General features: G+C 37.8%; 44 protein-coding genes and 2 pseudogenes (2 of these 46 running past the window's edge). 12 read left to right on the top strand and 34 right to left on the bottom strand.

The genetic code is table 11. The features are described from left to right. From ACQV1I_RS04945 to ACQV1I_RS04920, 6 genes are all read right to left on the bottom strand, one after another. On the bottom strand, positions 1–207 hold the 5' portion of the coding sequence (locus ACQV1I_RS04945; protein WP_094700682.1) for an ABC transporter permease. 1,005 nt of this gene lie to the left of the window's left edge; only the first 207 of its 1,212 coding nucleotides appear in the window; the start codon lies at positions 205–207; the stop codon falls past the left edge of the window. Next, positions 204–926: an ABC transporter ATP-binding protein gene (locus tag ACQV1I_RS04940; protein ID WP_094700720.1), complete on the bottom strand. Its 723-nt coding sequence runs from the start codon at positions 924–926 to the stop codon at positions 204–206. Before ACQV1I_RS04940 ends, ACQV1I_RS04945 begins: the two co-directional genes overlap by 4 nt. Position 927: 1 nt before the next feature. Then, positions 928–2,526, bottom strand: coding sequence for an efflux RND transporter periplasmic adaptor subunit (locus tag ACQV1I_RS04935; protein ID WP_116332934.1), 1,599 nt, complete (start codon positions 2,524–2,526; stop codon positions 928–930). A gap of 239 nt (positions 2,527–2,765) precedes the next feature. Continuing rightward, positions 2,766–4,190, bottom strand: a complete 1,425-nt coding sequence (locus ACQV1I_RS04930) for a HAMP domain-containing sensor histidine kinase (protein ID WP_094700721.1) — start codon at positions 4,188–4,190, stop codon at positions 2,766–2,768. Next, complete coding sequence (locus ACQV1I_RS04925; protein ID WP_116332932.1) at positions 4,180–4,866, bottom strand: response regulator transcription factor; 687 nt, start codon at positions 4,864–4,866, stop codon at positions 4,180–4,182. Before ACQV1I_RS04925 ends, ACQV1I_RS04930 begins: the two co-directional genes overlap by 11 nt. A 339-nt stretch (positions 4,867–5,205) precedes the next feature. After that, positions 5,206–6,294 (bottom strand): hypothetical protein, encoded by a 1,089-nt coding sequence (locus ACQV1I_RS04920; RefSeq protein WP_116332931.1) that lies wholly within the window; start codon positions 6,292–6,294, stop codon positions 5,206–5,208. 333 nt (positions 6,295–6,627) lie between these two features. On the opposite strand from ACQV1I_RS04920, the gene ACQV1I_RS04915 reads away from it, so the two are divergent. Then, entirely contained in the window at positions 6,628–6,969 is a 342-nt protein-coding gene (locus tag ACQV1I_RS04915) for a YxeA family protein (RefSeq protein ID WP_094700685.1), read from the top strand. Between the two features lie 88 nt (positions 6,970–7,057). On the opposite strand, the gene ACQV1I_RS04910 is transcribed toward ACQV1I_RS04915, so the two are convergent. The 9 genes from ACQV1I_RS04910 to ACQV1I_RS04870 all read right to left on the bottom strand — a co-directional run bounded on the left by ACQV1I_RS04910 (position 7,058) and on the right by ACQV1I_RS04870 (position 17,363). After that, positions 7,058–8,059: a 2-hydroxyacid dehydrogenase gene (locus tag ACQV1I_RS04910; protein WP_094700686.1), complete on the bottom strand. Its 1,002-nt coding sequence runs from the start codon at positions 8,057–8,059 to the stop codon at positions 7,058–7,060. A gap of 63 nt (positions 8,060–8,122) precedes the next feature. After that, on the bottom strand, positions 8,123–9,178 hold the full coding sequence (locus ACQV1I_RS04905; protein ID WP_094700687.1) for an AEC family transporter: 1,056 nt from the start codon (positions 9,176–9,178) through the stop codon (positions 8,123–8,125). Between the two features lie 249 nt (positions 9,179–9,427). Further along, positions 9,428–10,141 carry a response regulator gene (locus ACQV1I_RS04900; protein WP_116332929.1) on the bottom strand — a complete coding sequence of 238 codons (714 nt, stop codon included), beginning with the start codon at positions 10,139–10,141 and terminating at the stop codon, positions 9,428–9,430. Further along, positions 10,134–11,750, bottom strand: coding sequence for a DcuS/MalK family sensor histidine kinase (gene dcuS, locus ACQV1I_RS04895; RefSeq protein ID WP_094700689.1), 1,617 nt, complete (start codon positions 11,748–11,750; stop codon positions 10,134–10,136). Before dcuS ends, ACQV1I_RS04900 begins: the two co-directional genes overlap by 8 nt. A gap of 308 nt (positions 11,751–12,058) precedes the next feature. Then, on the bottom strand, positions 12,059–13,483 hold the full coding sequence (locus tag ACQV1I_RS04890; RefSeq protein ID WP_116332927.1) for a SpoVR family protein: 1,425 nt from the start codon (positions 13,481–13,483) through the stop codon (positions 12,059–12,061). Between the two features lie 172 nt (positions 13,484–13,655). Further along, a complete protein-coding gene (gene sbnB, locus ACQV1I_RS04885) occupies positions 13,656–14,675 on the bottom strand; it encodes a 2,3-diaminopropionate biosynthesis protein SbnB (RefSeq protein WP_094700691.1) in 1,020 nt (339 codons plus the stop codon). 27 nt (positions 14,676–14,702) lie between these two features. After that, positions 14,703–15,689, bottom strand: coding sequence for a 2,3-diaminopropionate biosynthesis protein SbnA (sbnA, locus tag ACQV1I_RS04880; RefSeq protein ID WP_018671523.1), 987 nt, complete (start codon positions 15,687–15,689; stop codon positions 14,703–14,705). Beyond that, complete coding sequence (locus ACQV1I_RS04875) at positions 15,686–16,567, bottom strand: formyltransferase family protein (RefSeq protein WP_094700692.1); 882 nt, start codon at positions 16,565–16,567, stop codon at positions 15,686–15,688. The genes sbnA and ACQV1I_RS04875 overlap by 4 nt, the downstream gene beginning before the upstream one ends. A 34-nt stretch (positions 16,568–16,601) precedes the next feature. Continuing rightward, positions 16,602–17,363 (bottom strand): ParB N-terminal domain-containing protein, encoded by a 762-nt coding sequence (locus ACQV1I_RS04870; protein ID WP_116332925.1) that lies wholly within the window; start codon positions 17,361–17,363, stop codon positions 16,602–16,604. Between the two features lie 203 nt (positions 17,364–17,566). Between ACQV1I_RS04870 and ACQV1I_RS04865 the strand changes: the two genes are divergently transcribed. Continuing rightward, positions 17,567–18,499 carry a DMT family transporter gene (locus ACQV1I_RS04865; protein WP_116333264.1) on the top strand — a complete coding sequence of 311 codons (933 nt, stop codon included), beginning with the start codon at positions 17,567–17,569 and terminating at the stop codon, positions 18,497–18,499. A 209-nt stretch (positions 18,500–18,708) separates the two neighbouring features. On the opposite strand, the gene ACQV1I_RS04860 is transcribed toward ACQV1I_RS04865, so the two are convergent. Next, a complete protein-coding gene (locus ACQV1I_RS04860; protein ID WP_018671527.1) occupies positions 18,709–18,834 on the bottom strand; it encodes a hypothetical protein in 126 nt (41 codons plus the stop codon). A 190-nt stretch (positions 18,835–19,024) separates the two neighbouring features. Between ACQV1I_RS04860 and ACQV1I_RS04855 the strand changes: the two genes are divergently transcribed. Then, positions 19,025–19,546 carry a type 1 glutamine amidotransferase domain-containing protein gene (locus tag ACQV1I_RS04855; protein ID WP_094700694.1) on the top strand — a complete coding sequence of 174 codons (522 nt, stop codon included), beginning with the start codon at positions 19,025–19,027 and terminating at the stop codon, positions 19,544–19,546. A 144-nt stretch (positions 19,547–19,690) separates the two neighbouring features. Here ACQV1I_RS04855 and ACQV1I_RS04850 read toward each other — a convergent pair whose 3' ends face one another. The 10 genes from ACQV1I_RS04850 to ACQV1I_RS04805 form a co-directional block, all read right to left on the bottom strand. Next, positions 19,691–21,328, bottom strand: a complete 1,638-nt coding sequence (locus ACQV1I_RS04850) for a putative polysaccharide biosynthesis protein (protein ID WP_116332924.1) — start codon at positions 21,326–21,328, stop codon at positions 19,691–19,693. A 114-nt stretch (positions 21,329–21,442) separates the two neighbouring features. Beyond that, a complete protein-coding gene (locus ACQV1I_RS04845; RefSeq protein ID WP_116332923.1) occupies positions 21,443–22,813 on the bottom strand; it encodes a YjiH family protein in 1,371 nt (456 codons plus the stop codon). Between the two features lie 100 nt (positions 22,814–22,913). Next, positions 22,914–23,723 carry an alpha/beta fold hydrolase gene (locus ACQV1I_RS04840; protein ID WP_116332921.1) on the bottom strand — a complete coding sequence of 270 codons (810 nt, stop codon included), beginning with the start codon at positions 23,721–23,723 and terminating at the stop codon, positions 22,914–22,916. A 180-nt stretch (positions 23,724–23,903) separates the two neighbouring features. Continuing rightward, positions 23,904–25,598, bottom strand: a complete 1,695-nt coding sequence (locus tag ACQV1I_RS04835) for a M4 family metallopeptidase (RefSeq protein ID WP_094700697.1) — start codon at positions 25,596–25,598, stop codon at positions 23,904–23,906. Positions 25,599–25,893: 295 nt separating this feature from the next. Next, positions 25,894–27,747, bottom strand: coding sequence for a bifunctional metallophosphatase/5'-nucleotidase (locus ACQV1I_RS04830; RefSeq protein WP_116332919.1), 1,854 nt, complete (start codon positions 27,745–27,747; stop codon positions 25,894–25,896). A gap of 108 nt (positions 27,748–27,855) precedes the next feature. Beyond that, positions 27,856–28,215, bottom strand: a complete 360-nt coding sequence (locus ACQV1I_RS04825) for a hypothetical protein (RefSeq protein ID WP_094700699.1) — start codon at positions 28,213–28,215, stop codon at positions 27,856–27,858. Between the two features lie 191 nt (positions 28,216–28,406). Continuing rightward, on the bottom strand, positions 28,407–29,126 hold the full coding sequence (locus ACQV1I_RS04820) for a hypothetical protein (protein ID WP_116332917.1): 720 nt from the start codon (positions 29,124–29,126) through the stop codon (positions 28,407–28,409). Between the two features lie 253 nt (positions 29,127–29,379). Beyond that, positions 29,380–31,215 (bottom strand): putative bifunctional diguanylate cyclase/phosphodiesterase, encoded by a 1,836-nt coding sequence (locus ACQV1I_RS04815; protein ID WP_236645673.1) that lies wholly within the window; start codon positions 31,213–31,215, stop codon positions 29,380–29,382. Between the two features lie 221 nt (positions 31,216–31,436). After that, positions 31,437–32,867: a copper amine oxidase gene (locus tag ACQV1I_RS04810; protein WP_116332915.1), complete on the bottom strand. Its 1,431-nt coding sequence runs from the start codon at positions 32,865–32,867 to the stop codon at positions 31,437–31,439. A gap of 246 nt (positions 32,868–33,113) precedes the next feature. Beyond that, positions 33,114–36,710, bottom strand: coding sequence for a CheR family methyltransferase (locus ACQV1I_RS04805; protein WP_116332913.1), 3,597 nt, complete (start codon positions 36,708–36,710; stop codon positions 33,114–33,116). 570 nt (positions 36,711–37,280) lie between these two features. On the opposite strand from ACQV1I_RS04805, the gene ACQV1I_RS04800 reads away from it, so the two are divergent. Beyond that, positions 37,281–38,777, top strand: a complete 1,497-nt coding sequence (locus ACQV1I_RS04800) for a hypothetical protein (protein WP_116332911.1) — start codon at positions 37,281–37,283, stop codon at positions 38,775–38,777. 283 nt (positions 38,778–39,060) lie between these two features. Beyond that, entirely contained in the window at positions 39,061–41,031 is a 1,971-nt protein-coding gene (locus tag ACQV1I_RS04795) for a beta-lactamase family protein (RefSeq protein ID WP_236645672.1), read from the top strand. 140 nt (positions 41,032–41,171) lie between these two features. Here ACQV1I_RS04795 and ACQV1I_RS04790 read toward each other — a convergent pair whose 3' ends face one another. Continuing rightward, entirely contained in the window at positions 41,172–42,023 is an 852-nt protein-coding gene (locus ACQV1I_RS04790) for an alpha/beta fold hydrolase (protein ID WP_094700705.1), read from the bottom strand. A 467-nt stretch (positions 42,024–42,490) separates the two neighbouring features. Then, complete coding sequence (locus ACQV1I_RS04785; protein ID WP_116332907.1) at positions 42,491–42,850, bottom strand: DUF1036 domain-containing protein; 360 nt, start codon at positions 42,848–42,850, stop codon at positions 42,491–42,493. A 239-nt stretch (positions 42,851–43,089) separates the two neighbouring features. Between ACQV1I_RS04785 and ACQV1I_RS04780 the strand changes: the two are divergent. From ACQV1I_RS04780 to ACQV1I_RS04765, 4 genes and pseudogenes are all read left to right on the top strand, one after another. Next, positions 43,090–43,316 (top strand): annotated as a pseudogene (locus ACQV1I_RS04780) (sporulation protein YhbH); the annotation flags it as partial. A gap of 296 nt (positions 43,317–43,612) precedes the next feature. Beyond that, positions 43,613–44,962, top strand: a complete 1,350-nt coding sequence (locus ACQV1I_RS04775; protein ID WP_116332903.1) for a helix-turn-helix domain-containing protein — start codon at positions 43,613–43,615, stop codon at positions 44,960–44,962. A gap of 543 nt (positions 44,963–45,505) precedes the next feature. Continuing rightward, positions 45,506–45,928 (top strand): hypothetical protein, encoded by a 423-nt coding sequence (locus ACQV1I_RS04770; protein ID WP_438769114.1) that lies wholly within the window; start codon positions 45,506–45,508, stop codon positions 45,926–45,928. A gap of 427 nt (positions 45,929–46,355) precedes the next feature. Further along, entirely contained in the window at positions 46,356–46,736 is a 381-nt protein-coding gene (locus tag ACQV1I_RS04765) for a hypothetical protein (RefSeq protein WP_116332901.1), read from the top strand. 1,290 nt (positions 46,737–48,026) lie between these two features. Here ACQV1I_RS04765 and ACQV1I_RS04760 read toward each other — a convergent pair. The 3 genes from ACQV1I_RS04760 to ACQV1I_RS04750 form a co-directional block, all read right to left on the bottom strand. Continuing rightward, the gene (locus ACQV1I_RS04760) at positions 48,027–48,479 is read right to left on the bottom strand and encodes a hypothetical protein (protein ID WP_116332899.1); all 453 of its coding nucleotides are present in this window, start codon (positions 48,477–48,479) and stop codon (positions 48,027–48,029) included. 431 nt (positions 48,480–48,910) lie between these two features. Then, a complete protein-coding gene (locus tag ACQV1I_RS04755) occupies positions 48,911–51,946 on the bottom strand; it encodes a hypothetical protein (protein ID WP_438769113.1) in 3,036 nt (1,011 codons plus the stop codon). A 91-nt stretch (positions 51,947–52,037) separates the two neighbouring features. Next, positions 52,038–52,670 (bottom strand): pectate lyase-like adhesive domain-containing protein, encoded by a 633-nt coding sequence (locus ACQV1I_RS04750; RefSeq protein ID WP_116335332.1) that lies wholly within the window; start codon positions 52,668–52,670, stop codon positions 52,038–52,040. Between the two features lie 238 nt (positions 52,671–52,908). Between ACQV1I_RS04750 and ACQV1I_RS04745 the strand changes: the two genes are divergently transcribed. After that, positions 52,909–53,100 (top strand): hypothetical protein, encoded by a 192-nt coding sequence (locus ACQV1I_RS04745; protein WP_161555147.1) that lies wholly within the window; start codon positions 52,909–52,911, stop codon positions 53,098–53,100. An 843-nt stretch (positions 53,101–53,943) separates the two neighbouring features. Here the strand turns inward: ACQV1I_RS04745 and ACQV1I_RS04740 are convergent. The 3 genes and pseudogenes from ACQV1I_RS04740 to ACQV1I_RS04730 all read right to left on the bottom strand — a co-directional run. After that, positions 53,944–54,441 (bottom strand): annotated as a pseudogene (locus ACQV1I_RS04740) (DUF444 family protein); the annotation flags it as partial. A 74-nt stretch (positions 54,442–54,515) separates the two neighbouring features. Then, positions 54,516–56,048, bottom strand: a complete 1,533-nt coding sequence (locus tag ACQV1I_RS04735; protein WP_116335331.1) for a recombinase family protein — start codon at positions 56,046–56,048, stop codon at positions 54,516–54,518. A gap of 83 nt (positions 56,049–56,131) precedes the next feature. Further along, a complete protein-coding gene (locus ACQV1I_RS04730) occupies positions 56,132–56,278 on the bottom strand; it encodes a hypothetical protein (protein WP_018673291.1) in 147 nt (48 codons plus the stop codon). Between the two features lie 380 nt (positions 56,279–56,658). Here ACQV1I_RS04730 and ACQV1I_RS04725 point away from each other — a divergent pair, with 380 nt between their 5' ends. After that, the gene (locus tag ACQV1I_RS04725; RefSeq protein ID WP_026315301.1) at positions 56,659–57,318 is read left to right on the top strand and encodes a GntR family transcriptional regulator; all 660 of its coding nucleotides are present in this window, start codon (positions 56,659–56,661) and stop codon (positions 57,316–57,318) included. A gap of 9 nt (positions 57,319–57,327) precedes the next feature. Next, positions 57,328–57,671: the start of a DMT family transporter gene (locus ACQV1I_RS04720; protein WP_094700715.1), read on the top strand. Its footprint extends 625 nt past the window's final position; 344 of the gene's 969 nt are visible here — the first part of the coding sequence; it begins with the start codon at positions 57,328–57,330; the stop codon falls past the right edge of the window.

Genomic DNA, 57,671 nt, shown 5'->3' with positions numbered 1-57,671 from the left:
CTTTGCTTGCCCTGCCGAGATAATTAACAGATTACTCCCTAAGCCGTTAATTTGATTGGCTACACTAGCTTTTGCCCCTTCCCCGATCGCTACCATTGTGATCACAGCAGATACACCGATCATGATACCTAACATGGTTAGAAAAGACCTAAGTTTATTAGCTGTTACACTTCGTAGCGATACGCGCATAGCTTCCCAATAATTCATAATACCACTTCCTCAGAATTCGCTATTCTTCGCTCTTGGACCACATCATTAGCTATTATCTGTCCGTCACGGAAATGGATGACTCGCTTCGCATATTCAGCAATATCTGGTTCGTGAGTGACTAGAATAACCGTTTTTCCTTCATCATTTAATCGTTGGAAAATCCCCATAATCTCTTGACTAGTCTTGGTATCAAGAGCACCTGTAGGCTCATCTGCCAAAATAATTACAGGTTGATTAACCAAGGCACGCGCAATGGAAACACGTTGCTGTTGCCCACCTGATAATTCATTTGGTTTGTTGTATAACCGATTGCCAAGTCCGACCCTGTGTAGGGAATCAATAGCTCTCTTTCGTCTCTCCCTGGCATCTACACCTGCATATAAAAGTGGTAGTTCCACATTTTCTACGGCAGGTGTACGCGGAATCAAATTAAAATTTTGGAAAACAAAGCCTATTTTCTGGTTCCGAATCTTAGCTAACTCCTCATCCTCTGCCTCTGAAACAGGATAGTCATCAAGATAAAAGGTTCCACTTGAAGGTTGATCCAAGCAACCAATCATATTCATCATGGTAGACTTACCAGAGCCTGAAGGCCCCATGATGGCTACAAAATCCCCTTTTTGAATTACCAGATTTACTCCTCGCAGAGCATGTATCTCTTGATCTCCAATAACATACTTCTTTTTCACATCCGTAATGCGAATAACTGCTCTCACATTATCTTGCTCTTGCCCCGCCTTGGAAACCACCTCCACCACTTGGCATACCTCCTCCCATTACGGGCATACCACCCATACCTGGTGACATTGTGCCTTGCCCCATTTGACGATTACTGGAGGAGCTAGATACTTGCATGGTTAAAAGGATTTGATCTCCTTCTTCGAGACCAGAAGTAATCTCAACGCGATCTGAGCCTATCAGTCCAGTCGTTACTTCCTTAAATTGATAACCTGATACATTTTGTCCTCTGTTACGCGATTTATTTTTTGAATCGGTTGTTGCTTTCATTTCTTTGCCTGTAGCAGCGTCATCTTTTCCTTTTACCAAAACGCCTGTTTTCCCACCTTGTTCGCGCAAACCAGCAATTGGGACATAGAGCACATTCTTTTGTGTCCCTACATGAATTGTTGTCTGGAGCGTCATGCCTGGTTTTAACAATCCTTCTTTATTGCCGACGGTAAGGAGTACTTTGTAGGTTGTCACACCTGATTCTGTACTGCCCTCTGGGTACACTGTTTCCACTTTTCCTTGAAACTTTTTACCATTGTAGGTTCCGATGGTAAAAGTGGCTTCCATGCCTTCCTTGATTTTACCAATATCACTCTGACTGATCTGGGCCATCACTCCCAATTGTTCGGCATTCGAGTTGTCCATAATTAAAAAGGGAGAACTTGCCACTTCACCTACCTGCCCATTCACCTGTAAAATGACGCCGTCCATTGGTGCTTTTAACGTTAGCTTTTCTAAATACTGCTGCTGTTGCTGTAGCTGTACCTCAGCTTGGGCAACTGATGCTTTTGCAGCTTGTAAGGAAGACTCTTGGGCTGGAGTTTTTGCTTGATTAAATTGAGCTAATGCCGAATCGTAAGCAGCTTGTGCCTGAGCAACATTATTATTACTTTGATCGATTGTTTGACTGTACTGCATGCTAGCCGTTTTGTATTCTGCTTCAGCCTGATTGAGACTATTTTGTGCCTGATCTAATTCACTTTTGGAGATAGCACCCGCTTCATATAATCTTTTTTGGGTTTCAACATTTTTTTGAGCCTCTTGCAAGTTACTGCTTGCTTTGTCTTGTTGGATTAACGCTTTTTGATTGTCGAAATTTTTCTTAGCAGATTCCAATGATGCTTTTGCTTTCGTCACATTAGACTGTAATACTAAAATTTCATTCTCATCTTTTGTTTGCATTTTTTCCGCTAAGCCAGCCTTAGCGGATAACAGGTTGGCTTCTGCAATCTTTACCTGCATCAAAGCAGTAGACTGATCCATGGTAGCGAGTACCTGTCCTGCTTTTACAGAATCACCTATTTTTACATGTATTGCCGAAATGACATCATCACCACTCGGAAATGTTAAAGTCATTTGTTGAGCGGCTTGCACCGTTCCCGAAGCAGCAACGATCTCCGAAACATCCCCTCTCTGGACATTCACTGTCTGCATAATCGTAGCAGCACTTGAAGGAGTGACAAACTTACTATAGACAAAAATGCCCGTTCCACACAGTAAGGCTAAAGCTACTGTTCCCATGATGATCCGTCTCTTCTTCTTTTCCATTCCACTAAAAAATGATTTCTTCGTTGTACTTCCAATCATTAGGATTTCCCCCAAAAAATCGTTTATTTTTTTCAAACAAACTTTGTGATGAACTAACTATAAGTTCGCTGTATGTCAACTAGATGTCTGTCCTGTGGGAAATCTGATGAATTCTGGAGGTAAAAGAATGAAATCCTCACCTGAGATCAAAAAGGGCATCATAAAAAAAGTTGTCCACAGTTACCTTTGTAATCAGTAATTGTGGACAACCTATATGAGTGATTTTGTCTATCTATGGATTATGGTTTTAGATTTAACTCATTTTTTACAGTCAATGTAAAAATGGTCTTCTCCTTAACACTCTCAGTCAATTCAAGATCGCCACCAAGCGCTTTTGCCATCATTTTGCTAAAAGGTAATCCTAGCCCAAGTCCTCTTACCCTATGCTTCTTCTCTTCTCCACGATAAAATCGTTCAAAAATGTTTGCCTTTTCTGATTCCAAAATTCCGACACCATTATCTTGAACACAAATCTGAAGAACGTCAGCTTGATGTAATAGAGTTACCTGTATAATTCCGTTTAGTCCTGTCGCTTGTTTTGCGTTATTTAATAGATTATATAAAATTTGCTGTATACGTAGTGGGTCGGTGTCAATCCATATCTCTTGTTCAGGAACATTCGTATGAAGAACAAGCGTGTTCTCCTCTTGTCCAATCAACCATTGGTGTGTAATTTCTTGCACGAGATGATTCATGTTCTGCGATTGTTTATTAACTTTAATATCTCCTACCGCAAATGAGTTAAAATCTAATAAATCTTCCACCATTTTTTGTAAACGAAAAATCTCTTTTGAGCAAATATCCAGAAATTCTTTGGCTACTTCACCGGTTACCACATCATCTTTAACCGCTTGTAACAGCCCGCTGATGGAGGTAACTGGTGTTTTCAGCTCATGCGTAACTCCAGCCAATAGCTCCGTTCGCATCAATTCTAACTGACGGAGTCGATCAGCCATATCTTTAAACGATTGAATAAGTTCATAGATTTCTTTTTCTTTGATGTCCTTTTTCAGTTCAATATCGTAGCGTCCCGTCACAATCTGTTTAGCCGCATCCGCAACTTCCTTCACGGGTTCCGATAATTTTTTTGTTAAATAATAAATAACAATCCAACCTAACAGTCCAAGACTTGTTAGCATAATACATAATTGTTGCAACGTCTCTATGCTACGATCCATCTCTTTTTTGGGAGAAAAGAGAAACACCCATCCTAGTGTTTGACCATTTTCCTCTATCTTCTGGGTAAGACAAATAGCAGTATCTCCTGAGCGCGTCTGTATTTCTTGCACGGCTTGATCTTCTTCCCAATTAGGAGACATTCGGCGGAGTATATCGTCAACAAATCGATGTGATTTTCCAAAGACAATCTGCCGGTGTTCATCTAATATCATGACCATGGGCTTAAATCCTCCCATGAAGCGTTGTCGATTCTCTACTAATCGCGCTAGGAAGACAGGTATTACAATCCCAGTCCCGTCCGCTGATACAATTTGTTCAGAAATCTCCACAGCCATATATCTCATGACATCTAACCGTTTTTGCGTTTCATTGTAACTTATCCACATGCTAGAGAAAAGTCCAATGACGACAAGACCAACACATAAGGTTAATACATAACGAGTTGTCCAATAAGTTAATAGCGTCTTCCGCTCTTTATTTTTCATTGACACAGAACTGATACCCCAATCCTCGTAGTGTACGAATCTCTCCTTCATCAGTTGGCCAATTTTGCAAGGTTCTACGGATACGCTTCACCGCAAGATCAACAGCACGATCACTGCCCTCATAATCCATCCCCCAAACCTGCTCGATTAATTGCTCTCTAGTAAAGGTCTGATTGGGATGCTGTGCTAAAAATAGAAACAGTGAAAGATCACGTGGTGTAAAAGTAAGCTCAATACCATGTAATGTGACAGAATGAGCCCGATAATCTACTTTTAAACTTCCAAAAATTCGAGTCTGGTAGTCACCCATGACCAGTAAGGAGCGTCGCATAACAGCATTAACACGTGCTACTACCTCCTCACCAATAAAAGGCTTGGTAATATAATCGTCTGCACCCTGATTTAACCCGTTTATCTTCTGATCCAGTTGCCCCAACGCTGTCAGCATGATAACCGGACAACTGCTTTTGGTACGAATATACTCCAGCACCTTCCACCCACTCTGCCCTGGTAGCATGACGTCTAATAAGACCAGAGAAGGTGCCACACGGTCAAATGTATGTACGGCTTCTTCACCATCAAAGGCAAGCTCTACTTGATACCCTGCTTTTTCTAAATAAACTTGTAGAACCCGAGAGATCGGTCCTTCATCTTCTACTATTACAATTGTTTGCATAATTTGCTCCCTTCCAGTATATGAGGTTAGGGCTCTATCAAAAGAATACGAAAAACAAACCTAAAGGAAAAGGGGGAATATTTTGGAAGTTAATGTAAAGAAAACTAAACACAAGCATGGTCTTCCTGAAAATCAGGAAAACCATGCCAATTGACATCACACATTATATCGGGAGTGGGAGGATACTATAAACATGAGGATACTACTTTTTGCCGCATTACTTCTGCTATTTTGCCGGATACTACTGCCGTTTTTTTACATTGCCTATAACTTACTAGTAGCTTAATTGCCGTAATTGTTAGCCACTAGCTTTCATTTTTTACTACTTATCTATTTTAATTACTCAGCCTCTTCTTCAGACTCAGCCTCTGCTTTTGGATTTTTCTTGTTTTGCATTTTTTCTAACCACTCTTGTAGTAGTTTGTTCACGGTATCAGCATCATCCGCGTCAGCGGCTGCTTTGATCTGTTCCATGATATTTTCTTTTCCTTCACGAACAAAATGCTTGATACCTAGTTTTTCCATCTCTTCTTTTGCTTGTTCTTTGGTTAGCGTTCCAGCTTTTACTTGCTCCTGGATTTCATCCAGTTTTTTCATTGTTTCTTCGTCAAGTTTGATACCTTCATGGATTGCATGCTTGATACCTAGTTTTTCCATCTCTTCTTGTGCTTGTTCTTTGGTTAGTGTTCCAGCTTTTACTTGCTCCTGGATTTCATCGAGTTTCTTTTTCGTTTCTTCATCTATTTTGAATTTGATGTTTTTATGAACAGGCTGATCGATTCCTAGTTTTTCCATTTCCTCTTTTGCTTGTTCTTCGGTTAATGTTCCAGCTTTCACTTGCTCACGGATTTCATCCAGTTGCTTTTTCGTTTCTTCATCAAGTTTGATCATTTTAAGAACAGGTTGCTTGATTCCTAACTCTTCCATTTTATCTTTTGCCTGATCTTCAGTTAGTGTTCCAGCTTTCACTTGTTCTTGGATTTCATCAAGCTTCTTTTTTGTTTCCTCATCTAGTCTCTTAACTATTTTAACCTTACCCTTTTCAAAGCCTTTCAGTCCAAGATCTTCCATTTCCTCCATTGCTTGCTCTTCTGTCAACGTGCCATCCTTTACTTGCTCACGAATTTCATCTAGCTTTGTCTTCGTTTCTTCATCCATTTGTGGACGCTTGCTTTCTTTCATTTTTTCCTGCTGATCAAACAGCTTCTGGAAATCGTCAGCTAGATCAGGATTATATTTATTGATGATCTTCATTAATTCCTGCTGATTAGCTTGTCTATCCTCTAGAGAATAGTGTACACGTTTTTGAAAAGTTTGTTCTACTTTTGTTGTCTCTACGTTTGTATTAGTTGCCGCAAAAGCCGCGGTTGGCGCAAACACTGCAAGGGCTAATGCTCCGATCATCCATTTCGATGCTTTTTTATTCATTCGAATCAAACTCCTTCATAGTTGATTTGCAAGAAGAACTTCTTACAAGTAACAATTTACTAATGGAGTATGTCAGGTGAATGTCCACCATAAGGAAAAGTTGTGGGAAAGCTGAGGATGGCTTTTCTATTTTAGAACTCCCAAAAACATTGACAATTAAATGAATATTTCGTATGTTTTGTATAACTTTAGTGATTGTAAGAAGGGGAACCTATTGACTTGGTGAACTACTTATCGCTTAGCTAGCGCTTGAAGTGGAAGACTTCTCAGCTGAACGGTTACATAGTAAAAGGAATCCATACCCACTATGACTGTAGAAAGGACGTTTTTGTATTGAAAAAGAATCTAAGCCTTATCATTGCTCTTTTACTAGGAAGTGTGGCTTTGGCGGGTTGTGAGCGGGATCAATACAATGTTTTAGGTAATGAAACAGAGTTTTATGCTGCCATGTTAAGTGAAGGTAAAGATGTAACCAATCAAGGCAAGAAATATAATCTCCCCACCTATGATAAAGATGGAAATAAAAAAATCCTTACTTACATCGCGGATTCTAAAATACCAGAAGGCTCTTTAGTTAAATTCACAATAAATCATCAAGGCGATGTGACAAATCTTGATAACGTAGCCATTAAAGACATTCCAGAACCAGCTCAGAAACAACTACATATTCAATAGAGCTAATTGGTCAAATAAAAACAGCCACCTTTCTCTACCCAGATGAAAGGTGGCTACTTGCAAAGAGACTATTACTTTTACAAAATTGTTATGCTACTTCGTTATCACATCTTCCCGCAGTAAGGAAGCTATACAGGTTCTCATAAGAGATTTCTACCATGTTTGTGAGCGCTTCATCTGTGTAAGAACCGATATGTGGTGTTACCAGCACTCGCGGGAACATGTTGATTAGCTTTTCAATTGTTTCATTAGGCAAAGCCTGATCCTTCAAGTTTTTGAAGAAGAAAGTAGATTCATTTTCAAATACGTCGGTACCGAAACCAGCTAGTTTATTTGTTTCTAAAGCTCGTAGAATTGCTTCATTATCTTGCAACTCACCGCGAGATGTGTTGATCAGCACAGCTTGATCTTTCATTTTCGCTAGGAACTCGTCGTTAATCATTTTGTAATTCTGATCCTTGAAGAACGGAACATGGACAGATATTAAGTCAGATTTCGCTAATACTTCATCTAGAGGAAGATAATCTACAATGATTTTAGCTGCTTCATTTTCAAAAACGTCGTATGCTACTACATGAGCTCCCAAGCCTTTGAATAATCTAGCAGTTGTTAAGCCAATTTTACCTGTACCCAAGATACCTACAGTGCAATTGCGAATTTCCTTACTAAACATAGAAGCATCTACTGTGAAGTCTTTATCTTTTGTTTTATTAGCTGTATAAGAAGCATTGCGCATCAACATCATGCCAAGTGTAAGTGCTAATTCAGAAATCGCATTTGGAGAATAAGCTGGTACGCGAGCTGCTTTCATACCACAATCCTTCACCGCTTGTAGATCAATATGGTTAAAACCTACCGTTCTAGTGAGTAAATATTTCACTCCGTAGCTAGCTAATTTTTCGATATTCGTACGAGTCGCCTTACAATTACCGCGAACCATAACCGCATCTGCACCTTTAGCCATCTCAACATTTGTATCATTCATTAAATCTGTTACTAGTGTTAAATTATAATTGAATTTGTTTAGTTTTTGAAAGAATTCAACCTCTACATCACGTACACCATAGCAAACTAAATTAACTGTTTTCATTTGAAATCCTCCCTCTCTTTTGTGAACCTACTTGCCATTTTCTCTAGTTTTTCGCTATTTCTTTTATACAAACAGTCCCAAAGATTTAATCATTTCTAGGACAACAATCCATAAAGGCATTGCTAGCACACCAAGTATTGTGGATAACAAGGAGCAGTTAGATGTTAATACTGCCTCTTTATCAAAGCTGATGGCATAAGCTGCTGCTACTGTTGCTGTTGGTGTAGCCATCATGATTACTACCGTTGCCAAAGCTACATGAGAGATTGGCAATAGACCAGTCATTGTTAGGACAGTCAAGATCACGATATTAACAATCGGAACGATGACAACTTTGTTTAAGCTGTAGTACCAAGCATCTTTTACTTTTACAGCGTCTTTTAGAGAAATCTCAGCAAGAGTAGCACCGATAGACAACCAAGCAAGTGGAGAAGCTAATTTAGCTAGATAATCCATTGGTTTAAATAACCACAAGGCTGTTTGGTCTATGCGTAGGAATGCGTAGCTTACTTCTTTTCCATCTGCCATCATGTGAACCTGTGGAATATAATTTTGGAACATCCAGATAAACAATCCAGCAAAGGTAGCTAATACGATTGGATTTAAAAACATTGTTTTGATATTTTTTGCTTCCATTTTTAAACCAGACATCTTGATATAGCCGTAAGAGTAAAGGAAAATGCGATATCCAATGTTAAAGATAGAAGCGAACATAACACCAACTGCACCATACATAACTTGTACAATTGGAATCCCGAAGAAGGTAGTGGAACCAAAGATCGTTAGAACACGTAGTACATCTTGTTTATCGCCTGCATATTTCGCAAACAGTGGTTTAGTAACAATGATTAGTACGATGTAGACCAAGATTCCCCAAATCAGAAGGTTAATCCCTTGCTTCAAGGATTCTGTATTGATGTCGGTCATAAAAGCCGTAAATGCTAGTGCTGGAAGAGCTACAGATAAGATAACGTTGCTTAAAATCTTAGCTGTTTGCTTTGATAGCACTTCTTTCTTACGTAAAAAGAATCCTAAGAAAATAATAAAGACTGAAGAACTAATGGCACTAACAATCTTGCTATCTGTTAATGTGCTAATAAAAATTTCCCCGATATTCATCGAGCACTCCCCCTTGTATTGCAAATGTGAATACTTTCACATTATGGCTCAAAAAAATAAGTAAGTTATTTGTTTTACCTTTGTGAATCAATTCACATTCCTTATGGTTCTATCATAATCCTACTTTTCTATTCTGCCTACCTTATCTAACTTATTAAACTGATTATGTAACTAATGTAACCAAACAAAGAAAATATCTGCTTTTAAAAATAAAAAAAGGCGACCAGTCAAATGCTAGTCGCCTTTTTCTTACATATATTGTTTCATGCGCTCGCTACTATCTTCGACTGTCCGGTGCTTACACACTGGACGTCCAACGGTCCCATACATAATTTCAGCCTTTAACACTCCGATTTCGCTTAAAAAGTTCAAGTATTTCCGCATAGATACACGCGATATACCTACTTCGTGAGCCATTTCTTCCGTGGAAAATGCTTGCCCTCTTCTTTCGGTAATATGATCCCAAATTAATTGTAATGTCGTACGCGTCAATCCTTTTGGAAGGTCCAATAACATATGGACATGGTCTTTATCCTTGGCTAACAATAATTTATCCAAATCGGTTTGACTTAATTTTTTTTGACGTTTCATCACGCTAGCTTTCTCTTTATAACCTTGAAGGGCCTCCTGTAAGCGTTCAAACTCAAATGGCTTAATTAAATAATCAACAGCACCAAATTGCAACGCCTTATTAATGCTTTTCGTATCACACGCTGCTGTGATCATAATGACATCAATACTTCTTTCTCTTTGACGGATTTGTGTGAGAAAGTCAAATCCACTCTTGCCAGGCAAATAAACATCAAGAAGTACAAGATCAACCTCTATCTCGTCAATCATCTCTAAAGCCTTGTTAACATCATTGGCCACAGCTTGAACGGTGAAGCCTTCCACCATCTCTAAGTATCTTTTATTAAATTCTGCAACCATTGGGTCATCTTCTACGATTAGCACCTTAATCATCATACTCATCCTTCATTTTGTAAGGCAGGGCTATTACAAAGCTCGTTCCTTTTCCCTCAACAGAATGGATAGCAATCTCACCTTTCCACTTATCCACATGCTGAGTAACAAAATACAGCCCCAATCCTCTATTTTCTCCTTTAGTCGAAAAACCCTTAACAAAAATTTCTCGTCTAAATGTTGGTGGAATTCCTTGTCCGCTATCGGTTAGTTCAATTAAAATCTGTTCTTCTGTTTGTTCAATTTTGAGCTCTACTTTTTTAACCTCTGCATGTATAGAAGCTTCCATAGCGTTATTAATCAGATTTCCGACAATGGTAATGAGAGAATGAATCAGCTCTGAATCTTCAGTTTCAGCTAAATAACTCTCTTCGTTTAAGATCAGCTCTACATCATCTTCTCTAGCATCGCTTATTTTTCCCAATAGAAATCCAGCGAAAACTGAACTCTTAATCCTTCTCACAATAAACCCAATTTCTTTTTGGTGTTGGATTGAAATTTGTTTAATATATTCATTGAGCTGGTCATAATAGCCCATGTGTATCATGCCTTGAATAACATGCAATTTATTTTTAAATTCGTGCGATTTGGCCCGAAGCGCATCGGCGTAGAGCTGGATTCCTGTAATTTGTTCTACCAGTTGTTGTATTTCTGTCTTATCTCGGAAAGTAGCCACAACTCCTACTACATAATCATCAACAACTACTGGTACACAGTTAATCACAAGTGAGATTCCATTGATACTGTAATGCTCATCCAACTGTGCCTTGCCCGTACGCAAGGTTTCCTCCAATATCCACATGTGATCACTCGCACACTTGCCTACGATTTCCTCAGAGCTATCTGCTAGTTGTAATAACCGGCGCGCCTCCGAATTGACCAAGGTAATGATCCCTTCCCGATCCACAGCTATAACACCTTCACGGACGGATTGAAGCATCGCACTTTGTTCTTCTAGCACTTTCGCAATAGCAAAAGGCTCTAGTCCAAACAAAATCTTTTTAATATGTCTGGCAAACAGCAACGCTCCAATAATACCAATCGCAATTCCAAGTATCATGCTTAGGTAAATCACCGATCGGCTCTGCTTAACTGCTTTTCCTACATCATCTAATGCGATGCCGACAGTCACAACACCAATCTGTTTGCCATTATTATCATATACAGGCGTAAATACTCGTAATGCCTCGCCCAGTACTCCTACTGCGATGGAGATGTATTCTTTGCCAGATAATGAAGCATTCGCATCTTCCCGGTCCATAAAGGATTGTCCTACTCTGGAAGGAAGAGGGTGAGATTTTCTAATTAAATTCATATCAAGCACGACCACAAAGCTCACATTCGTCAAATCTTTGATCCGATTAGAATAGGTCTGAATTTCTGCTTGATCTCGCTTGCCTGTTAATCCCTCAATAACAACGACCGAATTAGCTACAATCCGCCCAATATCGGTCACCTTCTCAGACAAGCTATCCTTGGTTTGACTAGCAATATCCCTGCTAATCAGCATATTTGTAACCAATAGAGAACTAATAACGACAATTCCAATAAGCAAAATAATTTTTGTGTGTAAGCTAAGCTGCAACTTCCTTTTGCCAGGTTTGTTCATGAACAGGCTAAGCTCCTTCTGCTCGAGATGTCTAGTTACTTATGAATAGGCTAAGGTGCTATACCCCCTGAGTCGCTATGTTTCTCTATGCAACTGACAGATTACTCCTTAGTTTTTTACGCTATTTTACCCATTATACTAAACTTCATAGATATGTAATATTGTTATCAAAAAAGATTGGTAAATTGTCGATAATAGAGAGGATTTTATGAATAGTCAAGAAAACAAAAAACATCCCGTCTCATCCTTACAGATGATTCGAGATGTAAATATACAGACATGAATGTACCACACTGATTTCCTACATCCTATAAAAACCGCCGATGAACCTTTTTTCCATCATAGCTAAAGACCACAGCTCGATCATCCAATGTAGTTTCGATGTGTACATTTTTACCCCATAATGTGAAGACGTACGGTAAGGTTTTCTCAACGTATTTCACATCTAGCTCCAATCCCTCATATAGATGCTTGATATACAATTCTCCGCTACGGAGGTAGTCTCCATCTTGTACGATCAAGTACGGGAAGCCTCCATTTACACGGGAAAGTGCTAATTGATCACGCACCAGCTCCCACTGTTTTTGTGTGATCACCCAATCGTTCCCCTGCTTTCCGAATGTATACATATCCAATTGCCTTACGAGGTCTTCTGTCAGATAGTTACGGATAAACGAAATATCTCCATCCAGTTCACGCACCTCAAAGATTTTTTCCAGTCCTTGATTTGGCTTGCGACCGAAACGCTCCTGTTCTTCTTTCGTAGGATTATTAAAACGCATCTCAATATCCTCAAACATTTTCAGACCTAAATGATACGGATTAATGCTGGTAGTAGATGGCTGTATCACTGAAGAGTGTAGCTTAGCAAACTCGATTGTTTCAGCTTCGGTCAAATCCATCTCCCGAAGAATCCGACAATGCCAAAAGGATGCCCAGCCTTCATTCATAATCTTCGTTTCCATTTGTGGCCAAAAATATAGCATCTCATCGCGTATAATAGTCATGATATCGCGTTGCCATGGTGCCAAATATGGGCTATATTCCTGGATAAACCAGAGCAGATCTTTCTCCGGTTGCGCTGGAAACCGTTGTGTTTGATTAGAAGCAACATCTGTTTGTAGGTCTGCTTGATCTAACTTCCATAAATCATCATAGGGCGAACTAGGCTTAGAAATCTTAGGTGCATCCGTCTCATTTCCATATGGTTTTGCTCTTTCTTTGTTGGGCTGGATCAGTCTTGGATCAATATGTTCCTGAATCCCGATGCAAGCATCCAACAGCTCCTCCACTTTCTCTTTTCCATAGGCAATCTCGTATTCCCGAATACGATCAGCACTAGCTGCCATGCTCTCTACCATATTGCGATTGGTATTGCTAAAGCGTACGTTATTCTTGAAAAAATCGCAGTGAGCCAGTACATGGGCCACGATTAATTTATTTTGGATCAAGCTATTTCCGTCTAATAAAAAAGCATAGCATGGATTAGAGTTAATCACTAATTCATAAATTTTGCTGAGATTTAAATCATACTGAAGCTTCATTTTATAGAAGCTTTTCCCAAATGACCAATGCGAATATCTGGTTGGCATACCATAGGCCCCAAATGTATAAATAATCTCTGCTGGGCATATCTCATACCGCATGGGATAAAAATCTAAGCCAAACCCTTTGGCAATTTCCGTTATTTCATCAATCGCATACTCCAGTTGACGTTGTTCCTCCTGGTTCATCCAAGATCCCTCCTTTTCTCCTCTACACCATGTATATGTAAAGCGTGGAAAAGAAATAAGGTAAATAAAAAAAAGCACATTGTTTGACTACTAGCGTCAAAAATGTGCTTCTTTGTCCATTACAAAATCATTTTCTCATACGGCCTAGCCCATTACTTATTTTTCATTCCATTTAGTACAGGCTCAATGTTGTGCCGATTTTTTCTTGCCGTGCTTTTTTATATATTTCATAGGCGCAAGAGATATCCTCTATAGCCATCCCCATCGGATTTAGAATGATGATCTCGTCATCGGTTTCTCGGCCTGCTTTTTTATTAGTAATAATATCCCCTAGCTCTGCATGTAGCATTTCTTTTGAAAACTTTCCTTCTAATACTAATTGATTAATAATTTTTTTCTCTCGATTGGATTGATCCCAGTCATCAACAACCACTTTATCCGCCCGTAAGAAAGCTTCCTTCTCTATATCCATAATAGAAATGTTACTTACAAAAGTCCCTTTTTGAATCCACTCTGCTTTAATATAAGGCTGGTCTGTTACTGTGCAAGTGACTAAAACTTCAGCATTCTCTACCGCACTTTGAGCTGATTGATGAATTTGGAATACAACATGACTAAAGCGCTGCTGCATCTCCTTACCGAACATCTCAGCCTTTTGTAAATCTAAATCAAACAAATGTACGTTCTTTATATGGTCAAACTGTTCCAATAAAGAATTTATTTGCATCTTAGCAATTAATCCACAACCTATAACGGATAAATGTTGGAACCCTTTTTTAGCCAAATATTCCGTTGCTACTACTGTTACTGCCGCAGTTCTCATGGCACTGATAACACTGCCCTCTAAAATCGCAATGGGGAAGTTCGTTTCAGGATCGTTTAAAATGATCAAAGCACTAGCTCTTTCCATGTTCTTTTTCGTAGGATTTGAAAACTTACTTCCAATCCACTTGATTCCTGAAATAGAAGGCTCTCCTAAGTAGGCCGGCATAGCTATGATTCGATCTGCGATATGTTCATCTTTTTTATTTGTCTTCAAATACGGTTTTAATGGCTGACTAAAGTTCTTTTCTGAATGTAGTGCAAGAGCTTGTTTTATAGCTTGAACGTATATCTCAGACTTATAGCCACCTACATTAATAATATCTTGCTTGTTCAGATAGATTAATTCTGGCTTTGTTTCCACTAACATCATAACCACTCCTTTATCACTATCGCTTTATTTAATCGAAACAGATTTATAAATGGATGTAGGCAATGTAATTTCATGTTCGCTCATCCATTCATCTGAAAAAATGGTGCTATAGTATCTATCTCCCCTGTCAGGCAGAATTGCTAATACTCTTTGTCCTTTAGGTAAATCCTCCAGTAAGCGTAAAGCAGCACAAACAGTTGCCCCTGATGACCCACCAACAAGTAGTCCTTCCTGTAATACTAGTTGCCTTGTGATATAAAACGCATCTGCATCATTTACATAGCTTAATTGATCATACAAACTTTTATCTAAATTGCCGGGAACGATTGCATTTCCAATACCAAGCAATCTTCGCGGACCTGGTTGCCCACCAAAAATCACCGATCCTACAGCGTCTACAGCTAAAATTTTCACAGAAGGGCTTAGTTTTTTCATTTCCGTTGCTACTCCTGTTATTAATCCTGCTGTACCGACCGGGCATACAATCCAATCTAATGTATCCTGAAAATCACTATGGATTTCACGGGCTAATGACTGCATATACGCTTTAGGATTTTCTGGATTGTTATATTGATTTGGCCAATAAGCCCCCTCTATCGAGCTCTCTAATAGTTGTGCCGTAGCCAATCTTGTTTTCAAATAATTACCATGCTCATCTGACTTATCTACCATATGAACCTGTGCTCCAAATGCTTTAATCAGGTTCAAATTGACCTTGCTAATCTTAGGGTCTACTACACAAATCATTTGATAGCCTTTCATCTTAGCCACCATAGCTAGTCCTATAGCCAGATTGCCTGATGAGGACTCAACAATTGTTCCATTTGGTTTCAAATGTCCATTTTTTTCAGCAAACTCAATGATACGTTTGGCAACCCTATCTTTTGAGCTACCACCAGGATTAAAGCCCTCTAGTTTTACGAACAATTCGCTATTTTCACGCTGTACTAAATGTTTAAGCTTAACAACCGGTGTATTTCCTATTAGTTCTAGAGCACTTTCATAAATCATGTTCTCGCCTCCCATGCTTTTTTAAATGACATTTGAGACTTTTTCATTGATAGAAATTGTTCCTGGGCTATCTTCTTTTTATCCTCATCAAAATTTTTACTTAAAAAATTTTCTCCCAAGCTACTTACATCACATTTGATCCCTACATATTGCAAATCAGGGTTCTCAAATTCTACTCTCGCCTGATTGACCAAAAGCTCAAAAGCTAATTGATAGCAAGTAGCTTTAACTTCCCAAATAGATTCATAACGAAAAGGTTCCTTTATCCTTACCGCTCTAATGATTGGACCTGTATCTATTCCGTTATCCACATAATGTATGGAAGCTCCAGCAGCTCTTTGAAAGTCTTTCTCATTACCTTTTACAGCCATATTTTCGATGGCATACATTCCTCTCGCATAGGGGAGAACGGCTGAATGAGCATTAATAATGTTGCCATCTGTATACTCAATCCACCAAGGTTTTAAAATTTGATCCAAAAAAATGTATACAGTAAGATCATACTCTTTGGCCAAATTAGCTATGAACACTTCCATATCAGCATGATTCAAATTGGGTCCACTATAATGGACATGCGGAATGACCTCAGCAGGATAGGAAGGGATTCCGTATAATGTCATCATGCTTTTTTCTGCTTCACTGATGGTTCCATATAACAAAAGAAGCTCATTGTATTCACTCTCTGTGAGTTGCTTTTTACCAGAGTAGGTACTGTGAAATTGTACCTTTTGCCCGCTGGTATCTTGCGTGTCTCTAATAACAATACCCTTGAATGAAGTTGTATCTTTAAAGCTTTCATACCAATCCCTAATTAAATAGACAGCGTGAAAACTTCCCTCTGTCAGTAATAGATGAGCTTTAGCCTTTTTGGTCTCCACCTAAAGTCTCCTCCCCTTTTTTTACATTTTCCTCCTAAATTTCACACAAAAAAACTGGATCAGTATAAAGCCTTATAGAAGTCCTCCATAATTCCAGCAATTCGAACCAATCCTCTTCTACGTAATCTTCTCGAATTAAAAAACTGAGCGGAATGTTTAAATTCAAAATCCGCCCACAAGTAAGGATAAATTTTGTTACACCTGCTGGTAAAAGGAGGTTTTCAACCACTATATTTTTAATTTGATCAATATGAAAAGCAGGATATTGAAAAACAATGCCTCTATCAACAGGCGATTGCCCTGCTGTTATACGATCAAATTTATATTTACTGGAATAAGAATTAACGATCTCCTTCCAAATCTTAATCCTCTTTTTTACATCCATGTGAAAATCTGAAGCAGTGTATACATAGTGCTTCTCATTCCTAACGAAAAGGGTCGCAATCGGATCTACAGCATATTTTTCCTTTCTCCACAATAAATCTGGGTTCTGTAGTAATTCCTCAATGAGATTATCCGCATCTAAAATGTGATGAGCCCAAGCTTCTATGGAGAGGTATTCCAAATCAACCACCTGTATCACAATTCGTTTACAATTTAATTTTTGTAAAGATAATGTGCGATGAGCCCCATCAAGAATCAAATATTTGTCATGTTCAAGTTGCAAAGCGATAGGAGGATTTTTAACTTTTTGCTCGTTTTTAATTTTGCTGCAAAGTTTTTCTAACCTTTCTACTTCGTATTCTTCATGTAAAAATACTTGACTAATTGGTACTACTTTTAGCTCAGATAACACATTAATTCCTCCTTTACAGCTAAATTGAAATGATCAGCTACCTATATATACGAAACCTATCTGCAAAAAATTTAAAATATTTATAATCTTTTTAACCCATTTCATTTTAACATCACTCATGATATATTTCATTATATATTTGTAGTTTTTTGGTTTTTTTGTAAAAAGGAGGTTTTTATTTGAAAGCAGTAGCTAGGAATCGAATGAAGGGAATGATCATGGTAGTTACAGGTGCTGGTTTATGGGGGATATCAGGTACCGTTGCTCAACAGCTTTTCCAACAAGTAAACATTTCTACAGAGTGGCTAGTTACGGTCCGACTATTGATTTCAGGCATGATCTTGTTGCTTCTGTCATCATGTAGTTCAAATAGATATCAAATATTTGGGATTTGGAAGAACAAAAAAGAATCAATAAAAATTCTTCTGTTCGGGGTATTAGGCATGTTAGGAGTTCAGTACACATATTTTGCCTCGATTAACGAAGGAAATGCTGCTGTAGCAACTTTATTACAGTACTTAGCACCTATTTTTATTACTTTCTATCTTATTATAAAATGTAAAAATATTCCAACCAAAAAAGATGCTGTTTCTATTTTGTTAGCCTTATTAGGAACCTTTTTATTACTTACAAATGGATCAACAGATAATTTAACAGTATCGAAGCCAGCAATCATATGGGGCATTTTATCTGGTTTATCTTTGGCGTTCTATACACTTTATTCAAAGGGCTTATTGGAAAAATGGGCCTCCTCTATAGTGGTTGGCTGGGGCATGATTATCGGGGGAATTGGATTAACCATCTTACACTTTATCTCCACAAAAAGATTCGTATTGCTAGCTCGTATTGAGAATGTAACATTAGAAGCCTTTTTATTAATTGGATTCGTTGTTATTTTTGGTACATTAATTGCTTTTTATCTCTATCTTGAAAGTATTAGATATATTACTCCAAAAGAAACAAGTTTGCTAGGTTGTACAGAGCCACTGGCAGCTATTATTACGTCCGTCCTGTTTTTACATGTACCGTTTGGATTTTTCCAATCTGTAGGAACTCTATCTGTTCTCATCATGGTTTTCTTGTTAAGCCAAAAACCATCTCTATCAGAAAAACAATCTAATATAATTGATAGCTAAAAAACCTACCTCTATATGAAAAAGGTTTCATCAAACTCCACGTCATTTCCAGTTATTTTATAAATATAAATAGCACATCTTCTCGTTATACCCAAGAACATGTGCTGTTCGAATTTAAAAGACCATTAGATTAGTAACTGATCGCATTTTATTCGAACATAGACAAATAAAATGGTTCTGTGAAAAGAGTGTTGGCTGTTGGTTGTTGGTTATTGTTGATGTTTCTTTTTCTGTTTTTCTCTTTTCTGGTCACTCGTTATGATAAAAAATGCTCCTACTACAAAAATCACAGTTCCAAGTAAAATCACATCCACAATAAATTCCGTGTAAAGCATCTTTTCATCCTTTCTTTTGTCACATGCTGAGGCTTTCCTTATCCAGATTTATACGACTTGTTTAAAAAGATTAGAACGATGATTTATCTTTGAAATCACGTAAGGCAAGAGCACATTAAAACGAGTCTCATCGACCAGAAACGGTTACAATAGGAAAGGTAATGATGTAGGAAATACAAGGAGGGCAATCATGCGCTTACAGGGTAAACAAGTAGTTTGTTATGTGGAAGATGAATTTGAAGACTTGGAACTATGGTATCCAGTTTATCGATTGCGTGAAGAAGGGGCTACTGTTCATTTGGTAGGACCAGAAGCGAATAAAACATATATGGGTAAATACGGTGTTCCTTGCACCTCCGATAAATCAATCTCCGAGGTGAAGGCATCAGACTATGATGCTGTACTTGTGCCAGGAGGATGGGCACCAGATAAATTGCGTCGTTATCCAGAAATTATTTCCTTCATCCAACAGATGGATCAGGCCAAAAAGCCAATTGGTCACATTTGCCATGCGGGATGGGTACTAATCTCGGCCAAAATTCTAAAAAGTGTAACTACGACTTCTACACCAGGGATTAAGGATGATATTGAAAATGCCGGAGCGATTTGGGTTGATGAAGAGGTAGTTGTAGATGGACACATCGTAGGCTCGCGTCGACCACCCGACCTACCTGCCTATGCTAAAGCATTTGCTGATCTACTAGCAAAATAGAAGGTAGTTCAAGCGGAAATAGGATCTAACTCCTATCTTCGCCTTTTTGAGTTATTGTTGGAAGCTACATCTCTACTGTCACAAAAAAACCAGCAAGGAATTGGTCTTTGCTGGTTTTTTATTTATCTAGTTTTTAGCTATTTACTACTTTTTCTCTAGCAATCTCATCTTCTGCAATAAAGCCAAAATCTTACCTGACTTGGGTAGGAATTGAATATCGTCTCTAGTAACCCCGCCAAACTTTATCAGTGAAATTCCATACACAAGAACTCCTAATCCTACAGAAGCAAGAGAGACAATGGTATATAACAGACGTCCCTTCCCAATTGCAGCAGGTAATACCGCCATCAGTCCAAATGCAACAACAGCTACAATGATCCCCATCATCACTACAGCCAGCACCGAGCGACCATATTTCTGTTTGTCCTGCTGAGTCACCTGTGTTAGTCGTCCAATGGCTCGTAGGTTTAAAACCGTTGATACAAGGTAAGCAAGCACTGTGCCGATCGCTGCACCTGCAATGCCAAGAAGAGGCAATAAAATCAAGTTCGCTACAAATTTTACAAGTACCCCAATTAATAAATACTTAGGTGGCAGGTTCACTTTCCCCATCCCTTGCAAGATACCTGAGGATACTATACCAAGTGTTGAGAAAAGAATAGCGAAAGCATTGATGGCAAGTGCAAGCGTTCCATTTTCGTCTCCAAATAACATGATATTAATTGGTTTTGCTAAGATAGCCAATCCTATTGTAGCAGCCGCTCCCAAGAGGAAGGTCAACCGAATCGCTGTTTGTGTACGATAGTGAATAAGATCATCTTGTTTTCGGACAATGGCTTCACTTATTGATGGTACAATGGCAAGCGATAGAGATGTAGCAAAGAATGTTCCAAACTGCAATAAAGGCTGAGAACGGTCAAAAGCACCTTTTAATAAGATGGCCGCCTCGTTATTTATTCCTTTGTACACCAGCATATTAATTATGGTAAAGCTATCGGCAAGTGGTATTAACGGCAACACCAGTGAAGCTAAACAGATCGGAATCGCATACGTGATAATCCGTTTAAAAACCGCTCCATCTGATAAGCTTACCGCCTGTTCTCCCGCTTGATTTGGCAGAGCAATTAATTCTCGTTTTTGTTTTCGATAGAAATAGCCTAATACCAACAGAGCAATAATGGCTCCTGGGGTTGCTGCAAACACGGCAATCGTACCAGCAAAATAAGGATCACCATAGAGCTTCATCACAAAATAAGCTCCCACAATGATAATAATTACCCGGAAGAATTGCTCTGTCACCTGTGATACAGCCGTCGGAAGCATGTTTTGATGACCTTGGAAATATCCGCGTGTGTTGGCTATTAGTGGTACCAGTACTAGTGAGACTGAAATAGCTCGAAGCGGATTGGTCAAATTAGGGTCGCCGATCAAATTCGCAATCATTGGTGCAGTAATAAAGGTTAGTAAAAAGAAAACAACCCCTAATATTCCCAAAGTAAGCGATGAAATTCGAAAGATTTGTTGTACACCCTTGCTATCTCCCACTGCATGACGATCTGCAATCATTTTGGAGATAGCTAGAGGGAACCCAGCTGTAGCCAAGGCAATTAAGGTGGTGTAGAGCGGATACACGGTACCGTACACATGCATACCGATATCTCCTGTAATGTTTTGATAAGGAATTTTATAAGCTGCACCTAGGACCTTAGAAATTAATCCTGCAATCGCCAGGATAGCTGCTGCTTTTATAAAATGATTGGCTCCTTTAGCCGTATTGTTCATATGCTTTATCCTTTCTATCTAAATAGCAAGTCTATTTGGTATTATATCAAATTCTTAACAAGGAGCAGTAAAAAAGCGATGATTCTTATGGAACCATCGCTAACTTATCATAATTTAAAACAACAAATGTGCTATACCAGCTATAATTGGTAATGTAATTAAGGTCCGTAATAGAAAAATCAGTAGAAGATCTTTGATTGTAACAGGCAATCTGGAGCCTAATAACAGGCCACCTACTTCAGACATATAGATTAGCTGAGTAACTGAAATACAAGCAACGACAAATCTAGTCAACTCACTCTGAATCCCGCTGGCAAGTACAGTTGGCAAGAACATATCAGCAAAACCAGCAACTAATGTTTGCGAAGCCGCTTGTGCTTCAGGTATTTGTAATAACTCTAGCAAAGGAGTAAACGGCAAGCCTAGCCAAGCAAAAATAGGAGTTTGATCCGCAATGATCAGCGCAACGGTTCCGACTGCCATAATGATTGGCGTAACACCAAGCCACAGATCCAATACATTGTGTGAGCCTTCTCGCAGAAAAGCAAACATGCTTTTATTTTGCCCCGCTCTCGCCACCGCTAGTTTCAATCCTTTTTTTACTAACGATTGTTCGTTTTCTCCATCCTCCTGATGTGGAATTACACCTTCATGGTACGTATCTGCTTTACGTGATAATGGCGGTATACGCGGCATAATAATAGCCGAAATCAGCCCTGCAAAAGTAACAGTCAGATAAAACGGAACAAACATATGCGAAAGATTTACTTGGGACAGCACAACAAAGCAAAACGTAATAGATACAGCCGAAAATGTCGTACTAATAACCGCAGCCTCACGCTTCGTGTAAAACCCCTGCTCGTATTGCTTGCTAGTAAGCAATACGCCGATCGTCCCGTCCCCAAGCCAAGATGTAATGCAATTGACAGAGGATCGCCCCGGCAATTTGAATAAAGGACGCATTACTTTTATACATAACGTACCGCAAAATTCTAATAGCCCAAAATTCATTAAAAGAGGCATGAATAGACCAGCGAATAAAAAAACGGTAAATAGTAACGGCAATAAATTGTATAAAAGCATACCACCAGTACTTTCAGACCAAATCCATTCTGGGCCTATTTGGAACAATGTGCAAATAGCCAGAAGCATTCCAACCACCCGCATTACCAGCCAAAAAGGCGAAACCCGGCATAAGGTCGTCCAGAAAGAGGTTTTGGTAGTCAGAGCCGCTGGGCGAAATAGCTTGGCCCACAAACTCAATAGAGCTGTAATACTAATAAAGATTGTTACGAGCTGCGGTAGAATATTAGCGAATTGCTCCTGCAACAATCGGGACAATAATGCTATTGGAATAGTAACTTGCCCACCCATAGAAACCGGGGTAATAAATAATAACACCCCGATGATAGATGGGATCAGAAAACTCATAAGCTGCTTAGATGTAGCTATATGAAAATAGTTGTCTTTTTTAACTGTCTGCATAAGTCTCCTCAGAAGTTTGTCATATTACATACAAACAAATAATTATTCAACGATATACATTTTAATACATTCGTTCTCTCTACTCAACCTATAAAAAATGTTAGGACTCTAAAAAAGATAAAAATCTGTGTTGAAAAAGAGCTAATTCCTCATAAAATACCCCATGCCCACTCTGCTCAAACGGAAACAATTGCGATCCGTATATTCCCTGATGCATCACCAAAGCAAATTCAAATGGGCATACCATATCATGTTTTCCATGAAAAATTCCCGTAGGTACATGTATCTGAGCTAAGTCGGAACGTAAATCCTCATCTCGCAACGACATTGCTGTCATGGCTGTAGCATGGTTAGAAGCTGCCATACCAAGCCCCCAAAACCATAAACGAAGCTCTTCACTAACAGGAAGGTGGAAAAAGATATTTCCAAAGTCACGCATCATAGCTGGTCGGTCTGTGTACGTCTTATGGATTAATCCATCTACTTGCCGTTTGGTCATTCCATACGGATAATCCTTTCGTTGAACAAACGATGGAGCTGCTGCTGCTAACAAAGCCAGTTTTCCCACCTGGTATCCTTTATGTCGGGCCATATATCGAATGGAAATAGCTCCTCCCATCGAATGTCCGACCAACGTAACATTTTCCAAACAAAGCGTCTCAATTATGACGTGAATGTCGTCTGCTAGTCGATCGTAACAGTATCCTTGCCAAGGACGATCCGAATCACCAAATCCGCGCAAATCTACTCCGACACAACGGTATCCATAGCTTGGCAACCAAGTGGTCTGATATTCATACATCTGATGATTCACTGGCCATCCGTGAATAAACACCACTGTTTTATCGCCCTCTGGATACAAATCCTCCACGTAGATGTGCACACCCTCTTCTACCTCTATGAAAGCCATCCCGTTCCCTCCCTTTTATTCCGTCATTTATTTGTATGTCTAGTGTAAAGAGTTAAGAAGAAGGTCAACTTTATCCTCTCTAAAACTTTTCATGTAGCTCGACAGATTCAAAAAACCTCGACCGCAATAATTTGGTCGAGGTTTTTTGAATCTGTCGTTTCAGAGGAAGAAAATAATAGCTTAGTTGATACCAACCGCTTTGTAAGCATCTTTTACTGCTTCTACTTCAGCGGAATCAGCACCGAACAAATCTGTTGCTGCGTTGATTGCTGCCTGACGCATTTGAGCAAAGGTAGAAGTTGAAGTTAGATAAACAGTTAATGCACGATAGTAAATTTTTTCAGTTGCTTCACGTCCTACTCCTTCAACGGTAACTCCATAATGCGTTCCACCTTCAGAAATAAGGTAGGCTGCTTTATTATTGATACCGCTGTTGGTGTGAACGCCACCATTATCTCCAGTGCCTGTATATTTTTTGCTCAAATGATCAGGATGGTTATATTTAGCTGGGTCAGATAGCGAGCGTAAAGCATCCCCAGGGATATCAGGAGTGAAAATATCTTCACCGATTTCCCAATCATCACGGTCTACCATTGCACCAAAAATGTCAGAAATAGATTCATTCAATGCACCCGACTCATTTCTGTAAATCAAACCTGCTGTTCTTTCTGTTACAGCATGAGTTAATTCATGAGCGATTACATCAAGTCCACCAGATAGGCTGATGAATCTTTTGCCATCTCCATCGCCATACACCATCTCAGAGCCATCCCAGAAGGCATTGTTATAGTTCGTAGAATAATGAACGATAGAATTTAGTTTGGCACCAGCATTATCAAAGCTATCACGATTAAACGTACTTTTATAATAGTCGTACACTTTACCCGCATAAGCATGAGCATCAACTGCCGCTGGATCGTTAAAAGTGTTATTTGTACTTGTTACTGGGTACATATAGGAGGTACCATTACGCGCAGTATATGTTTCTACCCCTTTACCACGGGTAGTGTCTTTCAAAGAATAGGTCCCATTCGCATATGTGGTTTGGAATGTTTTTGTATCTCCTAAAACTCCTTTACCTGTACCTAAGGCATTTGGATCCTCTGAACCAGCTTCATCTGCTTGTCCATCCAAGGAACGAGCATCCGCAGTGGAATCTACTGCTTCTCCTACTTTGATATTAGACTTATGCGCCTTTGTAACATGCTCCATGATGTTATATTTGTCTAATACTTTTCCATTTTGAGCATCAATTGCGTAGAACCAACGACCTGGTTCTGGTTCAAGGAAGGTTACTTCTGTTACATAGGCCAACGAAACTTTATTCTCTTGAGGATAAATAAATAGATCTGCCTCTGGTTCAACGCTAAACTCCTCTACTTCTCCTACTTCTTTCTTCAAATCTTTTTTAATAGCTTTAATCGCATCTTTTTCTTTTAATTTGGGTGTTGTTTTTACTTTTTCCAAAGATTCTGTAGGAACTACTTGTCCAAAAAAGGACGTTACATCCCCATCTTCATTTAGATGCACAGTCTGATCTGAACCGTACACTGGAACTCCTTTATATACTTCACGTAGACGATAATGAGTTGTGTCTGTCTCTTTATCCTCTATTTCGTTTAGCAACTCAAACTGATTCTCTACCTTGCCTTGTACTTTAAGGACATCACTCTTGTCGGATAAATACTTCCATACAATCTCTTGTTTTTTGACTTTCTTAGGTGCTTTCCATGTCTCACTCATGTACGAAGGAGTTTCCCAGTCACTGTTATACATGACATCACTCTTTGCGAATGCTGGAAGTCCACCTCCCAATAAGCTAGACCCTAACAAAACAGTAGCAATAATACTAGATGAGACCTGATGTTTTTTCAAAATAATTCCTCCATTCCCAATAAAGTTTTTTGAATACATTCCCATTTTTAAATATTTCGAAAATATTGTCAACTTATTTTTTTACATTTTTCATCATTTTTTTATTTTGTTCTTTATATACAGACATAAAGTAACACTATAAATAATAATCCATAAATGTGATGAACAATTCAAGAATAGCCAAACCTAGTCACATTGGATAAAAATAACTATTACTGGACTCATGAGCAACAAAAAAGCAACTCTCCAGTCTCATGACCAGAAAGTTGCCCGTTTTATTATCTATTCACTTTACTTATTTTACTTCTACGACGCGACCTTCAACTTTAGGTGCAATCACCTTGCGCTCTTTAAATGCATCTTCCATGATGCTGTAAAGAGTGAGGCCGGTATCAAACGCTGGTTTTTTCAGTGTTGAGTATCCGTCGCCACCAGTCGCAATGAAGTCGTTCGTTGCGATGCGATATGTTTTCTTCAGATCGATTGGTTTACCTGCTACCTTAACTTCCACAAGGCGCTGGCCTGCAGGTTTTGTCGGATTGTAGGAGAAGGACATGCCACTGATGTGCGGGAATCGACCTGCACCTTTCTCTACTTCACTTACACCTACTTCCAATGCTTTAACGATCTCATCCCCAGTTGCCTCGATGGTTACGAGGGTGTTCGGGAATGGTAGCAACGTATACAAATCTTTCTTAGTGATATCACCCGCTGGCAATTGAGTACGGATTCCACCGCCATTTGTAATGGCAATATCCGCTTCATGTCCTTTGATGGATTGCGTTTTTTCACGCATAACATCCGCAATTAAGTTACCGATATTTGTTTCTTTTTTACGAACTAATTCACGGTCACCATCAAGCGGTACTTCAGCTTTTGCGATTACTACTTTCATAGCGTCATCTACTTTATTTACTACTTCTTTTACCAGTTTTTCTACTTCTGGATCAGCTTTTACATTTTTATCATATTCAACTAAACCACCGCTGAAGCCTACGAGCTTGTTCTTGTAGTAGAAAAGATCAGCACGACCTAGTGATTTACCATATTCCCAGTCCTGAACGATGTACGTATTATTTACTTTTTCAGGTTGTTGTAATGGTGTATGGGAATGACCACCTACAATAAGGTCAATACCATCAACCGCTTTTGCTACTTCACGGTCAACATCAACACCAATGTGAGAAACGACTACAACATGATCTACTTCTTTCTTCAACTCAGGTACCATTTTCTTAGCCATTTCTACTGGCGATTTAAAAGTTAAACCCTTTACATTGTCAGGATGCGTCAGGATTGGCGTATCTTCAGCTACAAAGCCGAGGAAAGCAAACTTTTTACCATTAATTTCTGTTTTGTATACCGGAACTAGAAGATTAGTACCATCCTCTTTGATTACATTCGCATTAATGACTGGGTATTTCAATTGATCACGCAATTTCAACAGTTGCTCATACCCAAAGTCAAATTCATGGTTACCTGCTGCCATCGTATTATAATTTAAGTAGTTAAGGATCGGAAGAATAGACTCACCTTTAAACTGGTTTACAAATACTGTTCCTTGGAACGTATCTCCAGCATCTAACAATAAGAAGTTTTTGTTTTCTTCACGCCATTCTTTGATTAGGGTAGACATTTTGGCATAACCAAATTCTTTACCGCTCTCATTTTCATCGATATGACCATGTACGTCATTTGTATGTGCGATCGTTATATGAGTCGTGATAGCATTACCTAGTGCTTGTAAGAAATCACCACGAGTTAGCGTAGCTTTTTTGTCTACTTTCAAGTCATAGCCTAGTTTTTTGGCAATTGCGATCGCTTTGTCAGAAGAAACATTCACTACTGGTGTTTTTACTTCTGCTGCTGTTAGTGCACCTTGTTTTTCCAACCATTGCAATGTAGGGGTAGCCCAATGTGCTTTACCTTGTGCTGCACCCAAGGTAACACCTTTCACTTTTACCATTGTTGCTGCTACTTCCGCCAATGTAATATTTCTTTCCAAGGACAAATCAGAGATAATGTTTTGTTCTTTCATCCAGTTTGCATGTGTAACTGGTTGAAGAGGTGCTGCAAATGCGCTTGTTGCAAATAAAGAAGAAGCAAGCAAGCCTGTTAAGAGGGAATATCCAGTAATACTCTTTTTCATGTATTGAGTCTCCTCTCAAAAATAGATATAATGTCGTAGCTATTATACCAAGTTTTTTGGGATTCCCCCATCTTTTTGTCGCAAAATTGGTAATGTAAGCGAATATATTTAAAGTTTTTCCGTACGTTTATGTAAAGACTCAATCATATCTTCCATTTTTTCTTGAATCTGTCTTTTTATTCGTACGAAAGGAATTCTCATTAAACGATTTTCTCCCTTATGCTTCCATAGTACAAATGTCTCCCCATGATCCTCCTCGATGGCAAGCATTCTTACATCTATTTTTCGTAAGTCTTTCGCGGCTGCCTTCTCCATCGCATACGCTACTTCGCAAAGGAAGGTGAGCAATTGCCCATATGCTTTACCAAGTTTTAAGGAAGAATTGATTAATAGCTCTGTATCCCTTTTTAAATGTTTTCCTGCCTCTTTCCAAATGACATAAGCAAAAACTTGTTCTTGAATTTCCATTTATTATCACCTATCATAATATAAGATCATACGTTCTTATATTATGAAGGATAGAGGTATTTTCATGCAACAAAAAACCAATACAATCGATATCCACAAGGCTCAATTGTATTGGTCATATATCCACTATTTTACTCCATCTTATTACGGTTGATGCTTTGAGACTTACCCCCAGCTATGATTGTTGTCGATTATTCTTTTACCATAATCGTTTTCAGCATAGCCAAGAGTTGTGGGAGAATAACAGCATTCTCCTTTTCTCTAGGAGCAAATAACGTAAACCTGAACCACCTGTTATCTATTTTTGTGACGATAATTTCCTTATGATCGTTTTTCGTATCTACACCGAGATGAAGAGCTGTGTTTTGCAAGAAAGGATCTGTTTCCTGCTCTTTTTTCAGGTCCTGTACATTTCCTAAATCACTTAATTCAACTTCCATTAGCTTCTTTTGAGCAGTTAGATCTATTTTATCTGGCATTTGCTCAATACGGACAGCGTAGCGGTCATTCTTCTCAGAAAAGAGCATATCTTTCCCCGGCTCTTCACCTGTGGCTTTAAAGTCAGGTAAATAATAAAGATAATACCCTAAGTGGCTTTCAAAGAGCTGTCCCTGCTCACTTACTTGCTTTCCATCAATCGTGTAAGTCAATTCCTTTGTTTGAGCTGGCGGTTGTCCCTTACTACTAGCTGGATTGCTAGAATTTTGATTTGTAGATGGTTGAAGTGTCTTACTTGACTGATCGTTGCTTTTGTTTTCTTCCGAGACAGTAGCTGTAATACTTGAATTGACTATCTGATCTGTTTTTTCAGAGTCAGGAGTGGCTTGAACACCATTACCGCATCCAGCCAACAATATTCCAATGATAGGTAAGACGATCATTCGTTTTGTCAATCGTTCATGGTTTAACATATTACACTCCCCCTTGTTCGGAAATCATTTGTTTGTCTATTGATAAACTAGACAAAATGGTTTCGTTCACATCAAAAGCTGTACATCCTCTCTTCTACTATATGAATCAAGGGGATAGAGTATTCATAGTTTTGAGAAAAAGTTGAGAGAATAGGGATAAATATCTTCTCTTCCTTATAAAAGAAAAGACCGAACAATTAGTCTATTGCTCAGTCTTTACCCTTTTTCAGCTATTTTGAAAATAAAGGGGGCTTTATCTTTCATTCATTCTATTTAAAAGCACCAGGTTTTGACGTAGTAATGCTTTGACTTTGTCAGAAGAAACAGGCTCTTGAAACAGGTATCCCTGATATTCATCACAGCGATGTTTGCTTAAATAATCTAATTCTTCCTGAGTTTCTACTCCTTTTGCCAATATTGTCCAATCTAACTTTTGAGCTAATGCAATCACAGATAATACAACAGCCTGATTTTTATCCTCATACGGTAACTCATAGATAAACCGGCGATCGATATTAATTCGATCAATTGGCAATTCGATAAGGTGACGTAAACTGTGCAAATCACTGCCAAATTGCTCAAGACTTACTTGTACGCCTAGCTCTTTTAACTGGTAGACAAGCTCATATCCTCGCTTGTTATTTAATAGCATATTTTCAGTAAGCTCGAGCTCCAGATATTCTGCCTGTAGACCCGTCTCTTTTAAAATTGTAGCTACCATATCAATAAAATTATGTTTCCAAATTTGACGATTCGCAAGATTAATTGAAATTCGTACTGGAGGATATCCCTGTTGTTTCCATTCTACTGCCTGTATGCAAGCAGTACGTAATACCCATTCACCGATAGGTATAATAAGGCCTGTTTGTTCTGCTAATGGTAGAAATTCATCTGGTAAAATAAGGCCCTTAAAAGGATGTTCCCAACGTATCAAGGCCTCCATGGCTACAATTCGTTGTGTCTCTAAAGAGACCTTTGGTTGATAATATAACCGTAATTCGCGATTTTCCAACGCTCGTTGTAATTCGCTTTCTACATGTAGCCGTTCAAAATCTATATCATTCATTATGGGAGAAAAAAGTTTATAATGGCTGCCATTTCGGCTTTTTGCGTGGAACATTGCAGTATCAGCTTGTTTAATAAGAGCTTGTACATCCTGCCCATCATCTGGGTAAAGAGCAATTCCAATACTCGCTGTTACATGCACTTTATGCCCTTTAATCAAACAAGGCTGTTCAATGGCTTGAATAATTTTATCTGAGATAAGGTAAAGCTCATCTTGCATAATGCTAGGTAGTAATAAAATAAATTCATCTCCGTTTAACCTCGATACGGTATCGCATTCACGTACACACGCTTTTAAACGGTTAGCAATCGTGATAAGTGCCAAATCACCAAGTTGGTGACCTAGGGAATGATTAATTCCTTGAAGGCTATCTATATCTAAAAATAGTACAGCTAGTTTATCTATTTGTTCTGGATTACTCATCGTTTGCAGTGCTTCTTGAAATCTCACTTCTAGCAAACGTCGATTAGGTAAGTCGGTTAGGGCATCGTAATATGCCATATGGTAAAGCTGCTCCTCCACATTCTTTTGATCAGTATAATCACGTATCATTAGAAGACCACCTAAGACGCGTTTTCGCCTGATCAACGGCAGAAATGTTACATTGACGTGTAAGGAACGATGGCTCTTTTTAACTAATGTAACATTAGCATTCAGGGTTTCACCTTGGAACATTCGATGTAAATGCTTTCGTATAGCTGGTACTTCTTCTTGGCCTACATAGTCCATAAATGCTATGCTTGAACTTCCTGCTTCTGTAGAATCTTCATGCTCTATCAGTTTTCTCCAGGCAGGATTTACTTCTAAAATCTCTCTATTTGTGTTAAGAAGTAGGCAAGCATCACTATTTGTTTCCCAAAACGTTTGGCTACGATTCGCTTTTTTCCAAATAGTTCTTTTCTCGATGTCTAATTTCCCCTGTTTGCGTAACAGTCCGGCGGTCCCCACAATGAGTAGGGTTACCCCCATCCCGACAAGAAAAGAGAGGATGAGCGAATTCATCATTTCTGAAACGTCGTTCATTGCAACTTCTCCTTCTGTCGTAACCTTCATTTTTTCTCCATCCATCCTGCTTTCCACAATACCCCATCTTGTCTCAATATAAAAGGGTCGGAGTGACTATGATTTAAAAATGTTAATAGGCTTTTCCCCTTCTTTGTTACTAGTACCGTTCTATCTGGTTTAAGCATAAAAAAGCCTGAAGCAATGCCCCAGGTTGTCAAGCTCTTCCGTTTTTTCTAAACCTACCTTTTCCAGGCAATCTGTATCCAGCTCGGTAGGTAACTTCCGTAATAACCACTGGAAAGTGTTACACCTTTAAGAAGCTCATGCTCTTTACCCGTACTTAAATCTTTTACAAATAACGAACCAGTAGTAGGAGTTTGTAAGCGAACATATGCTACTTGACGACCTGTTGGTGCCAAAGAATAAGAACTGTCCGCTGTTGCTGATGAGCCAGTGGTGATAGGTTTTGCTTGATCTGTCTGATTTAGCTGCCAGATACGTTGACCCGGCACTAAGGGATGATTTTCCATTTCGGTTGGCCACGGAGCTTCCTGTCCACGTAAAAATAGAAGTGGAGCATCTTCTTTTGAACCAAAAGTGGGCAAGGAATCCACTTTATCCGTTTGACCTTTGTTATATACCTGTTTATTTAGCACCTCCCATATTCTTAAATTTTTTCCATAGGTGGCCATGCGATCTCCCCCATTTATAAAGGCAAGTCGAGTACTATCCTTGGACCAGGTCAGCCACTCTGGATAAGCTAACCCCACACCTATTTGGAAAATTTTTTGTGAGTGAATTTGTAACACTTTAATGGGTACTCCATCTGCTGATATCGAACCGGAATTAGGTTTTTCGAAATAGGCAAGATAGGCCCCATTTGGCGACCATACTAGTCCGGTAGCATCACGAGCATAGATTCCTTCAGTAATAGTAGAGGTCATTTGGCGGTATAGCGTTCGTGAGGTACTATCTAAGAAAACTTGATTAATATGCAAATTTTCAGTTTGAGTTTGTGGGAAAGATACTGCAAGACTTTTTCCGTCTGGATACCATGAGTAATCAGATACTTCATTTACCTCATTCTGTTGAAAAATAGTCTGTATCCTCTCTATGCCATTTGGAGTAATTCGAACGACTATGCCTTGTTCTCGTGAACCTTCTCTTGTCTGATAAACCAGCATATTTTCTGTAGGTGACCATTTGGGAGTACCCTTAATTTCTCTTGAGTCTACTTGATATTTCTTGCTCCCATCCGCCTTCGATATCCATAAATACCACGGACCTGAGTAGCTTTTTCTATCAGGACTACGTAGATAGGCAATCCACTCTTTGTTAGCTGACCAATCTATAATCTGAACCTTGCCATCTGTCGCTATAGGTATCAGCTGACTATCTTGCTTGGATGCATCCCATAACAAGACCGTTTGTTCATTCTGCATAGCCACATAGAAAGGAAAGGTTTGTTTAGACACTCTAGTTGGAATTTCTACACTAGATGTCTGTTGATCGAGTACTTGCTTTCTTACAGATTCGTTTGTTTGCTTGTCTACGAATGTACTTGATTGAAATCCGCTTGCTTCTGTAGTAATTCCTCCCATGCTAACACCAGCCAGTAGTAAGCAGCCTATAAGTAGCAAAACTCCTGAATATCTCCCTTTTTTCTGCATGTTCTTTCTCCTTTCGTGATTTTTATCCAAACTCATTCTTTCTCATTTATACCATTATTTTACTTCGCCTCACAATTTATTATCCTACATTCAAGTCCCTTATTTTTCAACTAACATTTTCCACACCTTTTTCGAATACTCCCTACCCCAACCACTAATTATCGAGGAGATATAAAAACATCCTGAATGTAATCACCCCCCTTTTTTTCGGGATGTCACGAAAAAAAGGAGGTTACACTGAACTTTTTATATGGAAACAGTTGGCAAAATAATCCGGACTGTCGTTCCCTTACCTAGCTCGCTTTCAATCTGTATTTCACCATTATGGTTTTCAATAATTTTGTAGCTAACCATTAATCCCAATCCCGTTCCTTTTTCTTTAGTGGTAAAGAATGGCTCACCTACTCTTGCTAATTTATCCTGAGGAATTCCCTTGCCTTGATCTGTAATCTCTATAGCAATTTTTCCTCCTGCCTTTTTACGAACATGTACGTCAACACTGCCACCAGCCGGCATAGATTCGATGGCATTTTTCAGCACGTTAATCAATACTTGTTTTAGTTGATTTTCCACACAATGAATCTTAGGTAAAGGCGTTGGAATTACTGGGATCATATTTACTTGGTTCATTAATGCATGAGTTTCGATTAGCATTAATACATCATTGAGAATAATTCCAATATCCTCTGTCTGGAAGCTAAGGGCATGTGGTTTAGATAATAACAGTAATTCTGTAATAATTAACTCAATACGATCAAACTCGCCCATCATAATCTGAAAATACTTCTCGTTTCCCTGCCCATCTGCCATCATTAACTGTATGAATCCCTTTAATGCTGTTAATGGATTTCGTATCTCATGAGCAATTCCCGCAGCTAGTTGACCAACAGCAGATAACATTTCAGATTTACGCAACATCTCTTCTGCTTTTTTCTGTTGGGTAATATCCTCTCCAATTTTAAGGAAATGAATGGTTTCCCCTTCCTCATTTTTAATTGGTAAGAATGCCGTTCGTTCCCAAAAGGCCTCATCGTTTTTGCGTTTGCTTTGCAATTCACCATACCAATTCCTCCCCTTGGCTAGGGTTTGAATTATTTCCTCTTGAATATTCCATTCATAATCCTCGTGATCTTCAATAAGATTAAGCTTTTGACCGATCACTTCTTCTCCTGTGTAGCCTGTCTTTTCTGTAAAAGAAGGATTTATATACTGAATTTTACCGTCAAGACCTGTAATGATAATGCTATTGGGTATTTGATGAATAGCGTATGAAAGTTTCTGTAGCTCTTTGTTTGCCATTTTCAGTTCCGTAATATCTACAAACGTAATGACTACACCCTTAATAAAATTATCCTGTGTCCGATAGGGCAAAATCTCCATGCTATACCATTGTCCATTCAGGCTTTGAATTTCTTTTTCCAACGGCATTATGCTATGTAAGACGTGCTCTGCATCTTCTACCAAATTGTTATATTTCAATTGATGGGTAATATGACTAATCGGACGATTAATATCCATATCCATTAGATTAATAAGGGTGGTTACCGCTGGTGTAAATCGGCGTACGCACATATCTCTGTCCAAAAATATCGTCCCGATTTTCGTGCTTAACAGGAAATTATCTATGTCATTATTTAAGTCTAGTAATTCTTGGATTTTTGCTTGATGTTCAGCATTGACTGTAATTAATTCTTCGTTAATAGATTGGAGTTCTTCGTTAGTGGATTGGAGTTCCTCATTTGCAGCAATTAATTCTTCATTAGTAGATTGTAGTTCTTCATTCGAGGTTTCTAGTTCTTCGATGGTTGCATGTAGACTTTCCTGCGCAGATTGTAATTCTTGCTCCAGCTCACGGATTCGTTGTGTTGTCGTATTTTGGGCATTAAAATTTTGCTGCGTATCTTCTGGGTGTATGACAGGTTTTGCTTCATCCCTAAATGTAATCATCATATATTGCCCGCTATATTTATGTGGAGCAAAATTGGTAATGCTAAGTGTTATTAGCTCAGAGACGTCATCCTCCCCCTTTACTTTGACATTGGTAAAAGTAATCTCTTTATTTTCCTTCCTGACTTTATGCATAGCCGATCCAATGACTACTGATAGGGTTGGAGAAACTAACTTAAAAATATTGAGTGTAATTTTGCCACGTGGTAAGGTTAGATACTTATTGACAGAACCTGAAGTATGAACAATGTCATAGTTTCGGTCGACAATAACACATGCTGGTAAATACTCCTCTATGATTGTTGCATATATATCGTCCATCTTACTGGTTCCAGAAATCATTTCTCTTTCCCCTATTTTCACCGGGTTGGTCTGGAGGATTGGACGTCCACTTTCTTTATCAATACGTATAGAATGGTTGGGAGTGATCTGATTCGATTTCCGAATGGTGAAAACATTCCATTTGCGATTGAGTGGAACATACAAATTCGCTAGCTTACCTATACTCTCACTTGGTCCTAAAAATAAATATCCCTTGGGATGCAAAGAAAAATGAAACAAGCTCAGTACCCTTTTCTGCACGTCTGGTTGAAAATATATCATCATGTTTCGGCATGTGATAAAATCCATATTGACAAACGGTGGATCTTTTATGATATTATGTGGGGCAAAAACGATCATTCTACGGATATTTTTAATAATTTGATATACATCACCCTGTTTCTTAAAATACTTATCTAACAAATCTTTGGAAATATCCTTTTCAATTGATGCTGGGTAAATACCCTGAGCAGCATAGTTTATGACTTCTTTATCTAAATCGGTAGCAAAAATTCGCACATCAAGTGTGATTTCTTTTTTACATAAATATTCATCAAACAGCATAGCAAGAGAATAGGCTTCTTCTCCTGTGGAACATCCGGCTACCCAAATACGCACATGTTGTTCACCATTTGCTTGTTTATTTTCGATAATATTTGGTATTACATTTGTTTTTACAATGTGAAACGCTTCTTGATCTCGAAAAAAATGGGTGACATTAATAAGCATATCTTTTTGTAGAGCTCCTTGCTCCTCTTGTGTTTCCTCTAAAAACTGAAGGTACTCTTCCAAAGATTCCTTGTTATTTATTTTCATTCGTCGTTCAATTCTCCGGATGATACCATCACGTTTATATCCAGTAAAATCTATTCCGTTGTACCTTGTAAGTAGGGTGAGTATTTCTGTTACCTGATCTTCCGCTTTATTTTGTACCTCTTCCATTTCACCAAGCACATAGCGTTTTACATAATGTACTAAAAGCTCTCCTAGTTGAAATGGCGCACAAATAAAATCTACTACTCCCGTAGATAGGGCGCTTCTTGGCATCCCATCAAACTTGGCCGAATCGCAATCCTGTGCCATAACCATTCCTCCATATGCATGGATGGCCTTTATTCCATTGGACCCATCTGTCCCTGTTCCCGAGAGAATAATGGCGATAGCACGTTGTTTTTTCTCAGTAGCCAAGGATGCCAAAAATGCATCTATAGGTAAATGGATCCCTGATACTTCAGGATACGTAGTTAAAGAAAAATGACCATTAATGAGTTGTATATATCTCTTAGGTGGATGTAAATAGATTGAGTCGGGCTCAATTTGCATGCCGTCAGTCACTTGCTTTATCCTAAGTGATGTGTGTTTTTCCAACAGTTCAGCCATAAAGCTTTTATAATGTGGTGATAAATGTTGGACAATAACAAATGCCATGTTTGTCGTCTCTGGTACATGCTCAAAAAATTCCTGTAACGCTTCTAATCCCCCAGCAGATGCACCAATCCCTACTACTACAATTTCTTCCGTATTCTGCTTGTTCGTTTCATTTCTTTGGATAGAATCTTCTTCTCGATTGGACATCTAGAATCACCTTTCCTTGCAATAATACTGTGACAAACGTTTTCCATCGGCTACTTCCTAATGAGAAGGAAAACGTAGTCGAGCCTAAAAACGAGGGAGACACTTCCAAAGTTTTTTATAAAAATTACCAAAAAGCACTACTACAAGTTTAGCAGAACATCTAAAAACATAATATATTGTTTTCAAATTCTGGAATACGTAATACCCTTCCCGTCTGCAAATTGGAATGAGAAGGTTTTTAAAAAATAGCAATGAATTTTTGTATATGAAATCTATTGACTGTAACCAAATATTACCATATACTACATAAACAAACACTAATTTACTTTATATTTGTAATGTTTGTTATATATTATCTAAGAAAGGAGATTTACCCACAAAAAAGTAGAAAAGTAAACTATCATTTCATACTGCTATTCAAAAATGAAAAGCTGTCACTTTTCTCATTTATCTATAACCCAAAATAGTTTGTAAGAAATCGTACTCTGTTAGATAGGCACACCTACTTAGAGTGCTCTTCTTTGTGGAATTAGTTCCTAATCTATCGAAAAATAAAAAGGAGGTCATTTCGTGCAATACAGCCAACTATTTGAAAAATATCAAGAGATTCGTTCTCTTACTCAGGATCATGAAGCATGGATGAATTCCTCTATCGGTGGGGACCTGTGGATTGATGGCTTACAAGTTTTTTTGACGATAGAACCTGCTGATTTCGAAGCTACCTATAAACAATTTGTTGAAAATTATACATATGATTCCCATTCTTTTATGCGATGTTTAACTTCCCTACACCAATTCACTGTTGATTGTGCTAAAGAAAGTGAATTTGAATTATACAAAGCACTCGCTTTGGGGATGACTTGGCTGTCTTTCTATCCTCATTTTCAGAGTGATTTTTTTAATCTTCCTGGTCGTATTACTAACCATTCGATTGCACTGTTGCTAAGCCCTACTTATCAAGCTATTTGGATTACTAGTTACAACGAGGGACTTACTCTGTACATCGCAGATAAAGCCAACTCCCATCTTTCTCTTTTCCGTCCTGAGTATGGACTGATTTATCAGAATCATCAATATTTTCTTCAAACGGACTACGTCAATTTTCCTTATCAAAGCTATTTTCATGAAATGGCTCACATTCTGTTGTGTTATAACCTTTATTCACATGTCTTAGCTGATGAAAATGGAGCGAACAATTATCGTTCCTACGTGGAAGAAGATATTGTTACTCTTGAAGAAACCGTTCTTTCCGAGCTTGTTGCTGTAAGAGATAACCTGCATGTGATTCATGATGGGTTTAATGGATCTAACTCCCCTGAATTCAGAGAATATAGTCTTAGCGTCATACGTGGAGACATTTCCACAGTATCTGCTCGCTCTTTGCAATGGTTCACCAAGGCCTACATGCAAGTAGGAACAGAAAATAATCACACACCACATCACTCAAACTCAGCTAGCCAGCTGATTGTAGCTAATCATCCACTCACAGAGGAGAAGATGTTCTCTATCATACCTCCTTGTCAACCGCATATAGAAAATACCAAGCAGCATTGTCTATGGACAATTCGGAGTGGAGCCTATAATCATATCGCAACCTATCGAGAAGTAATTGAATTAATGGCTCCTGATTTGTATGGGTTTACAAAAGTACAAGAAATTCTACATCCAGACACATGTACTACCTCAGTAGCTCGGGTGTCCAAAACAACGTTACCAGAACCAAATCCACACCATCGAGAACAGAAAAAACAATTATGGAGATGGCGAGAAGCATATGCTCGGCTGGCTGAGATTCGTGGGTATATTGAAATGGAAGCTCCCCTCACAGATGCCATACCAGATATTTTACATCGATTACTGATCGTCGCTAAACGACATGCTCATCATTTGAACAATCATTCTGCAGAGGGGACAATATATAAAAATCACACAGGTGAAATCACTCCTGTTGAAAATATGCTAAGAGAGATTCGAATCATCCTTTGTGGATTACGCCATACAGCCACTCGTGAGCTGTTACTCCCCATGTTTGATGAGCCATTTATGCATGTGCTAGAACCAAGGTAATATTTCTCTTAGCACTATGCTATGTAAAAGGACTTTTTCCCTTACTAGAGAAAAAGTTCTTTTACATGACAATGCTAAATTGCGTTGTCTTTGTATCCTTTGCTGAAATTTTTATATAAAAGAAGTACATAGGATGATCCAAGCAAGTGAGACATCCATTATTATTCCGATACTAGTCGATTCTCGTACTTTTGGGCAAGTTGAATTCATATGCATCTAATACACTTATAGAATGGAGAGATGCATTATGTTTAAAGGGTATAGAAAGACATGCAGTATATGTATGTTTGTCGTAATTCTGTTTGTATCCATTATTTTCCCTACAGCTTATACCTATAGTTCACCTGTAAAAGGAGTACCCTTGGGCCCTACCGATCCTAAAGAAGTAGAAAATTTTGCAGATCAATTTTTTAATCAATCACATATTAAAGATCAGATGGCGGGGGCAGTTTTTGTTGTTGTCCGAGATGGCAAAATATTGCTAAATAAAGGGTACGGTTACTCCGATTTAGAGAAAAAAATCGCGGTTAATCCAAAACATACTGTTTTTCCGCTAGCTTCTATTTCTAAGGTATTTACGTCAACAGGAATTATGCAGCTAGTAGAACAAGGAAAGCTCAACCTTGATGAAGATATACAGAGCTACCTTGGGGACATAAAGATAAACAATAAAACGAAATATAAATTAACAATGAAGCATTTATTAACCAACACAACAGGTTTTGACTTTACAGATAGATTGGAATCTATTCATAATCGTAGTATTCAACCCATTTCTTTAGAGAAATATGTTAAAGAAAACATGCCTAGCGTTGTCCGTAAACCAGGAGAAGCATTTCGCTACGATAACTTTGGCTTTACTCTTCAAGGGTATATTTTGGAGAAGCTGTCTGGAAAATCCTTCAATCACTACATAACAGAACATATTTATAAACCTTTGAAAATGGAAAATAGCAGTTTCTTACTTACACCGAAATTAAAAGCTAAATTAGCCACTGGATACAATGCTAACAACCAGCCCTTTCCTATTTTTCTGTCCAATCCAATTGAACTACCTGAAGGAGGAATGGTTTCAACTGGTCATGACATGGCCCAATTTATGATGGCTCACCTCAATAAAGGCTCGTTTGAAGGTAAAACTATCCTGAAGCAGGATACGGCTGAAAAGATGCATACTATTCACTATTCTGTCCATCCGAAGATTCCTAATATGGCTTACGGTTTTGAAACATACTACCATTCGAGTCACAACAAGCAGTTTGTGATTGGTAAAGGTGGAGATATACCTGGATTCCATTCTTGGATGTGGCTGTTGCCAGAGCATAAAGTTGGTGGCTTTATTGTTGTTAATAAAGATAAAGAGTTTCGTGAGGAGTTATTTAGAGCATTCATGAATCGGTATTATCCTCTACCAAAGAAAGAACAATCCTATATGACATCGTCCCCTCAGCAATTGAAACGCTTTGAAGGTACTTATCGGGATTTACGAATAAATCCATGGATAACAAAAATTACAGCAACTTCACAGGGACAGCTCATAGCAGAAGATCCGATGGGTAAAAATATCTTGCGCCAAATCGATCCATTGCTGTTCAAGGATGAAAAAGGCGCTTTTTTAGCCTTTAAGAAATCCGATGATGGTAGCATTGGCTATTTACAATATCATAATACGGTCAGTATGGCTCAAAAAATTTCTCCTTCTAAACATTTTTCTGATGTTTCTGACTCACATCCATATGCCCCATATATCTATGGTGTTCAAGACTTTGGAGTGCTACAAGGAGATTCGAATCATGCCTTCCGTCCCTTAGCCCCCATTACAAGAGCTGAGTTTGCAAGTGATTTCATACGACTTATTGGGGTTCATACCTCTACAAATCCTGTAGCATTTACAGACTCCAAAAATAGTCCATACGGAAAAGAAATTCAAGCTCTTGTAGAGGCAGATGCTTTAAAAGGAACCACGACTACTACATTTGAACCCAACCGCCCCATTACAAGACAGGAGGCAGCCGTGATTATTTTTGAAGTGTCCAAATCATTACTCAATGCTCAGCCTGCAAATGCTAGCCTTAAAGGCTCCGTCGATCCTTGGGCTAATCAAGCCGTTCAGTATGTAGTATCCAAAGGTCTATATGGTCCTGAAGTTATTTCCTCCAAAAACCTCATTGATTACAAGGCAAAGGAACCACTACTTCGTCAGGAAGCAGCTGCTTTACTCTATAACTATGCCCAGCTTATATTTAAAAAATAGTCTCTATTTATGTAGTCAAAAAGGCCGTTTCCTTCGAAGCAAAGGAAACGGCCTTTTCATGGTCTTGATTAAATAACTGGACTCACTACTTTCTTAAAAGGAAAGAATTAATTTTCCTTATGCAAAAAGAACAATGGAGCCTACTTGTCCTCATTCATCCATTCAATTAAGCTTTTATCAAATTGCTGTGGTTCTTCAAACATGGGATTATGCCCACTATATTCAAAAATCACTTTCTTCACATTCCCATATGTGTCATCAATAGAGTCCCACAACGAAACAGGGGCAACCAAATAATCATATCTTCCTAAGCCAATGAATACTGGTTTTTTGAAATTAGCCAACGACTGGATCAAATTACGTTTTCCAAACGCTTCTCCCCACAGATGATCAATAATTGGCATATGTGTATATACATCCTCCCACATATACGCTGCATCAAATGTATAATCGTAAAAACTTTGGGCTCCCATACGAATGCACATGTGGACAAATCGTCTTTCAGGATCTTTTTTGATGTCACTTTCTAAAAAAGCAATATCTTGTTCAAACTGGCGCTTTCTCTCAAAGTTTGCCGTCTTATAAAAAAATGCGGAGCTTTGTTGTTGTCTTTCTTGACTATTTGTAGGTGCTGAATTAAGTAGAACAACTTTCTGAACAGCTTCTGGATATTTTTTGGCATATTCTAAGGCCATAAAGGCATGTCCTGAATGTCCCAATATAATAAAATCCTTTAGATCGAGGGCCTGTCTTGCCATTTCTATATCATCTAAAACTTTATCCAATCTATAATCTTCTGGTTCTAAAGCACGCGGTGGCTTAACAAATCCCCTATGATCCAAGAAGATAAATTGAAATTTTTTATACAAATCTTCTGAGAATAGCCGAGGATAATATATACTACTCCCTACCACCAGCACTGGCTTTCCGAACCCTTTTATACAATAATTCAATTCAAATCCATCACTGCTTACACTTTTATATTCGTTCATTTTAATAGTCCTCTTTTCCTTTTTTTAAGAAGAGCTATTAAAAACCAAGCTCTCCTTCAATCACTCCCTTTCCTTTTTCTACTCCCCTTACATTTTCCATTGAACGCTCTAACAATTTACATCACCTCAGTCAATGGTATCGTTCATATTTTAGTAACGGTTTTAGGATACGGTAACATTGTATCCTTTCCTATTAAGCGTAGCATATCATTGCAATTATTGAACTAGTAGATACAGTTCCCCTCTGCTAGAAAGCGGAATCGTTTTCATAAAAGAACCAGCCTATCTAGCAATCATGCATGATATACAAGGAATAGCCTAGTTTGAAAAAGAAAAACTGGCATAGCTTGATGGTCATATGGATATGTCCTACTTTATTTATTAATAACAAGAATTACTATATCTTTAAAAAAGTTAAAAGCACTATTCCTCAGTAGATTGAAAAATAGCGCTTTATCCCTCCCTTTTTATCGAAGGTTGATTGTGTAGTCTAGAATGGGCGGAATTTGACTAGGGATCTGTAACTTCTTAAGTCCCAAATCTCTGCTGTCGGTACTGCCTGTGTCCCAGCACCAATCGAAAGCTCTAGAAGGGATTGGGGTGACAAACTCACCCGACCACGTACGTCCGAGACCACTTGTATCCTCGGCATAATAGAAGAATTTTTTACCGTTGGCCCACCCGCTCCAAACCTGCACTGTTTTCCCCGGAGCCACCTGATACCACCCCTTCTTCGACCATTTGTTTCTCCCCTCACAGTTGGGATCGGAGTAGGCGTAGACCACCTGCAAACCTACGTTGGTCCTATTGCGGAAATGAAGCCCCATCGTCGATCACTCCTCCTCCGTTATTGTCAGGCTATATGTCATACGGGGAGAGTAAGAAGAATTTTGTTTTCCATATTGACCGTATTGGAATGGATAGAAAAGTGGAATTTGATTATCGCATGAGGACTGTCTAGCTTTATACAAAGTAAATTCCTCCTGTTATCCATCATTTTTCCTGTTATTATATTTGACTATAGAATTTTAGATCATTGTCCAAATGCAATCGGGTGAATACTTAGTCTAAAGGAGAGAGCAGCGGAACCATCTATTCATATGCCTATCGTAAATCTTTGGAAATTATCGACGCGCGTTATCCGTTAAGCAAATGTTTGGATATAGTGAAGTAAATCAGTATAATCGCCACAGTACTCTCATCTCCGCGTATCGTCACTAATTTCATATATTCGACTTCGAAGGAAAAAGTGAGGTTTACAAGGCTTTGAAACAGTTTTTTGGTAAAAAAGAAGTAGAGGTTTTTACTAGAAGAAATAAAAATTCACCCCAAAATCCCCTATGGCACTTACCTACGTGGGGAATGCCTATTACAACCCATTCTGAATCAAAATGATGTGGCACAAGCTGAGTTAGCGAGACGAACAGGTTTATCGGCTAGAATGATATCGCATTATGCCACTAATACAAAGCAAATGTCTTTAGAAGCTATGTATACCATTACTTCTATCATTCAACTGTACATACCAAACTTCCGCATGGAACACCTCCACAAATAGGAACGTTCTAAAATAAAAGGGGGATAGGTTAATGCACGTCTTGGAATACAATTATCAAGTTGCGCAAATAGAATTGCGCCAGCGTTTGCAAGATACACTTGACAAAAAAGGATGGAAGCAAAAAGACCTTGTTTTAGCAACTGAAATTGATTCAGTAACCATCAGTCAAATACTTAACAACAAGCAAAAAATAACGCTTTCTCAATTAGTGGCTGTTACTAAAGCTTTGGACTTACAAGAAGATACTTTTTATGAGGAATTTTTAGGGGATTGTTTTAATGAATCGGTAAAAATGTCCCCTATTAAAACAGCAGAATTTTTCATAAGTTGTATCAAAGCTGAACGATATGACATTACAAAAGGGATTATGGCATTAATCAATGAGGATACTGACAGAAAAAGACTCCTTGATAATACTTTTAAGATGGCAGAATTCATTTTTTCCTCCGATCAAAGAAATTACAGTCTCCCTTTGTATGACATTGTAATAGTCAATAGTACCACACGGAATGAACGATTAGCGATTGCCTATTTAAGACGATTTATCATAGCAAGAGATGTAGACCTTACTGTCTCTGGATATGAAACTTTGCATCAGCTTCAAGAATATCTCCCTTTACTTCCACATGAGCATAAATTTGAGGCTTACTATAAAATATTGACCTTTTATAATGTGGTAGAAAAGTGGGATAAGTTGCTTCATTACTCCAAAGAGTTAAAAGCATTTGCAATAATTGAAGGTAACCAAAAATATATCGCAGAAGCTTTACTTCATGAATCTTTCAGTTATAAAGAGTCAAAAAATTTCGACTTAGCTTTACAAATAACTAAGGAATACTCTGTATATGGTGATTACTATAAGGAAATCTCTCGCTTGAATGAACTTCTGATTTTGGTGGAAATGGGTAAATTAGAGGTTATTGATGAAATCCTTACATTAATCTCACCCGATCAGGCAAAATTGTTTTCATTTTTACCCGTTGCGCTTGAAACATATCTTAAAAAAGAAATGTTCGAAAAAATTAAGAAACTTTTACAAGATTACGAAATAGAAATCGAACAATTATCTTGTAAAACAGACAAGCTCAATCAAAAATTTAAATTAAGGCTATTTCAAGCACTATCTTCATATTATTTAATAAGGGGGGATAAGAATAAGGGGTTCCATTATAATTTAGAGGCCCTACAATTAGCATTAATGTTTAAAAATGTAGAGCGAATAAGAAGCATCATTCTTAGGCTTTATCAGTATAACCCTTCAGAAGAACACAAAGAAATGTTTATTAATATTATGGCAAGGGGGAATAACCAAAATGAAAAAGATAATAATATCCTCACTAACGATTCTGTCCTTCTTAGGCTTTATCGGAACGGGTTTTGAAATATCAACATCGAGTCTAAATACGAATCAATCTGCCGCATCAACAAATAGTTTCGGGGAAGGTTGGTAGAAGGGAGGATATCCTCTCTTTTTTTTGAAAAAATTAAACAAAATTTCTGTTAGGAAAATTTGTTTATACTGATATATAATTAGGTTAACAACTGGTAATCAATGTAAAATACAGAAAATTCAATTATTTTTATTATTTTTGTGGTTGCCAGAGAAAGGAGGATATCAAAGAAGGAATACTCATAGAAAGGAGTTGAAAGATGTTAGCATGGGACGACGATAGACGTCGAGAGAAGGAATTTAAACAGGTAATAAAAACGGGATGTTCCCATAGGCCCGACGAAAGCTTAGGAACACCCCGACACTCTAAGCATTTAAAAAATGCTCCATTCAAGTTTATCATGCCCTTGCGTTCAAAGGGGAAAAAATATTTTTTATTGGAAAAGTAGTTGTCGCACATGTGAATAAGCTGTACGGAAAACCTTGTATAACAAAATAAAGCCGTTTTTCAGCTATTCATTGAAGATAGCTAGAATGTTTCATCATATTGATATGGGATCAATCTTATCAATATGTAACAAGTATAATCAACAATTTATAAAATGGATATTTTTGGAATTAAGTTATAATAAAACAATAAGGAAGGCGATTATTACAATGAAAAAAATTTCTTTAAGTGTACTTTCTCTACTGACCACACTAAGCTTTTCCACATCTGCTTTTGCATCAGGAGCGATAGCGAATAACAATCTTCCTATTGAGCAGAACAAAAAGGTATCGGTTAGTAAAAATCAATACTCTTATACCTATAATGGGATAACTTTTACAGGCCTTAGTCCATTAAAGGAAAATCACTTGCATAGTATGTACGACAGTGTGTTGAATCACAATAAGGCATCAGTAATTGAAGGCCCTGGCTCAAGTGCCGAAATTATTTATGGCCCAGAATACAGATGATGCATTTTCCTCTTCACCCTCCTATATATGAAAGGAAGGAAAGTTTATTAAAATAGAGAAATATTCATCGTGTTCCTATTTCATTGTTTTGGGTATACTCGTTTTTATTGATCGTTTACTACGGAATTCGTTCGAAAATATTTATGTTCTCTTGCTTATCGACTTAGTTTTGTTATATTTGTTGTTCAAATTAGCGGATAAATTCATTGCCCCATTCATTCAAAAAATTTGTACTAGATATCATATACATGTACTAGTCATTTATATCGTTTATTTTCTGTTTTTTATTTTTGTTATGGCATGAAATCTAGTTATTATGAGAGCGAACGTCCGAATCCCTTATATTCGGGCATTTCTTTGTTTTGGTTCATCCCCCCTCTAACTAACTAATAGTACAACCTCAGCCGGTCTCACAGGTCACGCAGGAATAGTAAACGATAATTATGAAGTTACCTCAATTGCTGGATACGGATACCATCCTGAAAACACTAGTATTGAACAATGGTTCCGTGATTATCCAAATGAAAAAGTATATCGTTATAATGGTGGCAAAAGAGATGCATATAATGCAGGAAACTGGGCGCGTCTCTATGTGAAGAACTATAAAAATGCTACTTATGGTCTAACAGCAAAATTATCTAGTTTTACTCAAACTTATTGTTCTAAAATAGTTTGGCAAGCATATTACTATGGTGCTGATATCAATTTTAGAGATCAAAATCCAACTGCTGCTATAGGTGGATATGCTCCTTTTGATATTTATGATACAGATGAGTTAAGTCGTATCTTGAAACAAGGTTCTTGGTAGAAAAAAAGAGACCGCAATAGGTTATATGCGGTCTCTTTTTCCTCATATTAAATTAGTGCTAATTAAAAAGGAAAGAAGGAATACCAAAGATGGTTATTTTTAAAAAAGTTTGGTTTTGGCTGGGAATTTTAAGTATTATAGTCTGCTTAAACGATTTTTATGGAAATGACCAAAAACATATATTATTAATTGGATTGAACCCTCTTCTAGATTATATGGTCTATAAGGAATCATTTCGGGATTGGATAATAAATGATAATCAAATTGAAGGAAAAATTTTATTGGGAGGGTATGTTATACATTTTGTATCATACATACTACTTGGAATCTTAATTGATCTGTTATTTTTCTTTAACAAACAAAAGAAGTAAACCGGTATACAACACGAAGAAAATACTGAGAATAAATACCGTTTCAAATTGGCATGGTATTATTCTCAGTATTAAAGAACAGAAAGAAGTTATCTAAAATATGATTTCTAGGATAGTGCTTATGGTTCTATTAGCTATTAGTGTAATTGGAATTTCATATGGTATCTTGTCGAACCAATTTCTTATTAAGTCTGATTCTTTTTTATTGAATGTATTCTTTATAATCACAGCTCTATTAGCAATGAGCAGTTACTATAAAAGATAAGGAAAAAATCCTAGCTTTCTTATGCTCTGCATTTTTATTTTATTAAGTTATACCTTTTTATTTTTGTAAATGATGCTAAAATTGTTATAGTTCAGTTACTATTCAAACAAAAAAAGCCTCAAATTATTGAGGGCCCTTTTTTTCAATGGACATCTTTGACCATTTATGTTGCTTTTTCCTGTTGTCGAGAGCTAATCCCTTGTTAGTATACGTTTTGCGGCTCCTGTCCGCTTGCAATCCTTACCCCATCGGCAAGCTCACCAAGGATATTTCGCCTGTTCCTTCATCCCCATTGCGTCACTAACTTTCCATTGTGTTTTCAATACCAACATAAGTTCATCTGCTAACATTTTATCCACAGTTGTTTCCCCCTGCGTAATTGCATTCCAAAAGTCTTTCTCCATACAGTTCATGTCAACGTTGTCTTGATAAAAGCGTACTTCACGATGTCAGATGCAGCCTACCCTTTTTATTTTCGAATCTCTTGAATGTGCAGGATCGAATATATGTCATTCCTTGTCTGTAGCTTCAACTGTAAGAGTATGTTCGAACAAGCTGTTTATGTAATTCCTAGGTTTTGCCTGCATGTTTAAGTACCTCATCTAACTTGCCTGATTCTCTCGCCCCGTGTGCTTCCTAAACAATCCTTGCTAGTTATTGAATTCTATTTATAGGCAATGTTGTACTAAAATCTATCCCTAAATAGGAATAATCAATCGTCACTGTGGTGATTGGTTCTTCTTGTTTCAACATTAAAGCATATCTCGCACCTTTATACTCATCATCATATGAAATAGGTGTGTGTTTACTTATAATAGCGTTTTGAATATTGATTGAATCGAATTTTTTACTATCAAAATTTTCAGATTCCAGATGAAATTCTTTTTTATCCGTTTTTAGTTGAATTTTTGCTTTTAAAGGTTGTTTCTGATTTACCTCAACATTTTTGATTTTTATGTCCGCAATCCCAACATTTCCAAGTGCCAGCAATAAAAATGTTTTATCCTCATTTGTTGCTTGTGTTCCGAATTCTAATTTCGGCTTTATAAAAAACACAATAGCAGACACTGTTATTAGAATCATTACTACAACAAAATATTTTTTCATATGAATCACCTCCCTTTTAAGAATATAGATTACTTAATTACTATATTACATTAAAATCATAAATATCTATAAAACACTCCAATGAATTTATTTGACGCTTGTTGTATTCCAATCTTTTCTAAGTTTACTGAATGAAATAGGAGAAAGTCCTTTTAATCCTGTCTTACTAATAGCCTTTAAATGTAGTAAATCAAACCACGGAATTTTACGTTGTTCTCTATTTGGCAAGGTTGTTATTTACCACACTTTATGTGATTTCAGATCGGTAGTTACCTCCATCAATCCCTAATTAATCAAAGCATAGGCGTTTCCCCATAACATAACATGTACCTGTAGCAACACTTTGAACGTGTATTTCCCATGCTGGGCGCATATAGAATTATCCGCTCAGAGACAAACTCTGAGCGGATCAATTTAATCTTCTTTAATCTTTAGTTACCAATTTTATCGCCATTGTCTACTCCGAAATATTCAGATTTCAACTGAATAGATACGAACTTCACAATGTTATTCGACCCGTCTATTTCATAGAGACCTAGATATTGGCCTGCCGTTGCCGGGATGTCGTTACCAGAAGTGTAGTCTGTCTCGCCACCTGAAAGGGCTTCACCTACATTTGGTGGCGTGAATGTATTATCTGCTAGTTTATATTTCAGGCTGTTTCCATTGCCTACAGTATAGGTTACTTTTGTGGTCTCAGGAGCACTACCTGCCTCTACCTTATGACCACTTATAGTCGGAACAACAATCGGCGCAACTTTGATATCCTTAGCTTTCAACTGAACAGATACGAACTTCACAATGTGATTGGATCCGTCTACTTCATAAAGACCTAGATACTTGTTTGCTTCAGCCTTGATGTCTTCACCAGTGGTGTAGACTGTCCCATCACTAAGAACATCACCTACATTTGGTGGCGTGAATGCATCATCTTCTAGTTTATATTTCAGGCTGTTTCCATTGCCTACCGTATAGGTTACTTTTGTTGTCTCAGGAGCACTACCTGCCTCTACGTTATGACCGCTTATAGTCGGTGCAACAACCGGCGCAGCTTTGATATCCTTAGCTTTCAACTGGACAGATACGAACTTCACAATGTGATTAGATCCGTCTACTTCATAAAGACCAAGATACTTGTTTGCTTCAGCCTTGATGTCTTCACCAGTGGTGTAGACTGTCCCATCACTAAGAATATCACCTACATTTGGTGGCGTGAATGCATGATCTGCTAGTTTATATTTCAAGCTGTTTCCATTGCCTACAGTATAGGTTACTTTTGTTGTCCCAGAAGCACTACCTGCCTCTACGTTATGACCGCTTATAGTCGGTGCAACAACCGGCGCAGCTTTGATATCCTTAGCTTTCAACTGAACAGATACGAACTTCCCAATGTTATCAGACCCGCCTACTTCATAGAGACCAAGATACTTGTTTGCTGTTGCCGGGATGTCACCACCAGAGGTGTAGTCAGTCCCTCCACTAAGAACATCACCTACATTTGGTGGCGTGAATGCATTATCTTCTAGTTTGTATTTCAAGCTGTTTCCTTCGCCTGCAGTATAGGTTACTTTTGTTGTCCCAGGAGCACTACCTTCTGCTACTACTTGGCCACTGATAGTCGGAGCAACAACTGGAGTAGCTTTGATATTCTGAGCTCCCAACTCAATAGAGACGAACTTCACAATGTTATTGGCTCCATCTACTTCATAAAGACCTAGATGCTGGCCTGCTTTAGCCGAAATGTCTTTACCAGAGGTGTAGCCTTGCTCGCCACCAGGAAGCGCTTCTCCTACATTTGGTGGCGTGAATGCATGATCTGCTAGTTTATATTTCAAGCTGTTTCCATTGCCTACCGTATAGGTTACTTTTGTTGTCCCAGAAGCACTACCTGCCTCTACGTTATGACCGCTTATAGTCGGTGCAACAACCGGCGCAGCTTTGATATCCTTAGCTTTCAACTGAACAGATACGAACTTCCCAATGTGATTGGATCCGTCTACTTCATAAAGACCTAGATACTTGTTTGCTTCAGCCGGGATGTCGTTACCAGAAGTATAGTCTTGCTCGCCACCAGGAAGCGCTTCTCCTACATTTGGTGGCGTGAATGCATGATCTTCTAGTTTGTATTTCAAGCTGTTTCCATTGCCTACCGTATAGGTTACTTTTGTTGTCCCAGGAGCACTACCTTCTGCTACTACTTGACCACTGATAGTCGGAGCAACAACTGGAGTAGCTTTGATATTCTGAGCTCCCAACTCAATAGAGACGAACTTCACAATGTTATTGGCTCCATCTACTTCATAAAGACCTAGATGCTGGCCTGCTTTAGCCGAGATGTCTTTACCAGAAGTATAGTCTTGCTCGCTACCTGGAAGGGCTTCACCTACATTTGGTGACATGAATGCATTATCTGCTAGTTTATATTTCAAGCTGTTTCCGTTGCCTACCGTATAGGTTACTTTTGTTGTCCCAGGAGCACTACCTTCTGCTACTACTTGACCACTGATAGTCGGAGCAACAACTGGAGTAGCTTTGATATTCTGAGCTCCCAACTCAATAGAGACGAACTTCACAATGTTATTGGCTCCATCTACTTCATAAAGACCTAGATGCTGGCCTGCTTTAGCCGAGATGTCTTTACCAGAAGTATAGTCTTGCTCGCTACCTGGAAGGGCTTCACCTACATTTGGTGACATGAATGCATTATCTGCTAGTTTATATTTCAAGCTGTTTCCGTTGCCTACCGTATAGGTTACTTTTGTTGTCCCAGAAGCACTACCTTTTGCTACTACTTGACCACTGATAGTCGGAGCAACAACCGGCGCAGCTTTGATATCCTTAGCTTCCAACTGAACAGATACGAACTTCACAATGTTATTGGACCCGTCTATTTCATAAACACCAACATACTCATTAGCTTGTGCATCTGTGATATCATTTCCAGAAATATAAGCCACTGCCTTAATAGGGGCCTTATCACCTTTATTTGGTGTATCAAATACCTGATTTTGTTTTAAAATTTTATAGCTATTCCCACCAGCAGTTGGTAAATTTAATTTTACACTCTTAACAACACTACCTTTAGCTTTGCTAGTGATCGTAATTTTTTCAACTTTACTGATGACAGGGGCTACTACTTGATTAGTGATAGCAGGGACTACTCGTTTTGCGTTGTCTTTCTGCTCTTTCGATAAACCACCTATCTTTTCAGTATCCACATTCTCTCCTACTTGAATATTTGTAGTAGAAGGTAATCCTATGACCGTTACATCAGATGTATTAAATAGTATTTTAGAAACGTTAACTTTATTATCAAATTCAATTTCGGTAGCTTTATTTACAACTACCTCATTGAATGTAGAATTCGTTACCGTAACTTTTGCAAATGCAGGTGTTACAATCATGCTAAATGCAGCAGTAGAAAGAACAGCTAATACCGATAATTTTTTGAAATTAAACTTACTCATTACTATTCACTCCCTCATATATGTAAGGAGAGGATGATAAAAGAATTTATCAATCTCCCTAATATTCCAAAAAAGCATTGTGGATCTATACCTACCCTACAATTGTTTTTCCTTCAACAGTAACATCGCTTAACTCCACATTATTTTTGTCCACATTCGTAATCTTCAGATCGCCAATAATCTTTTTGCCTGAACCTTTAATGATGATGCTACGAGCTACAGTAATATCTCCTTGAATATCTGTTCCCAAAATGATGGTTTTCACATTTGGATTTTGTAATGCGATATTAAACTCAGTAGCATTAGTAACAATAGCTTCTGGAGTAAGTGATTTTTGCTCAGGTTGCATTTCTTTTACAGTAGAAACGTTACCTTTAGCATCTACAGCGTAGAAACCTTTTTCTCCACCGATTTTTTCGAAATCTTTGCTAGTTACTGTTTTGTATTCAACTTCTTTTCCCGCTAATTTAGCAACCATCATTTCTTGTAAAGTAGCTACTTCCCCATCCCAGTTTACATAAAGAACATTGTTTTCAACATTCTTTAAACCAGAATCATATAAATCTGCTACAAATTTATGAGTTTGTTTAATTAGTGCTTTGTCAGAATAGTATCTGTCTACGTTTCCACCAATATATACACCGCCATCTGCTGCATAAGCAGAAGTAGCCATACTAGTTACTAGTGCTGTAGATAGCACTGATAGGATTACTTTTTTATTCACTTACAACCCCTCCAAATATCGTATATTGAAGTATCTCATTCCCTTGTTTACATAACATATATGTTTTAGACAGATAAGAGACTTTGACCTCTAAGCTATCCATACATTTACTTATATAATTAAGCGATGTTATAACCATAAACACCTGGAAGTACTTCTAAAGCTGTTTGTTTCATGATGTCTAGATCATTCAGTAGATGCTTCCGCGTATGTTACTGTGTTGGTTGGAGGGAATGCTTTGTCTAGATCCCCTTTTGCTAGGTCTCCACTAACCGCAATGCTACTCCAACCTTTAAATCAGTCACTAGCAGTAAGGTCTTTAAAGAATACATTGAAAGTTGCCATGTTTGTTGCTTGCTCTAGTCCACTAGGCATGGGAATGGTATCAGGAGCTTCAGGAAAAGCTACGAATGATACAACATCAAATTGATCACTTAACCCACAAAATGTGAAAACCCCAAACTTGGTTTAAATTCTATATTGCTCCCACCACTTTGACGAATCTGCTAATACTGGATGAAATCGGGCAATTTATCGGATTCCGCCGTAAAACTGTAAATAGATTCTTACGAGTTCAGTCTTATTCTAGATTCGTTCTACAAGCTACCAGCAGGGCCAAAAATAAATATCTGCTTTAACGTAAGTGTCAAATAATCACCATTTGAGATGGATTATTTGACACTTTAAAACAATACAAATACCCCGGATCCACGTCCGGGTTTCAGCTTATAGACAAAGTTCCAAAGATCCTAATATCTTCACGCTTGAGAAGTTTCTCTCTTTCATGACTATAGAAGCTGTTATTCCAAGTAAGGTTTCCAGTCCTTGAGGGTAATTGAAATTGTATGATAGATGGTACAAAATAGAAATAGAAAAAATTACTGTTGTCAAAAGTATTTTTATACCTAATCCTCTTGTATCATATGGAAATAAACCTCATTTCAAAAAGAATGTTTGGGTTGTCACATGCACCGAGGATGTAATCATCCTTACTTTCTTCAAACTAAAACTCCCCTTTTGTCAAATCAGTTACAAGCTATTTTCAGTGGAGTAGGTAATGTTTCATTTTTAACCTTTAGAATTTCCATTCTGTTCACATGATAAAATTGTATGAGTATGATTAAAGTTGGATAGGGAAGTAAGTTACATAAAAACGTACTAACCATTTATTTACAAAAAATCCCCTTTTGGTTGATTATGTCTGTTTCCTTTAAAATAAGGATTCATACCTATAATTAACCACAGGGGATTTTATTGTGAATTTTTATTTTTTCTAGTAAACCTCTACTTCTTTTTTACCAAAAAACTGTTTCAAAGCCTTGTAAACCTCACCTTTTTCTCGAATGATTGAGTACATGAATTTCGGATCTTTAATGTGACGATAGGCCGACATGAGAGTACTGTGGCGATTATACTGGTTTACTTCACCATATCCAAACATATTCGATCTCTCCATTAATTCCTTCACCAATTTTACGCACCGCTCATTATCTGACGTGAGGTTATCCCCATCTGAAAAATGAAACGGATAGATGTTATACTGGCTCACCGGGTATCGTGCATCGATAATTTCCAAAGCTTTACGATAGGCCGATGAACAGATGGTTCCGCCGCTCTCTCCTTTAGAAAAGAATGCATCCTCTGTAACTTCTTTCGCTTCCGTATGATGAGCAATAAAAGCAATTTCCACCTTTTCATATTTGGTACGCAAAAAACGAAGCATCCAAAAGAAAAAGCTACGAGCTACATATTTTTCAAAAACTCCCATACTTTAAGGTGTTTCATAATTAACTAAATAAATTTACTAAGCCAAATACTCTGTATTTCTAAGCGCTATCACCAGAATCATCTAAAGTCGTAATTAAATTCAATTTGCAAATGCTTTTCTTTTAACTCAATTCTTTTGATAATATCGTGCAACAGCACTCTTAACTTCTCTGGATCATTTAAAGATATATTTTTTACTTCTTCAATTAGATAGTCAAGTGTTGATGATTCTGCCACTTGTTCCATTAACACCTTAATTTGGTTTTCAATAATTTGTATTTCTTCATCTATATGGTTTATTTGTGACTTAATTTCGAGCATCTGCTGTTGATAAGTACTTTCGTCAAACAATTCTCTTTGATTAAAGATGTCTATTTGATCTTTTTTTAACTTTTCCTTTTTTACACTGTTTTTCTTGATCTCTTTCCCCAAACGTTCTATATCATTGGTCTTACTTCCTGTAATTTCAACTTTATTGGCAGGGATAGAATTTAGTTCATTCTTAACAATATCAATAACATCCTGTTCTAATACATCAGCGTTTGCATTTGCTTGTGAGCAAACACTTCTACCGTACTTATGATACGTCTTACAAATGTAATATCTGTATTCTTTATCCTTACATGTTCGTTTTTGACAGACCATTCCTTGTCCACATTTAGCACAAAACAAAATACCAGTTAGTGGATGGTATGCGCGTCTAGGCGTTCTTCCATGACTTTTAGAAAGAAGAATTTTTTGAGCATTGTAGAACTTTTCTTTCTCAATGATCGGCTCATGGACATCTTCTGCGACCTCCCATTCAGTTTTATCTATCTTGATCTGAACTTTCTTTTTGCTCATCTTTCCTGTATCGTCATATTCCCTTTGAAGTGCATTTCTTCTCGTACCATAGACAACATTACCAATATATGCTTGGTTTCTAATAACTCTGTTTATAGATACTCTTCCCCAAAGATTTCCGTTCTTTGTTCTTATTCCATGCCCGTTAAGATGTTCAGCCACCTTGAACGTTCCTAATCCGTGATTAACATACAAGTCAAAGATTAATTTGGGTATGTAACAATTTTCTGGGTCAATTTCTAATTTCTTAGTCTCTCTGTTCACCTTGTAACCTATTGGAGCCTCTCCGCCCCATTGTCCCCTACGTGCCTTTTGTCTTCTTGCACTGCTAACCCTTGAAGATATTTTTTTGCTCTCTTGTTCAGACAGAACAGACAAAATATCGAAAGTTATATTGTCTTTATTCAATGAATCGTAGTTATCATTAATTGCTATAACCCTAACACCATACTGTTCAAAAACCCCGATAATGGCTGGATTTTCTTGTTTATCCCTACCGACACGACTGACTTCTTTAAAGATAAGGAGCTTGAACTTATTTTCTTTCGCATCTTGTATTGCCCTCTTCATTTCAGTTCTGTCGAATACACTGGTGTAATAACCTGATACAACTTCGTCTCGATATACAATTATGTCAGTCTTGTCATATTCCGGCCCTAATCTACTTATATACTCTCTACCTTGTGCTTCCTGATTTATTGTAGAATCTGCTTGGTGGTCGGTACTTACACGGGTATAAATGGCACATTTAATTAACGGTCTATACATAGTAAACCACCTTCCATTTTTAGTTAATTATATACACACTCATAAAAATATATGAATGTTATATTAACTAAAAAACACCAGACTTACTCGTCCGATGCTTCTTGTTCTTCTTCATTGATTGTTACTTCAACATCTAAACCGTATTTTTCCTTGGCTAGCTCTTTTATTCTTTGTGCAAACCACTTATAAGGTTTTTCTGTTCCATAAATTTTAGTGTAAGTAAATTCCAATCCCCCTCACCATCCATTCCACTTTCTAAATCCTATGAATAGAGGAGCTTGTCTTATTCGGTGGTTTTCTCTACAGCTTTTTGTGTTTTTCTTCGATCCAGTTCAGGTAAAAACTCAATTGCTGCATGCCCCCTTGGGAAATAATTGTTGGACTTGCAGAGGTTTTAAATTACACGACTGATTATTTACTATGTAAATCAGATATGAATCTATATGATTACGTTCCTTAATGCATATGGTTATAGAAATTTAGAAATCCTTCTATAATCACGAAAAGTAAAATTACGATATCCATATTCTTTACATATTTCGGGACTTATTAATCGAGTAGATTCATAATTATAGTTGAACATAAAACCAATATGCGATATATTGGTTTTATGAAAAGAGATACTATTAAACCCATTAAACGTATATCATTTAGAGATGAAGTATATTTAACTCTAAAAAAAGCAATTGTTACATTAGAACTACAACCTGAGCAACGCTTAAATGATAAAGAATTAGCAGAAGACTTTGGAATTAGTCGTACTCCGGTTAGAGAGGCATTGAAACGCCTTGAGGATGAAGGACTTGTTGAATCTATTCCTGGTTCGGTTACTCGTGTTGCTCCATTAAACCTTGAGGAGGCAAAACACGCATTTACTGTTGTAGCCGTTTTACACTCTTTAGCTGCTCGTTTAGCAGTTCCGCTATTAAAAGAGTCAGATATTCAAGAATTAGAATTCGGCAATAAAGCTTTATTATTAGCTATTGAGAAGAAAGATATTATAAAAGCAATTGAAGCTGATGAGTTATTTCACAATGTTTTTTTGGATGTGGCAGGAAATCCCGAAATCATTCGTGCGTTAGAACGAAGTATATCTAAGATTCAGCGTCTCGAAATTTCTCAATTTACTTCTATAAATGGCTTGAAGTCAGTAGAACAACATCAGCAAATTATAGAGGCGTGTAAAAATAAAGATAAAGAAACAACAGCCCATCTTGTGGAACAAAACTGGTTAAGTCTAGGGAAATTACTAACTTATGAAACAGATTGAGGTGGGAATTTGCGTCCTATTTTTTTAGGTATTTGTGCTGCTTTCTTTTTTGCTTTCACATTTATACTTAATCGAGCGATGGAATTATCAGGCGGTAACTGGATATGGAGTGCCTCACTAAGGTTTATTTTCATGATCCCCTTTCTTTTACTTATTGTGATGAGTAGGAAAAAACTACAATCGTTATTACAAGTAATGAGAGAAAATCTAGGAACATGGTTTTTATGGAGTTTTGTAGGATTTGGCCTATTTTATGCTCCATTATGTTTTGCGGCTGCACATGCACCAGGATGGATAATTGCTGGAACATGGCAAATTACTATTATATCAGGATCTTTATTAGCTCCTCTTTT

Origin of the sequence: Brevibacillus sp. JB24b (assembly GCF_051713385.1) — a bacterium.
GTDB classification, from domain to species: Bacteria; Bacillota; Bacilli; order Brevibacillales; family Brevibacillaceae; genus Brevibacillus_B; species Brevibacillus_B laterosporus.
The sequence above is the reverse complement of the archived record's forward strand: the minus strand, read 5'-3'. Positions and strand labels throughout refer to the sequence as shown.

What these genes read in the sequence shown, in the direction of transcription:
- ACQV1I_RS04890 (WP_116332927.1), bottom strand. Translation starts at nt 13,483, where the DNA reads ATGAACCAGGAGGAACAACGTCAACTGGAGTATGCGATTGATGAAATA.
- ACQV1I_RS04845 (WP_116332923.1), bottom strand. Translation starts at nt 22,813, where the DNA reads ATGCAGACAGTTAAAAAAGACAACTATTTTCATATAGCTACATCTAAG.
- ACQV1I_RS04785 (WP_116332907.1), bottom strand. Translation starts at nt 42,850, where the DNA reads ATGGGGCTTCATTTCCGCAATAGGACCAACGTAGGTTTGCAGGTGGTC.
- ACQV1I_RS04735 (WP_116335331.1), bottom strand. Translation starts at nt 56,048, where the DNA reads ATGTATAGACCGTTAATTAAATGTGCCATTTATACCCGTGTAAGTACC.
- ACQV1I_RS04770 (WP_438769114.1), top strand. Translation starts at nt 45,506, where the DNA reads ATGTTTCATCATATTGATATGGGATCAATCTTATCAATATGTAACAAG.
- ACQV1I_RS04860 (WP_018671527.1), bottom strand. Translation starts at nt 18,834, where the DNA reads ATGCTTTACACGGAATTTATTGTGGATGTGATTTTACTTGGAACTGTG.
- ACQV1I_RS04910 (WP_094700686.1), bottom strand. Translation starts at nt 8,059, where the DNA reads ATGAAAACAGTTAATTTAGTTTGCTATGGTGTACGTGATGTAGAGGTT.
- ACQV1I_RS04760 (WP_116332899.1), bottom strand. Translation starts at nt 48,479, where the DNA reads ATGAAAAAATATTTTGTTGTAGTAATGATTCTAATAACAGTGTCTGCT.
- ACQV1I_RS04850 (WP_116332924.1), bottom strand. Translation starts at nt 21,328, where the DNA reads ATGAACAATACGGCTAAAGGAGCCAATCATTTTATAAAAGCAGCAGCT.
- ACQV1I_RS04775 (WP_116332903.1), top strand. Translation starts at nt 43,613, where the DNA reads ATGCACGTCTTGGAATACAATTATCAAGTTGCGCAAATAGAATTGCGC.
- ACQV1I_RS04830 (WP_116332919.1), bottom strand. Translation starts at nt 27,747, where the DNA reads ATGAAAAAGAGTATTACTGGATATTCCCTCTTAACAGGCTTGCTTGCT.
- ACQV1I_RS04810 (WP_116332915.1), bottom strand. Translation starts at nt 32,867, where the DNA reads ATGCAGAAAAAAGGGAGATATTCAGGAGTTTTGCTACTTATAGGCTGC.
- ACQV1I_RS04725 (WP_026315301.1), top strand. Translation starts at nt 56,659, where the DNA reads ATGAAAAGAGATACTATTAAACCCATTAAACGTATATCATTTAGAGAT.
- ACQV1I_RS04930 (WP_094700721.1), bottom strand. Translation starts at nt 4,190, where the DNA reads ATGAAAAATAAAGAGCGGAAGACGCTATTAACTTATTGGACAACTCGT.
- sbnA (WP_018671523.1), bottom strand. Translation starts at nt 15,689, where the DNA reads ATGATTTATGAAAGTGCTCTAGAACTAATAGGAAATACACCGGTTGTT.
- ACQV1I_RS04920 (WP_116332931.1), bottom strand. Translation starts at nt 6,294, where the DNA reads ATGAATAAAAAAGCATCGAAATGGATGATCGGAGCATTAGCCCTTGCA.
- ACQV1I_RS04815 (WP_236645673.1), bottom strand. Translation starts at nt 31,215, where the DNA reads ATGAACGACGTTTCAGAAATGATGAATTCGCTCATCCTCTCTTTTCTT.
- ACQV1I_RS04820 (WP_116332917.1), bottom strand. Translation starts at nt 29,126, where the DNA reads ATGTTAAACCATGAACGATTGACAAAACGAATGATCGTCTTACCTATC.
- sbnB (WP_094700691.1), bottom strand. Translation starts at nt 14,675, where the DNA reads ATGTTAGTGGAAACAAAGCCAGAATTAATCTATCTGAACAAGCAAGAT.
- ACQV1I_RS04855 (WP_094700694.1), top strand. Translation starts at nt 19,025, where the DNA reads ATGCGCTTACAGGGTAAACAAGTAGTTTGTTATGTGGAAGATGAATTT.
- ACQV1I_RS04755 (WP_438769113.1), bottom strand. Translation starts at nt 51,946, where the DNA reads ATGAGTAAGTTTAATTTCAAAAAATTATCGGTATTAGCTGTTCTTTCT.
- ACQV1I_RS04905 (WP_094700687.1), bottom strand. Translation starts at nt 9,178, where the DNA reads ATGAATATCGGGGAAATTTTTATTAGCACATTAACAGATAGCAAGATT.
- ACQV1I_RS04925 (WP_116332932.1), bottom strand. Translation starts at nt 4,866, where the DNA reads ATGCAAACAATTGTAATAGTAGAAGATGAAGGACCGATCTCTCGGGTT.
- ACQV1I_RS04865 (WP_116333264.1), top strand. Translation starts at nt 17,567, where the DNA reads ATGAAGGGAATGATCATGGTAGTTACAGGTGCTGGTTTATGGGGGATA.
- ACQV1I_RS04840 (WP_116332921.1), bottom strand. Translation starts at nt 23,723, where the DNA reads ATGGCTTTCATAGAGGTAGAAGAGGGTGTGCACATCTACGTGGAGGAT.
- ACQV1I_RS04900 (WP_116332929.1), bottom strand. Translation starts at nt 10,141, where the DNA reads ATGATTAAGGTGCTAATCGTAGAAGATGACCCAATGGTTGCAGAATTT.
- dcuS (WP_094700689.1), bottom strand. Translation starts at nt 11,750, where the DNA reads ATGAACAAACCTGGCAAAAGGAAGTTGCAGCTTAGCTTACACACAAAA.
- ACQV1I_RS04805 (WP_116332913.1), bottom strand. Translation starts at nt 36,710, where the DNA reads ATGTCCAATCGAGAAGAAGATTCTATCCAAAGAAATGAAACGAACAAG.
- ACQV1I_RS04825 (WP_094700699.1), bottom strand. Translation starts at nt 28,215, where the DNA reads ATGGAAATTCAAGAACAAGTTTTTGCTTATGTCATTTGGAAAGAGGCA.
- ACQV1I_RS04790 (WP_094700705.1), bottom strand. Translation starts at nt 42,023, where the DNA reads ATGAACGAATATAAAAGTGTAAGCAGTGATGGATTTGAATTGAATTAT.
- ACQV1I_RS04935 (WP_116332934.1), bottom strand. Translation starts at nt 2,526, where the DNA reads ATGATTGGAAGTACAACGAAGAAATCATTTTTTAGTGGAATGGAAAAG.
- ACQV1I_RS04795 (WP_236645672.1), top strand. Translation starts at nt 39,061, where the DNA reads ATGTTTGTCGTAATTCTGTTTGTATCCATTATTTTCCCTACAGCTTAT.